57 protein-coding genes, 2 tRNA genes and 1 riboswitch (1 of these 60 cut by a window edge) are annotated in these 54,454 nt (G+C 66.6%); of the genes, 33 read left to right on the top strand and 26 right to left on the bottom strand.

What is annotated here, in order from left to right; translation table 11 throughout:
• Both IED13_RS21185 and IED13_RS21180 read left to right on the top strand, forming a co-directional pair.
• A protein-coding gene (locus IED13_RS21185; protein ID WP_191125370.1) for an ABC transporter permease crosses the window boundary here: on the top strand, positions 1-93 show its final stretch. 813 nt of this gene lie to the left of the window's left edge; 93 of the gene's 906 nt are visible here — the last part of the coding sequence; its start codon lies beyond the left edge, outside the window; it ends in the stop codon at positions 91-93.
• Positions 90-896, top strand: a complete 807-nt coding sequence (locus IED13_RS21180) for an ABC transporter permease (RefSeq protein ID WP_038358368.1) — start codon at positions 90-92, stop codon at positions 894-896. Before IED13_RS21185 ends, IED13_RS21180 begins: the two co-directional genes overlap by 4 nt.
• Before the next feature lie 24 nt (positions 897-920).
• Here IED13_RS21180 and IED13_RS21175 read toward each other — a convergent pair whose 3' ends face one another.
• The gene (locus IED13_RS21175; protein WP_191125369.1) at positions 921-2,459 is read right to left on the bottom strand and encodes an amidohydrolase family protein; all 1,539 of its coding nucleotides are present in this window, start codon (positions 2,457-2,459) and stop codon (positions 921-923) included.
• A 99-nt stretch (positions 2,460-2,558) separates the two neighbouring features.
• Positions 2,559-2,720, bottom strand: coding sequence for a hypothetical protein (locus tag IED13_RS21170; protein ID WP_156115840.1), 162 nt, complete (start codon positions 2,718-2,720; stop codon positions 2,559-2,561).
• A gap of 476 nt (positions 2,721-3,196) precedes the next feature.
• Between IED13_RS21170 and IED13_RS21165 the strand changes: the two genes are divergently transcribed.
• From IED13_RS21165 to IED13_RS21140, 6 genes are all read left to right on the top strand, one after another.
• Positions 3,197-4,252 carry an ABC transporter substrate-binding protein gene (locus tag IED13_RS21165; RefSeq protein ID WP_191125368.1) on the top strand — a complete coding sequence of 352 codons (1,056 nt, stop codon included), beginning with the start codon at positions 3,197-3,199 and terminating at the stop codon, positions 4,250-4,252.
• A 65-nt stretch (positions 4,253-4,317) separates the two neighbouring features.
• Positions 4,318-5,223, top strand: coding sequence for an ABC transporter permease (locus IED13_RS21160; RefSeq protein ID WP_191125367.1), 906 nt, complete (start codon positions 4,318-4,320; stop codon positions 5,221-5,223).
• Positions 5,220-6,008, top strand: a complete 789-nt coding sequence (locus IED13_RS21155; RefSeq protein ID WP_038358375.1) for an ABC transporter ATP-binding protein — start codon at positions 5,220-5,222, stop codon at positions 6,006-6,008. Before IED13_RS21160 ends, IED13_RS21155 begins: the two co-directional genes overlap by 4 nt.
• 3 nt (positions 6,009-6,011) lie before the next feature.
• A complete protein-coding gene (locus IED13_RS21150) occupies positions 6,012-6,854 on the top strand; it encodes a carbon-nitrogen hydrolase family protein (RefSeq protein ID WP_191125366.1) in 843 nt (280 codons plus the stop codon).
• 10 nt (positions 6,855-6,864) lie between these two features.
• On the top strand, positions 6,865-8,403 hold the full coding sequence (locus tag IED13_RS21145; RefSeq protein WP_191125365.1) for an amidohydrolase family protein: 1,539 nt from the start codon (positions 6,865-6,867) through the stop codon (positions 8,401-8,403).
• A 120-nt stretch (positions 8,404-8,523) separates the two neighbouring features.
• Positions 8,524-10,095: an amidohydrolase family protein gene (locus IED13_RS21140; protein WP_191125364.1), complete on the top strand. Its 1,572-nt coding sequence runs from the start codon at positions 8,524-8,526 to the stop codon at positions 10,093-10,095.
• A gap of 340 nt (positions 10,096-10,435) precedes the next feature.
• On the opposite strand, the gene IED13_RS21135 is transcribed toward IED13_RS21140, so the two are convergent.
• The 4 genes from IED13_RS21135 to IED13_RS21120 form a co-directional block, all read right to left on the bottom strand.
• Positions 10,436-11,059 (bottom strand): ZinT family metal-binding protein, encoded by a 624-nt coding sequence (locus IED13_RS21135; RefSeq protein ID WP_248312701.1) that lies wholly within the window; start codon positions 11,057-11,059, stop codon positions 10,436-10,438.
• A gap of 182 nt (positions 11,060-11,241) precedes the next feature.
• Positions 11,242-11,406 carry a GTP-binding protein gene (locus tag IED13_RS21130; protein ID WP_248312698.1) on the bottom strand — a complete coding sequence of 55 codons (165 nt, stop codon included), beginning with the start codon at positions 11,404-11,406 and terminating at the stop codon, positions 11,242-11,244.
• Positions 11,407-11,594: 188 nt separating this feature from the next.
• On the bottom strand, positions 11,595-12,146 hold the full coding sequence (locus IED13_RS21125) for a GNAT family N-acetyltransferase (RefSeq protein WP_191125362.1): 552 nt from the start codon (positions 12,144-12,146) through the stop codon (positions 11,595-11,597).
• Positions 12,120-12,316, bottom strand: a riboswitch (cobalamin riboswitch). (Overlaps the previous gene by 27 nt.)
• Before the next feature lie 93 nt (positions 12,317-12,409).
• Complete coding sequence (locus IED13_RS21120; RefSeq protein ID WP_191125361.1) at positions 12,410-13,051, bottom strand: TetR/AcrR family transcriptional regulator; 642 nt, start codon at positions 13,049-13,051, stop codon at positions 12,410-12,412.
• A gap of 132 nt (positions 13,052-13,183) precedes the next feature.
• Here IED13_RS21120 and IED13_RS21115 point away from each other — a divergent pair, with 132 nt between their 5' ends.
• The 4 genes from IED13_RS21115 (at position 13,184) to IED13_RS21100 (ending at position 17,225) form a co-directional block, all read left to right on the top strand.
• Positions 13,184-13,966: a cyclase family protein gene (locus IED13_RS21115; protein ID WP_404801903.1), complete on the top strand. Its 783-nt coding sequence runs from the start codon at positions 13,184-13,186 to the stop codon at positions 13,964-13,966.
• A 23-nt stretch (positions 13,967-13,989) separates the two neighbouring features.
• Positions 13,990-14,916: a 3,5-dioxohexanoate:acetyl-CoA acetone transferase gene (gene kce / locus IED13_RS21110; RefSeq protein WP_191125360.1), complete on the top strand. Its 927-nt coding sequence runs from the start codon at positions 13,990-13,992 to the stop codon at positions 14,914-14,916.
• Between the two features lie 10 nt (positions 14,917-14,926).
• A complete protein-coding gene (locus tag IED13_RS21105) occupies positions 14,927-15,946 on the top strand; it encodes an SMP-30/gluconolactonase/LRE family protein (protein WP_191125359.1) in 1,020 nt (339 codons plus the stop codon).
• 70 nt (positions 15,947-16,016) lie between these two features.
• The gene (locus tag IED13_RS21100) at positions 16,017-17,225 is read left to right on the top strand and encodes an ABC transporter substrate-binding protein (protein WP_191125358.1); all 1,209 of its coding nucleotides are present in this window, start codon (positions 16,017-16,019) and stop codon (positions 17,223-17,225) included.
• Positions 17,226-17,427: 202 nt separating this feature from the next.
• Here the strand turns inward: IED13_RS21100 and IED13_RS21095 are convergent, their stop codons facing one another.
• The 3 genes from IED13_RS21095 to IED13_RS21085 all read right to left on the bottom strand — a co-directional run bounded on the left by IED13_RS21095 (position 17,428) and on the right by IED13_RS21085 (position 21,856).
• Entirely contained in the window at positions 17,428-19,311 is a 1,884-nt protein-coding gene (locus tag IED13_RS21095) for a TRAP transporter large permease (RefSeq protein WP_112764599.1), read from the bottom strand.
• 57 nt (positions 19,312-19,368) lie between these two features.
• Positions 19,369-20,385 (bottom strand): TRAP transporter substrate-binding protein, encoded by a 1,017-nt coding sequence (locus tag IED13_RS21090; RefSeq protein WP_038358390.1) that lies wholly within the window; start codon positions 20,383-20,385, stop codon positions 19,369-19,371.
• Between the two features lie 64 nt (positions 20,386-20,449).
• Entirely contained in the window at positions 20,450-21,856 is a 1,407-nt protein-coding gene (locus IED13_RS21085; RefSeq protein ID WP_112764598.1) for an FAD-binding oxidoreductase, read from the bottom strand.
• Positions 21,857-21,964: 108 nt separating this feature from the next.
• Between IED13_RS21085 and IED13_RS21080 the strand changes: the two genes are divergently transcribed.
• A complete protein-coding gene (locus IED13_RS21080) occupies positions 21,965-22,792 on the top strand; it encodes an isocitrate lyase/PEP mutase family protein (protein ID WP_191125357.1) in 828 nt (275 codons plus the stop codon).
• Between the two features lie 8 nt (positions 22,793-22,800).
• The gene (locus tag IED13_RS21075; protein ID WP_191125356.1) at positions 22,801-23,523 is read left to right on the top strand and encodes a GntR family transcriptional regulator; all 723 of its coding nucleotides are present in this window, start codon (positions 22,801-22,803) and stop codon (positions 23,521-23,523) included.
• Between the two features lie 431 nt (positions 23,524-23,954).
• Here the strand turns inward: IED13_RS21075 and IED13_RS21070 are convergent.
• Both IED13_RS21070 and IED13_RS21065 read right to left on the bottom strand, forming a co-directional pair.
• Positions 23,955-24,039, bottom strand: a tRNA-Tyr gene (locus IED13_RS21070).
• Between the two features lie 157 nt (positions 24,040-24,196).
• A complete protein-coding gene (locus IED13_RS21065) occupies positions 24,197-24,751 on the bottom strand; it encodes an AAA family ATPase (protein WP_191125355.1) in 555 nt (184 codons plus the stop codon).
• Positions 24,752-24,853: 102 nt separating this feature from the next.
• Between IED13_RS21065 and rlmB the strand changes: the two genes are divergently transcribed.
• Positions 24,854-25,660, top strand: coding sequence for a 23S rRNA (guanosine(2251)-2'-O)-methyltransferase RlmB (gene rlmB / locus IED13_RS21060; RefSeq protein WP_038358395.1), 807 nt, complete (start codon positions 24,854-24,856; stop codon positions 25,658-25,660).
• Between the two features lie 6 nt (positions 25,661-25,666).
• On the opposite strand, the gene IED13_RS21055 is transcribed toward rlmB, so the two are convergent.
• Positions 25,667-26,197, bottom strand: a complete 531-nt coding sequence (locus tag IED13_RS21055) for a hypothetical protein (protein WP_112764595.1) — start codon at positions 26,195-26,197, stop codon at positions 25,667-25,669.
• Positions 26,198-26,562: 365 nt separating this feature from the next.
• Between IED13_RS21055 and IED13_RS21050 the strand changes: the two genes are divergently transcribed.
• Positions 26,563-28,173, top strand: coding sequence for an MFS transporter (locus tag IED13_RS21050; protein WP_248312697.1), 1,611 nt, complete (start codon positions 26,563-26,565; stop codon positions 28,171-28,173).
• Positions 28,174-28,288: 115 nt separating this feature from the next.
• Here IED13_RS21050 and IED13_RS21045 read toward each other — a convergent pair whose 3' ends face one another.
• Complete coding sequence (locus IED13_RS21045; protein WP_191125354.1) at positions 28,289-28,960, bottom strand: class I SAM-dependent methyltransferase; 672 nt, start codon at positions 28,958-28,960, stop codon at positions 28,289-28,291.
• Between the two features lie 162 nt (positions 28,961-29,122).
• On the opposite strand from IED13_RS21045, the gene IED13_RS21040 reads away from it, so the two are divergent.
• The 6 genes from IED13_RS21040 (at position 29,123) to IED13_RS21015 (ending at position 32,795) form a co-directional block, all read left to right on the top strand.
• A tRNA-Thr gene (locus IED13_RS21040) sits at positions 29,123-29,197 on the top strand.
• Between the two features lie 166 nt (positions 29,198-29,363).
• The gene (locus tag IED13_RS21035) at positions 29,364-29,651 is read left to right on the top strand and encodes a hypothetical protein (protein ID WP_038359879.1); all 288 of its coding nucleotides are present in this window, start codon (positions 29,364-29,366) and stop codon (positions 29,649-29,651) included.
• A 77-nt stretch (positions 29,652-29,728) separates the two neighbouring features.
• Complete coding sequence (locus IED13_RS21030) at positions 29,729-30,238, top strand: hypothetical protein (protein WP_191125353.1); 510 nt, start codon at positions 29,729-29,731, stop codon at positions 30,236-30,238.
• 117 nt (positions 30,239-30,355) lie between these two features.
• Positions 30,356-30,793: a hypothetical protein gene (locus IED13_RS21025; protein ID WP_133563429.1), complete on the top strand. Its 438-nt coding sequence runs from the start codon at positions 30,356-30,358 to the stop codon at positions 30,791-30,793.
• A 143-nt stretch (positions 30,794-30,936) separates the two neighbouring features.
• A complete protein-coding gene (locus IED13_RS21020) occupies positions 30,937-31,887 on the top strand; it encodes an MBL fold metallo-hydrolase (protein ID WP_248312696.1) in 951 nt (316 codons plus the stop codon).
• A 134-nt stretch (positions 31,888-32,021) separates the two neighbouring features.
• Complete coding sequence (locus tag IED13_RS21015) at positions 32,022-32,795, top strand: NAD kinase (protein ID WP_038358403.1); 774 nt, start codon at positions 32,022-32,024, stop codon at positions 32,793-32,795.
• A 7-nt stretch (positions 32,796-32,802) separates the two neighbouring features.
• Here the strand turns inward: IED13_RS21015 and IED13_RS21010 are convergent, their stop codons facing one another.
• A complete protein-coding gene (locus IED13_RS21010; RefSeq protein WP_191125351.1) occupies positions 32,803-34,017 on the bottom strand; it encodes a DUF2336 domain-containing protein in 1,215 nt (404 codons plus the stop codon).
• Positions 34,014-35,084: a lytic transglycosylase domain-containing protein gene (locus IED13_RS21005; RefSeq protein ID WP_191125350.1), complete on the bottom strand. Its 1,071-nt coding sequence runs from the start codon at positions 35,082-35,084 to the stop codon at positions 34,014-34,016. The genes IED13_RS21010 and IED13_RS21005 overlap by 4 nt, the downstream gene beginning before the upstream one ends.
• A 191-nt stretch (positions 35,085-35,275) precedes the next feature.
• On the opposite strand from IED13_RS21005, the gene IED13_RS21000 reads away from it, so the two are divergent.
• From IED13_RS21000 to IED13_RS20990, 3 genes are read left to right on the top strand one after another with little or no spacing between them, the layout of a single operon-like run.
• Positions 35,276-35,773, top strand: coding sequence for a MaoC family dehydratase (locus tag IED13_RS21000; protein WP_038358405.1), 498 nt, complete (start codon positions 35,276-35,278; stop codon positions 35,771-35,773).
• A gap of 5 nt (positions 35,774-35,778) precedes the next feature.
• Positions 35,779-36,657: an HpcH/HpaI aldolase/citrate lyase family protein gene (locus IED13_RS20995; protein ID WP_191125349.1), complete on the top strand. Its 879-nt coding sequence runs from the start codon at positions 35,779-35,781 to the stop codon at positions 36,655-36,657.
• Between the two features lie 19 nt (positions 36,658-36,676).
• The gene (locus IED13_RS20990; protein WP_113253617.1) at positions 36,677-36,889 is read left to right on the top strand and encodes a heavy-metal-associated domain-containing protein; all 213 of its coding nucleotides are present in this window, start codon (positions 36,677-36,679) and stop codon (positions 36,887-36,889) included.
• Positions 36,890-36,954: 65 nt separating this feature from the next.
• On the opposite strand, the gene IED13_RS20985 is transcribed toward IED13_RS20990, so the two are convergent.
• Positions 36,955-37,560 (bottom strand): flavin reductase family protein, encoded by a 606-nt coding sequence (locus IED13_RS20985; RefSeq protein WP_191125348.1) that lies wholly within the window; start codon positions 37,558-37,560, stop codon positions 36,955-36,957.
• A gap of 4 nt (positions 37,561-37,564) precedes the next feature.
• A complete protein-coding gene (locus IED13_RS20980) occupies positions 37,565-38,134 on the bottom strand; it encodes a nitroreductase family protein (RefSeq protein ID WP_038358413.1) in 570 nt (189 codons plus the stop codon).
• 103 nt (positions 38,135-38,237) lie between these two features.
• Between IED13_RS20980 and IED13_RS20975 the strand changes: the two genes are divergently transcribed.
• A complete protein-coding gene (locus tag IED13_RS20975) occupies positions 38,238-39,182 on the top strand; it encodes a hypothetical protein (protein WP_248312695.1) in 945 nt (314 codons plus the stop codon).
• Positions 39,183-39,266: 84 nt separating this feature from the next.
• On the opposite strand, the gene IED13_RS20970 is transcribed toward IED13_RS20975, so the two are convergent.
• The 6 genes from IED13_RS20970 to yidD form a co-directional block, all read right to left on the bottom strand.
• Entirely contained in the window at positions 39,267-39,950 is a 684-nt protein-coding gene (locus IED13_RS20970; RefSeq protein ID WP_162720219.1) for an SGNH/GDSL hydrolase family protein, read from the bottom strand.
• 68 nt (positions 39,951-40,018) lie between these two features.
• Positions 40,019-41,254 carry an OpgC family protein gene (locus tag IED13_RS20965; protein WP_191125347.1) on the bottom strand — a complete coding sequence of 412 codons (1,236 nt, stop codon included), beginning with the start codon at positions 41,252-41,254 and terminating at the stop codon, positions 40,019-40,021.
• A gap of 441 nt (positions 41,255-41,695) precedes the next feature.
• Positions 41,696-42,310, bottom strand: a complete 615-nt coding sequence (locus IED13_RS20960; RefSeq protein WP_191125346.1) for a GDYXXLXY domain-containing protein — start codon at positions 42,308-42,310, stop codon at positions 41,696-41,698.
• Positions 42,310-43,599 carry a DUF2157 domain-containing protein gene (locus IED13_RS20955; RefSeq protein ID WP_191125345.1) on the bottom strand — a complete coding sequence of 430 codons (1,290 nt, stop codon included), beginning with the start codon at positions 43,597-43,599 and terminating at the stop codon, positions 42,310-42,312. The genes IED13_RS20960 and IED13_RS20955 overlap by 1 nt, the downstream gene beginning before the upstream one ends.
• 178 nt (positions 43,600-43,777) lie before the next feature.
• A complete protein-coding gene (gene thrS, locus IED13_RS20950) occupies positions 43,778-45,775 on the bottom strand; it encodes a threonine--tRNA ligase (protein WP_191125344.1) in 1,998 nt (665 codons plus the stop codon).
• A gap of 65 nt (positions 45,776-45,840) precedes the next feature.
• Positions 45,841-46,176, bottom strand: a complete 336-nt coding sequence (gene yidD / locus IED13_RS20945) for a membrane protein insertion efficiency factor YidD (protein ID WP_112764638.1) — start codon at positions 46,174-46,176, stop codon at positions 45,841-45,843.
• Between the two features lie 112 nt (positions 46,177-46,288).
• Here yidD and IED13_RS20940 point away from each other — a divergent pair, with 112 nt between their 5' ends.
• Positions 46,289-47,020 carry a phosphatase PAP2 family protein gene (locus tag IED13_RS20940; protein WP_112764582.1) on the top strand — a complete coding sequence of 244 codons (732 nt, stop codon included), beginning with the start codon at positions 46,289-46,291 and terminating at the stop codon, positions 47,018-47,020.
• On the opposite strand, the gene IED13_RS20935 is transcribed toward IED13_RS20940, so the two are convergent.
• Positions 47,021-47,467 (bottom strand): iron-sulfur cluster assembly scaffold protein, encoded by a 447-nt coding sequence (locus IED13_RS20935; RefSeq protein ID WP_112764581.1) that lies wholly within the window; start codon positions 47,465-47,467, stop codon positions 47,021-47,023.
• A gap of 184 nt (positions 47,468-47,651) precedes the next feature.
• Here IED13_RS20935 and folE point away from each other — a divergent pair, with 184 nt between their 5' ends.
• The 3 genes from folE to IED13_RS20920 all read left to right on the top strand — a co-directional run bounded on the left by folE (position 47,652) and on the right by IED13_RS20920 (position 50,051).
• Positions 47,652-48,296, top strand: coding sequence for a GTP cyclohydrolase I FolE (folE, locus tag IED13_RS20930; RefSeq protein WP_191125343.1), 645 nt, complete (start codon positions 47,652-47,654; stop codon positions 48,294-48,296).
• Positions 48,297-48,463: 167 nt separating this feature from the next.
• Positions 48,464-48,868 (top strand): phosphoribosyl-AMP cyclohydrolase, encoded by a 405-nt coding sequence (gene hisI, locus IED13_RS20925; RefSeq protein ID WP_191125342.1) that lies wholly within the window; start codon positions 48,464-48,466, stop codon positions 48,866-48,868.
• Positions 48,869-49,061: 193 nt separating this feature from the next.
• The gene (locus IED13_RS20920; protein ID WP_248311079.1) at positions 49,062-50,051 is read left to right on the top strand and encodes a patatin-like phospholipase family protein; all 990 of its coding nucleotides are present in this window, start codon (positions 49,062-49,064) and stop codon (positions 50,049-50,051) included.
• A gap of 63 nt (positions 50,052-50,114) precedes the next feature.
• Here the strand turns inward: IED13_RS20920 and IED13_RS20915 are convergent, their stop codons facing one another.
• Positions 50,115-50,546 carry a CBS domain-containing protein gene (locus tag IED13_RS20915; RefSeq protein WP_038358434.1) on the bottom strand — a complete coding sequence of 144 codons (432 nt, stop codon included), beginning with the start codon at positions 50,544-50,546 and terminating at the stop codon, positions 50,115-50,117.
• Between the two features lie 162 nt (positions 50,547-50,708).
• A complete protein-coding gene (locus tag IED13_RS20910) occupies positions 50,709-51,521 on the bottom strand; it encodes a rhomboid family intramembrane serine protease (RefSeq protein WP_191125341.1) in 813 nt (270 codons plus the stop codon).
• Between the two features lie 407 nt (positions 51,522-51,928).
• Between IED13_RS20910 and IED13_RS20905 the strand changes: the two genes are divergently transcribed.
• From IED13_RS20905 to IED13_RS20895, 3 genes are all read left to right on the top strand, one after another.
• A complete protein-coding gene (locus IED13_RS20905) occupies positions 51,929-52,501 on the top strand; it encodes a PAS domain-containing protein (protein WP_038358436.1) in 573 nt (190 codons plus the stop codon).
• A gap of 61 nt (positions 52,502-52,562) precedes the next feature.
• Positions 52,563-53,177 carry a PilZ domain-containing protein gene (locus IED13_RS20900; RefSeq protein ID WP_038358437.1) on the top strand — a complete coding sequence of 205 codons (615 nt, stop codon included), beginning with the start codon at positions 52,563-52,565 and terminating at the stop codon, positions 53,175-53,177.
• A 647-nt stretch (positions 53,178-53,824) separates the two neighbouring features.
• The coding region (locus IED13_RS20895) for a transglutaminase-like cysteine peptidase (RefSeq protein WP_113253629.1) at positions 53,825-54,454 on the top strand (630 nt) is incomplete at its 3' end.

Raw genomic sequence — 54,454 nt, 5'->3', positions numbered from 1 at the left:
CTTCTGCTGATGCTCAGCTGCCTGAGCGTACTCGCCGTCATCACCTGGCTGACCAATCTCGGCACGCGCTGGACGAGGGCATCGCAGCGATGAGGGGTTCCGACTGGCTCGACCGTCTCGGCATAGGAGCGCTCATCGGCGTCGCGCTGTTCTCGCTGGCGCTGCTGCTGCTGCCCGCCGTGATCGTGGTGATCATGTCCTTCGACACGCGCGGCTATATCAGCTTCCCGCCGGCCGGTTTCACATTCGACTGGTATGCTCGGCTGTTCAATCAGCCGGTGCTGATGGGCGCGATGTGGACTAGCATCAAGGTCGGGGTTTACGTCACGGTGCTCTGCATCGCGCTCGGCGTGCCGACGGCACTCGCCTGCGCACGTGGCGATTTCCGCGGTGCGGCGGGGCTCTCGGTCTTCGTGCTGCTGCCGCATATGGTGCCAGGGATCGTGCTGGGTGTCGCGGTGCTCTTTGCCGGAGCGCTCTTCGGCATCGGCCCATCGATCTGGCTGCAATCGATCTCGCTCGCGGTCTACGTCATGGCCGTGATGGTGCGCACCGTCATGGCGCGCCTGCAGAAGCTCGATCCTTTGCTGGAACAGGCCGCCTCCAATCTCGGAGCGACGCGCTGGCAGAGCTTCCGCACCATCACCCTGCCGCTGTTGATGCCTGCGATCCTGGCCGGAGCGGTCTTCACCTTCATCGAGGGTTTCGACAATCTCTCGGTGACGATTTTCACCCATGGCTATCGCGACCGGCCGCTGCCGGTAGAATTGCTGACGATCGTCCAGAACACCAATTCACCGCTGGTCGCCGCGGTATCGAGCGTGCAGATCCTGCTCGCCATCCTGGCATTGCTGGCGATCTCGGCGACGATCGGCCTCGACCGCGTCAACGATTGATCCGCGCCGCGACGCATCTCGACGCTATAGGCGCCCGCTTGTCCGATAATGTGGATCGTCGCCCATGCCGTCGAGATAGCCTTCATAGAAGCTCCGGACATGCGGCATGACATCGCGCGCAAGCCCCATGCGCTCGATTTCCGCCTGAGTCCTCGGGCGTGAGAGACGCTCCGCGATCTCCGCCAGCACCGCCTCGCGGTCGACCTTCACGAAGCGACCGTCGCGATAGATCCATTCCCCGCCGACCATGACGCTGTGGACCGATCGCGCCTTGGCCCGCTGCACCAGCACGTCGACGAAGCCGAGCGCATCGTCCTGATAGGGCCAGGTCACTGCCCGCCAGTCGAACACCACGCAATCGGCCGCCATACCGGGAGAAAGCCGCCCGATCTGTCCGGCGAAGGGCGTGGTGCGCGCGCCGTGTTCCGTCGCCATGCGCAGCACCTGCGCCGGTGAGGGATGGGCCGAGTCGATACCCGGCTCGCGATGGACGCGCAGCGCAAGCCGCATCTCCTGGAGCATGTCGCGATCGTCGTTGATTCCCGCCTCGTCGATGCCCAGCGCAACCGGGATCGCCTCGGCAAGAAAGCGATTGACCGGCGCCACTCCGCTCTTCAGCCGGAAATTGGACGAGCAATTATGACAGACGCAGACACCGCGCTCGGCTGCGAGGGCGATATCGGCTTCGCTCATCCAGACGCCATGGCCGATCGTGAACTGCGGCCCGAGCAGACCGAAGCGGTCGAGATAGGCGAGCGCCGAGCCACCGCTGCGCTTCACCGCATAGGCTTTCTGATAGGGCGTTTCCAGCACATGCATATGCACGGGCAGGCCAGTGCGCTCGGCGAGGTGGGCGGCCGTCTCGAGTGCCGTGTCCGAGAGCCAGTGCAGATTGGCCGGCGCGATCTGCACGCGAATGCGATCGCCGCCCCCGTGACGACGCAACAGCTCGTCGAAGATCGTGACCTGTTCCGGCAGGGCGAGGGTGAAACGCTCGAAATACGCGACCAGAGCGGGACGCAGCGCTTCCGGGACGCGCGCGACGAAATCGCGATCGGCCTCGTAGACGAGTCTGTTCTGATCCCGCAGCGCCATCGAATAGGAGGCGCGCATCCCAATCATGCGATAGGCACCGATCACCTTGTCCGCCGCGGCCAGCACCGCCTCGGGCGAGCCGGGTGCGCGGCTGTGCAAATGCTGCACCGTCGTGACGCCGCTCTCGATCATCTCGAAGGCCGAATAGAGCGTATCCAGTTCGAGATCGACGTCGCGCAATGCCAGCCGCGATGCGAACCACAATTCCAGCGGGTGATCCGGCGAGCCGAGCTGGAGCGGCGTCAGACCGACATGATGATGCGCATTGACGAAACCCGGCGTGACGGCGAAGCCGGCCCCGCCTTCCACCACCGCCTCCGGCGATTGCGCGCGCAGGCTATCCAGCGGTCCCAGCGCGGCAACCAGCCCGTCACGGATGAGGATGCCGGCGTTTTCATGCAGGATCGGCCCACCGGAAGTGTCGAAGCCTTCGAGCAGTGTCGCACCCCAGAGGATGTGGTCCGTCATGATCGATCCCGCTCTCCCGCACCGCATCGCCGCATGTCGCAGCGGCGTATTCTCATGACAACCGCAGCGGTCGCAGCAGCTGGCTGGATTTGCTTTCGATCAGCAGGATATCGCCATTGCCCGTGCCGAACAGCCCATGCGCGCCGTTGAGCGGTCGCGGAACTGCTCTTTGTTTGGGCCGATTATCTGAAGATCCGGGATCACGTCGGTGACGTGGCTGTTGCCCTCTTCGCCCCCGGATGACGACAAGCTGGCCGACATGCGCTAGCTCCGGAGACAGTTACTCCGGGCAACGAAATCGAACGCCCATCCCCGCACCTCATCCTGAGGTGCGGGCGCGGTCGCTAAAAACAAAGGGAAATCAAATGCCTAGGAAAGGGTGGCGGGCCGGGCCGGACACAGCATCGAACACGCATACGATTGAAATCGCTATATAATTTCGCAGGACTGAAATGTGGCTGTCCAAGTCCAGGGCGGCCCCGCTGCGCAGCGAAAAACAGACATTCTGCCTCCCATCGCCTGCAGGCCGCAGCGCACCGTCTCCGGCACGGATATTGCTTCATTTAAATCAGCGCAGAGCGGTTTGCTCTTTCCGGGTTGGCGTGCCCATCGTCGGGATACCGTGCAACGGTGCTCCGGCCATGGGTTATGGCCTGTAGCAACGCTGGGCGCTCTGCGGTGAGCTCTTCGGGTACGGTTTCCCTGCGGTCTTCCTTGGTGAAGGCTGGAGGAAAGACATGTGCGATCGTGACGGGTTGTTCTATCGGAATTTCTCGCGCAGGACGTTTCTGCGTTCGGGTGTCTCGGCTGTAGCCACGCTCGCCTTGCCCGCCCATTTGGCGGGCCTGCTCACGCCGACGGCAGCCGCTGCCGCAAATGTCACCCTCAAGGCGACGCACGGCTCCGGCTTCTGCAACATGGGCATGTTCCTCGCCAAGGAGCGCAACCTGACCAAGGCCGACGGCGTCGACCTGGAGTTCGTCGTCACGCCGTCCAACACCGAAATCACCACGATGTTCGGGGCGGGCCTCGTCGATATCTCGATGATCCCCTATTCGAACTTCATGACGCTCTATGACGCGGGCGCGCCGGTGAAGATCGTCGCCGGCGGCGGCGTCGAGGGCTGCATCATCGTCGGAAAGGAGGGGCTGAAGACCGCAGCCGACCTGAAAGGCAAGACCTTCGGCACGTTCCAGGCCGACACGCTGGAAGTGCTGCCTTACGACTTCCTGAAAAAGGCCGGCCTCAGCTTCAAAGATGTCGAGATCAAATATCTCGACACGTCGCCAGAACTCGCCCAGGCCTTCCTCGCCGGCGCGATCGACGCGATTTGCCATATCGAGCCCTATGCCTCGCAATGCGTCATCGGCCGCAAGGGCGCGAGCGTGCTTTCCGACGGCACGGACGTCTACGGCAAGGGCTACTCGGACTGCGTGCTCGCCGTGCGCACACCGCTGATCGAGAAGAATCCGGCCGCCGTCAAGGCCGTGATCAAGGCTCTCTTCGTCGCGCAGTCCCAGGCCGAAACCGACAAGACCGCCGCCCTCAAGGACACTGTCGGCAAATACTACAAGACCAGCATGGAAGCTGCTCTCGATGCCTCCAGCAAGCAGCCGATCGTGGTCGATCAGCGCAACCAGACGAAGTTCATCATCGAGCGCGGCCAGTCGATGAAGGAACTCGGCTACGTCAAGAAATCGCCGGATCAGGCGGCCTTCGACTGGAGCCTGCTCGAAGCCGTGATCGCCGAGAACAAGGCGCTCTATGACGGGCTGAAGCTCAAATCCGCCTGAGGTTCTGCCGCGCCGGCCGGATTGGACCATCCGGCCGGCCCGTTCCCACGATCAGGAAGGACGCCATGACGATGCGCCTGGAGGCAGACGGCCTCACGGGTTCCGCCGGCCGGAACCGACTATTCCCCGCGAGATTTTCACCCTGGCTGTGGCGCAGCCTGGCGAAACTGGGCTGGGCCGCTCTGTCGCTCGGCCTGTTCGCCGGCATCTGGGAGGGGTTCTGGGCTGCGGGGCTGATCAACCCGCTGCTGCTGCCGCCACCGCATCTGTTCCTGCAGGATATCCCTGGAACGCTGCAGTATTTCGACCGCTCCAACCGGATCGGCAGCGTCTCGACAGGCGGCGGCATCCTGCCTCTGCTGATCACCATGGCCTGGACGACGACGCGGGTTCTCGTTGGATTGCTGCTCGGCTTCGTCGCCGGCGTCGCGCTGGGCGCGGTGATCCATTACCTCGCCACCTTGCGCAAACTGCTGCTGCCGACGATCCTGCTGCTCGCGCCGATCTCGCCCGTCGCCTGGCTTCCGGTCGCAATCTTTGTCTTCGGCATCGGCGACAAGCCGGCGATCTTCCTCGTCTTCATTACGCTGTTCTTCGCCATCGTCCTGTCGACGGGCGCGCAGATCGAGAGCGTGCCGAAGAACTACATCCATGTCGCGCGCATCATGGGCGCAACGCGGCGCCAGACCTTCTGGAAAGTCGTCCTGCCCGCGATCCTGCCGAGCCTGTTCATGACACTGCGGCTCAACCTGTTCGGCGCCTGGATGGTGGTGCTCATCGCGGAGACAGTCGGCGTCGGCACCGGGCTCGGCCAGATCACCTCCATGGCGCGCTCGACCTTCAACGCCAAGCTCGTCTTCTTCACCATGGGCATCATCGGCCTGCTCGGCTTCCTCTCCGACTTCGCGTTGCGCGAGATCCAGAGGCGCATGCTGTGGTGGGTCGCGCCTGGCCAGGGAGGCTCCCGATGACCCGCGCCGCCGTCTCCGTTCAAAACGTGTCGAAGCGCTGGACACCGGAGGGCCGCGCGCCTGTGCTGGCGCTCGACGATCTCAGCTTCGACGTCGCGCCGGGCGAATTCGTCGTCCTGCTCGGCCCGTCCGGCTGCGGCAAATCCAGCCTGCTCTACATGATCGCCGGCCTCGAAGAGGTCAGCGAAGGCCGCCTTCTCTGCGACGGCGAGGCGATCGTCGAGCCCTCGGCTGAGAGGGGTCTGATATTCCAGGAAGCCTCGCTGTTTCCCTGGCTGACGATCGCCGACAATGTCGCCTTCGGCCTGTCGATCCAGCATGTCCTGCCGGAGCGGCGCCGGGAGATCGCGGTCGAGACGCTCAGGCGCGTCGGGCTCGGCGACATGCTGGACAAGAAGCCCGACGAATTGTCGGGCGGCATGCGCCAGCGCGCAGCATGCGCACGGGCGCTCGCGATGCGCCCGAAGGTGCTGATGATGGACGAGCCCTTCGCCGCGCTCGACGTCCAGACGCGCGCGCGCATGCAGGATTTCCTGCTGCAGATCTGGCGCGACAGCGGTGCCTCGATCCTGCTCGTCACCCATTCGATCGACGAGGCGATCTCGCTTGCCGACCGGGTCGTGGTCTTCACCGCACGGCCAGGGCGGGTCAAGACCATCGTGCCGATCGAACTCCCGCGGCCGCGGCAAAGCCGCGACCCGCGCTATCACGCCTATCGCGACCAGTTCGCCGATCTGCTCGCCGACGAGGTGGACCGTGCCTTCGCCGAGCAGGAAGTGGTCTGAGCCGTGGGCCAGACCATCAAGGTCGCCGCCGTTCCCATCGGGCCCGGCGGAAGAGACGGTTCGACCCTGCTGCGCGAGGCGCAAGTCGGCATCGCGGCGGCGGCGGCCGCGGGCGCCCGGCTGGTGCTGCTGCCAGAACTGTCGTTCCTGCCCTATGTCGCAACCGAGGACCCTCTGCGCTGGCCGGTTCCTGCCGAGCGCCGGAACGGGCGGACAGGGCAGCTCATGGCGGATTTGGCGCGCCTCCATGAGGTCGCGATCCTGTTTGGCCTTGCCGAGGACGATGGAGCGGGCCGGCCCGTCAATGCGGCCCTGCTTGCACGCCCCGACGGCACGGTCGAGCGCGTCGCCACCAAGCAGTGCCTGCCGCCGAGGCAGCCCGATGAAGGCTTCGGCGAGGCAGATCATTTCCGGCCCGGCACGGACGCGATCGCCATCACGCATCTCGGGCCGCTCCGGCTGGCGACGCTGATCTGCTACGATCGCCGCTTTCCCAGCCATTGGGCGCAGGCTGCCGCCGCCGGGGCCGAGCTCGTCGCCGTCATGGTCGCGGGCCCTGCCCCGCAGGACCCGCCGGACTTCTTCCGGCAGGAGCTATGCGCCCATGCGGCGGGCGCGAACCTCTTCGCGCTCTCTTCCGCCCGCTACGGCATCGAGACCCTGGTGGGGCGCAGCATCCGGCATGACGGTGAGACGCTCGCGGTCGCGCGCGACGGCCGGGTCATGGCTTCCGCGGAATGCGTCGCGCCCTCACCGGTCATCATCTCTGTCCCCGTTGGCCTCACACCACTCATGCCGGGCGCCGGAGAGATCGGCGCCGCTTCGACCATCACAAGACCTGCCTGAGGAGACGACCATGGAACTCATCGTTCAAGCCGGTCATGTGGTGACCGGCATCAAGGACCGCGATACGCCAATCATCGTCGAGCAAGGCTCCGTGCTCTCACGCAACGGCGTCATCGCGGCCGTCGGCTCGTTGGCCGAGATGCAGCAACTCGCACCGCTCGCGGAGCTGCGGCGCTACCCGGACCACGTCATGATGCCAGGCTTCGTCAACAGCCACCACCATGTCGGCATGACCCCGTTGCAACTCGGCTCGCCGGATCATGCGCTGGAGCTGTGGTTCGCCAGCCGCATTCCCGCCCGCCGCCTCGATCTGACGCTCGACACACTCTATTCCGCCTTTGAGATGATCGCCTCGGGCGTGACCACGGTCCAGCACATCCAGGGATGGATGCCGGGCGGCTATGACGCAATCCACGGCGCGGCGACCAAGGTGTTGAATGCCTATCGCTCGCTCGGCATGCGCGCCTCCTATTGCTATGCCGTGCGCGAGCAGAACCGTCTCGTCTACGAGGCGGATGAGGCATTTTGCGCCAGGCTGCCCTCGCCCTGGAACGAGAGGCTGGCGGCCCATCTGAAGACGCAGGCCATGCCCTTCCCCGACTTCCTGCGCCTCTTCGACCAGCTCACGGCCGAAAACGAGGGGCAGTCGCTGACCCGCGTCCAGCTCGCCCCGGCCAATCTGCACTGGTGCAGCGACGACGGCCTGCTCGCGCTGCACGAAAAGTCCAGGGCGAGCGGCGTGCCGATGCACATGCATCTGCTCGAAACCGTTTATCAGAAGGAATATGCCCGCCGCCGGACGGGCAAGACCGCGCTGCGCCATCTCCATGATCTCGGCGTGCTCGGTCCGCATATGACGCTCGGTCACGGCGTCTGGCTCAATGCCGAGGACATCGACATCGTCGCCGATACCGGCACCTGCATCTGCCACAACTGCTCGTCCAATTTTAGGCTGCGCTCGGGGCTGGCGCCGCTGAATCAATGGGAGAAGAAGGGCATCACCATCGGCATGGGCCTGGACGAAGCCGGCATCAACGAGGATCGCGACATGCTGCAGGAGCTGCGGCTGGCCCTGCGCGTCCACCGGGTGCCGGGGATGGACGACGAAGACGTTCCGAGCTGCGCGCAGATCGTCCGGATGGCGACGGAGGGCGGCGCGATGACGACGGCCTTCGGCGCCACGATCGGCCGGCTCGATCCCGGCCGGGCCTTCGACGCCGCCCTGATCAACTGGAAGACGACGACATACCCTTATCAGGATCCCGACATCCCGATGCTGGACGCGCTGGTGCAGCGGGCCAAGTCGAATGCCGTCGACGCCGTCTATATCGGGGGTGAATTGGTCTACGCCGAGGGCCGCTTCACGAACGTCGACCGGGATGCCGTCCTGGCCGAGATCGCCGACACGCTGGGCAAGCCGCGCAGCCCCGAGGATGAGGCGCGGCGCGATCTCGGCCGCGCCGTCTTCCCTTATGTGAAGCGGTTCTACCAGGGCTACCTGCCCGAAGAGCCGTCCAAGCCCTTTTACGCCTGTTCGGCCGTCGACTAGGCGCCGGATCCGCCACGGGCGGCACGACCCCGCAGTTTTTGCGTCTTTGCCGCGCCCGAACTCCGGTTCGGGCCGCTCTCCCCTCCTGCCGCCTGCCGCGGCCTGTCACATCGAATGATCATGAGCCTTCCAGAAACGTCAGCCTTCTCCACCGCGACGACCACGCGCTTCGAGAACGTCCATCTGTTCGATCCCGATAGCGAGAGCGGCATGAGCGCCGCCACCACCCTGCTGGTCCATGGCGACCGCATCGCCGCGATCGGCGTCGATGCGGCAGGCTTCGCGGCGGAGAGCGAGCGCATCATCGACGGCCGCGGCAAGCTGCTGATGCCTGGGCTGATCAACGGGCACTTCCACTCGCCCGTGAACCATATGAAGGGCCGGCTCGACAGCCTGCCGCTCGAGATCTTCATGCTCTATGAGTGCCCGGCGCTGGAAGAACTGCGGCCAACGCCACGCGAAGCCTATGTGCGCACACAGCTCGCCTGCGCCGAGATGCTGAAAAACGGCGTAACGGCAGTGCAGGACGACGCCTTTCTCGTGCCGGAGCCGACGGTCGACATCATCGATGCCGTGATGCAGGCCTATGCCGACAGCGGCATGCGGGCCACCGTCGCCCTGGATGAACCCAATCTGGCCGAACTCGACAAGCTGCCTTTCCTGGCCGAGCTGCTGCCGGCCGAGCGGCGCGCCGAGCTAGCGAAGCCGCGCAACCTCGCCGATGCAGATCTGCTGGCGATGTACCACCACCTGATCACCCGCTGGCATGGCACTGAGGGCGGACGCTTGCGTGCCGCCGTGTCCTGCTCGGCGCCGCAACGCGTTTCGACCGCCTATATCCACGAACTTGAGGCGCTGAGTCGGACCCACGATCTGCCCTTCTACGCGCATATGCTGGAGACCAAGCTGCAGCGCGTGCTGGGCCATGCGCAGCCCCGCTTCGGCGGGCGTTCGCTCGTGCGCTATACGGCCGATCTCGGACTCTTGTCGGAGCGGCTGAACATCATCCATGCGATCTGGGTGGACGATGCCGATCTCGATCTCATCGCCGCCGCCGGTTCGGTGGTCGCGCATAACCCGATCAGCAATCTGCGGCTCGGCAGCGGCATCATGCCGTTCCGGCGCATGCGCGACCGCGGCATCCCGATCTGCCTGGGGACCGACGAGGCGATCGCCGACGACGCCGTCAACATGTGGGCCGTCGCCAAGACGACCGGACTGGTCCACAACATCGCAGGTGCAGACTACGATGCCTGGCCGCGCGCCGGCGAGATTCTCGATTGCCTGCTTCAGGGCGGCGCCCGCTCCATGGGGTTGCAGGATGAACTCGGCGTCCTGGCCCCCGGACGGCTGGCCGACCTCGTCATGCTCGATCTCGACACGCTGCCTTTCACGCCGCTGAACGATCTGCGACGCCAGCTCGTCTATTGCGAGAACGGCAACTCGGTCGTGCTGACGATGGTTGCGGGCCGGATCGTCTGCGAGGGCGGCAGACTCCATACGATCGACGAAGCGGCACTGCGCCAGGAAGCCCGCGAAATCTTCGCGCGGCGCAAGCCAGCCCTCGAACAGGCCTCGGCGGTTGCGCAGCGCTGGCTGCCTTTCTATCGGGCAATGTATGCCAAGGCTGCTGCGGTCGATGTCGGGATGAACCGGTGGGTCGGCGATGCGGACTTGCCCTCGCCGGTCTGATCATGGACCTCCGAACGGCCACGAAGAAGAGAGACGGACGTCGCTCGCGCTCGCATTCCGCCAATAGCGGGCCAAGACGGCGCCGGGTCATCGTAGAAAAGATGACTCGGGAAAACCCGCGGACCTCGCCGCCATTGCGGCGTTGGTTCGCGATTCTGACCCAAGATGCGCGGGCCGGGCCGGCCGAGAATGATCGTCCCGAGCACGGTCAACGCGGCACGGCTCGAAATATCCTGCGGCATGTACCAGAACGGCGGTGCGCTCATTTGGGACTGGGCACGCGCTGTCGATAAGTTGCAATCAAGCCATGCGCGGATCTCCCGCACATGGGGCGACATCCTCAATGGGCGAGCATCTCCTTGACGATCTGCTGCCCCGTCAGCTCCGCGGGGTAGTAGGTCGGCCAATTGGTGAGTTCCTTCAGCAGCGCCGCGCGGTCATTGCCCCAATAGAGATGGAAATGCTCGGCGACCTCGGGAGCGATGTCGTGGTCGCTGAACTGGATGAACTGCGGCGCCGCGTCGTCGCCGCTCGCCTTCTTGAAGACGAAGCGCACGCCGCGATTGCCCTTTGCGTAGGTGAGGACCTCATAGCCGTCCGACACGTAATCGGCCTTCGCCGGTTGCTGGCCACGGGAGAAGGTGATGTTCGATCCCTTGATGACGATGCGGTCGACATCGGTCTTGTAGCCGGCCTCATAATACGCGCGGTATTCACTCGCGCTTTTGTCGCCCTGTTTCGCCTTTGCAACCATGACCGGGTCGAGCGTGCCATCCTTCAGGAACGGGTAGACCGACTGCCACTCGCCTTCCCAGTCCTCTAGCGTGCGTGGCTTGATCTGGTCGTCTTTGAAGTAGCCATTGTAGATCTGACTCTTCGCACCATGCGAGTGGCCGTGAAAATGGTCATGGCCCTTCGATTTGGCTTGACCGGATGGGCCGCAGAGGATGGCTCCAGCCATCATCAGTGCGCTGAGCAGCAAGAGCCGGCGGGCTCGGTTCACGGTCGTCGTCAGCATCGGCTTATGTCCTTCGGAGGCAACAGGAGGCTTTGGTCACGCGGCTTCGGTGCGCCGACAGGCAAGGGCAGGATCAGGCAGGTCGCGACAGAGCTCGGGCTTGAAGGCGATGGTCGGCGTCTCGCCACTCAGAGGTAGGCGTCGAGTGCCGCGCGGATCGCCGCCTCTTCCATGCCGGCGCCGATGAAGACGAGTTCCTGACGCCGATCGCCCCACACGGAATGCCAGTGACGGTTCAGGATTGCCTTCCACTCGCATGGTCCGGCCAGCGCAACCGCGACACAGCCGCCCATCAGAAGTCTATCGCTTCGGTCCGACAGACGGCGCCCGCAAGTGGCACGGTGAGGGGCAAGCGTGTGTCGGGAGATTGCATGGCGAAGCCGGTTCTGATGTCGGGCAGATCAAATGCAACGTTATATCATAACATGTCAAGTTCTGAGCTGACTGAATGCAGCTTCGCCCTGATGGCCTCAATCTTCCGTCACCCCCAGGGCAAGCGCTTATCGAAATGGGCTGTCCCGTCGCCATTGGCGAACTCGGCGAAGCCACGGCTGCGCCAGAAAGCTAGCGTCGCCGGCGTCTCCGCACTGGCGTGGAGATAGAGTGTGCGGAATCCCAGCCTGACCGCCTCGGCCTCGGCGAGATCGCTGAGCCATCCGCCAATGCCTTGGCCGCGCCGTTCGGCGGCGACGTAGACCCGCGCCAGTTGCGGGATCTCCCCAGCGTCGGGATAGCGATTGGCGAAGGCCTTCGCGAGGCCGGGCTTGCGGTCGAGGGTGTAGAGCGCCGCCGTCGCGACAATCCTGTCCCAATCGTCCCGCAGCACCCAGAAGACACCGCGGTTGGCGGCTGAGAACCAGCATGCCTCATCATCCGCGACCAGGCTATCGAGGTCGGCATGCCAGTCCTGACGATAATCGAAGCCATAGAACGCCTTGATGACATCGAGGCAGAACCGCCGAGCCTCGGCGCGGCGGTCGGCGGCCTCCTCGAGCGGGCGGGTGAGTCGGAGGCCGAGGGGCACATCGGTCATGGGTCGGGGCTGGGTCGACGCCTGATCCCCACCTTCCCAACAACGCTAAGGCGTCGTCAGTGGTCTATCAAGGACCGGCTTATCAGTTACAGTTGCGGGGGCAGCCGCGGCCTCAAACCGCGTTCCCTTTTAATCCGCCCAGCGGCGGAACTTGTTCCGGGAACGTTTCTAGCTTGGGGAGCTTGAATTGGGAAGCCGTGCGTATGCCTGCTTCCGAGTGGGATGCTGAGGTCGGCTCTTGGCGCATCGGAACCACTGCCGGCTTATTCGACCAGCAACCGATCGATGCCAGTGGCGCAGAAGCGAGTCAGGCGCTCCAGCAGAAGCTCCGCAAGGCCGGCGGGAGACAACGCCTGACGCTCGTCGTCGAGGCGCGCTGCGCGGTCGCCCGCCGCCATCGTCATGACCAGCGCCCCGACCATGAACAGATAGGCATCCACCATCGCCGCGCGCGAGGCCTGCGGGTAGAGCTTCGCGAACGCCGCCAGGAACTCCGTCGCCGTCGGGTCGAAATGTTCGGCAAGGACGCCACGCGCGGATTCGCGCGGATCGACAGCCTCTCGCGCCGTCATCATCGCGAAGGCCGCGCCTTGCACGCCCTCCGCGAAGCGCTGGCGCACCGAGGGGCCGATGAAGGCCTCGACCACGGCCCGGATATCGGGCGCCGGCGCGGCCATCGCCTCGTCGAGCGCCGTGCCGCGCGCCAGCGCCAACGCATCGGCCCGGCGGGCGAAGACGGCGCGGTACAGCGCCTCCTTAGAGCCGAAATAATAGCTGAGCTGCGACAGCCGCACCTCGGCCGCAGCGGCGAGATCGCGCATCGAAGCGCCGTCGGCACCGCCCCGCTCGGCGAATGTCCGCTCGGCTGCGTCGAGAATGCGCTCGCGCGTCGGAGCCGCTGCCATCGAATCCCTCCTGAGCAGCGCCCCTGCCCTGCGTGATTTGGCTCTTATCAGAAAGCGTGTTCTACGCTATTGGTCGGACGTTCGTCCAAATTTGTGCCGCCAGAGCATAACGGGACGTCAGGAGGAAACAGCATGATGCCAGCCGGGCGCCTCGTCGATCTCTCAATCCCGCTCGAAAACGACGTGCCCGCCGATCCGCCCTTCCAGAAGGTTCGGATCGATTACCGTACCCATGAGGGCACCGCGAAGGACATTGCCGCCGCATTCCCCGGCCTGAAGCCCGAACAGCTGCCGGAGGGCATGGGCTGGGCCGTCGAGCTCGCGACGATCTCGACCCATAACGGCACCCATGTCGATGCCCCCTGGCACTACCATCCGACGCAGGACGGCGGCGCCCCTGCCCTCAAGATCGATGAATGCCCGCTCGAATGGTTCCTGCAGCCCGGCGTGAAGCTCGATTTCCGGCACCTCCCCGACGGCCATGTCGTCACCCCCGGCGAGATCGATGCCGAGCTGGAGCGTATCGGCCATAAGCTCAGCCCGCTCGAGATCGTCGTCGCCAACACCCGCGCCGGCAGCCGCTATGGCGAGACCGACTACATCGATACCGGCTGCGGCTTCGGCCGCGAGGCGACGCTGCATCTCGTCCGCCAGGGCATCAAGGTCGTCGGCACCGATGGCTGGAGCTGGGACGCGCCGTTCAGCCATACCGCCCGCCGCTTCGCCGAGACCGGCAACGCCGCCCTGATCTGGGAGGGGCACAAGGCCGGGCGCGAGGCCGGTTACTGCCAGATCGAGAAGCTGCACAATCTCGAAGCCCTGCCGGCGACCGGCTTCATAATCAGTTGCCTGCCCGTGAAGGTGCGTAACGGCTCCGCCGGCTGGACGCGGGCCGTCGCCATCCTGCCCGCCTGAACCGACAATCAAGGGAGAAGCGCATGAGCAAGGTCATCATCACCTGCGCGGTCACCGGCGGCATCCATACGCCGACCATGTCCGACCATCTGCCGATCACCCCCGACCAGATTGCGGAGCAGGCCATCGCCGCCGCCGAGGCCGGCGCCGCGATCCTCCACCTCCACGCCCGCGCCCCCAAGGACGGCCGCCCGACGCCGGACCCGGCGGTGTTCATGGAGTTCCTGCCGCGCATCAAGCAGGCGACCGATGCCGTGGTGAACATCACCACCGGCGGCGGCCTCAACATGAGCGTCGAGGAGCGCCTTGCCGCCCCGCTCAAGGCAGCGCCCGAGATGTGCTCGCTCAACATGGGCTCGATGAACTTCGCGCTGCATCCGCTGGCGGAGAAATACAGCGACTGGAAGCACCCCTGGGAGCAGCCCTATCTCGCAGGCACCAAGGATTTCATCTTCCGCAACACCTTCGGTGACATCGAGCGCATCTACAAGATGCTCGGCGAGGGCCACGGCACCAAGTTCGAGCATGAATGCTACGATGTCGGCCACCTTTACAACCTCGCGCATTGCCTCGATCGCGGCTGGTTCAAGCCGCCGGTCTTCCTGCAATTGATCTTCGGCATTCTCGGCGGCATCGGCGCCGATCTCGACAATCTGATGTTCATGAAGCGTACGGCCGACAAGCTGTTCGGCAAGGACTATCACTGGTCGGTGCTCGCGGCCGGGCGCCACCAGATGGCCTTCTGCACCCAGGCCGCGATGATGGGCGGCAATGTCCGCGTCGGGCTGGAGGACAGCCTGTTCATCGGCCGCGGCAAGCTCGCCATCTCCAATGCCGAGCAGGTCGCCAAGATCCGCCGCATCGTCGAGGAGCTCGGCTACGAGATCGCCACCCCGGAGGAGGCCCGTGCCACGCTCGGCCTCAAGGGCGGCGACCGGGTGAATTTCTGAGGCGCCCGGCATGGCGCCTCGCCCCAACCCGCTCGACGGCTTCACCGTCGATCCCACCACGATCCGCTACATCGGCGAGGGCCTGCAGCGGCCGGAATGCATCCTGGCCGAGCGCGACGGCTCGCTCTGGAGCGCCGATGCGCGTGGCGGCGTCGTCCATATCCGGCCGGACGGCTCGCAAACCCTGATCACCCAGACGGCGAGCCGCGGCTTTGCCGAGGCGACCGACGAGGAGGCGCGCTTCGTCTCGGGCACGCTGCCGAACGGCCTCGCCTTCGCGGACAATGGCGACATCCTGATCTCGAATTTCGGCACCGACCGGCTGGAGATCATGACGCGCGGCGGCGAGACCCGCGTGCTGGTCGACACCATCGACGGCGCACCGATCGGCAAGGTCAATTTTGTCCTGCGCGACAGCCAGGATCGCATCTGGCTGACGATCTCGACCCGCACGAAGAACTGGATGAAGGCGATCAGTCCGAACGTCCGTGACGGCTATGTCGCCCTCTATGACGGCGGACGGCTGCGGATCGTTGCCGACGGCTTCGCCTTCACCAACGAGATCAGGCTCGATGCCGCCGAGAAATGGCTCTACGTCGCCGAGACCTGCGCGCGGAAGGTGACGCGGTTGCGCGTCCTGCCGGACGGCAGCCTGACCGACCGCGAGACCTTCGGGCCGGAGGATCATGGTGCCTGCATCGACGGCATCGCCTTCGACGCCCATGGCAATCTCTGGGGCACCCATGTCTTCACCGACCGGATCTTCGCGATCACGCCGGAAGGCGAGTTGCGCATCCTGCTCGACGATGACCGCGGCAGCACTGTCGGCAAGGCCTTTCTCGACGCCTTCGCCCGCGACGAGGCGACGCCGGAGCTGATGCTCGCCTGCGGCGGCACGATCGCGCCCTGGTGCGCCAGCGTCACCTTCGGCGGGTCGGACCTGCGGACTGTCTATGTCGGCAGCCTGAAGGGCTCGCGCATTCCGTATTTCCGCTCACCCGTCGCCGGCCTGCCGATGGCGCATTGGTAGGTCCGGCGCTGCGCGATCACATCACGCTTCAATCAGAACAGAATTCGCAGAATAGAATTCGGGAGGAACCATGAAACGCATCGTCTCCGCGCTCGCCGGCGTCTCGGCGCTCTGTCTCGCGACCGCAGCCCAGGCCGAAATCTCCGGCGGCACCGTCAAGATCGGCGTACTCACCGACATGTCCGGCGTCTATTCCGACATCACCGGCAAGGGCTCGATCGTCGCCACGCAGATGGCGGTTGACGATTGCCTGAAGGCGGAATGCGCCGGCATGAAGATCGAGGTCGTCTCGGCCGATCACCAGAACAAGCCGGATGTCGGCTCGACCATCGCGCGCGAATGGATCGACCGGCAGGGCGTCGACGTCCTTGCCGACATGTCGAACGCCTCGCTGCAGCTCGCCATCCCGCCGCTGCTCAAGGAGAAGAACCGCGTCGGCCTGTTCCCGGGCGGCACGGCCCGCCTGACCGGCGATGCCTGCCAACCCGACCATATCGTCCAGTGGATGTGGGACACCTATGTCCAGGTCGCCGGCGTCGCGAACTACCTGACCAAGCCCGGCACGAAATGGTTCCTGGTCACGGCCGACTATGCACTGGGCCACCAGCTCGAGGCCGATGCCAAGACGCTGGTCACGGCCAAGGGCGGCACCTATGTCGGCTCCGTCCGCCACGCCTTTCCGGCCGTCGACCTCTCCTCGCAGCTGCTGACGGCACAGGGCTCGGGTGCCGACTATATCGCGCTCGCCAATGCCGGCGGCGACACCGTCGCCGGCATCAAGACGGCGCGCGATTTCGGCATCGGTCAGGACAAGCAGAAGCTCGTCGCCTTCTTCCTGACCGCGATGGACGTGAAGAGCGTCGGCCTCGCCGCGGCGCAAGGCACGGTGCTGACCGAGGGCTTCTACTGGAACCTCGACGACCGCACCCGCGCCTTCTCGGAGCGCTTCAAGGCCAAGCACGGCGCGGTGCCCTCGGCGATCCAGGCCGGGATCTACTCCTCCGTGCGGCATTATCTCAAGGCGGTGGCGGCCGCGAAGTCAGACGAGGCGAAGACGGTCATCACCAAGATGCGTGAACTGCCAATCGAGGACGACGTCGTCCGCAACGCCAAGCTGCGCGAGGACGGCCGCATGGTCCATGATTTCTACGTCTTCCGTGCCAAGCAGCCTGCCGAGTCGAAGAGCGAGTGGGATCTCTACGACCTCGTCGCCACGATCCCCGGTGATCAGGCGTTCCGCCCCTTGAGCCAGAGCACCTGCCCTGCGATCAAGCGCTGAGGCGAGAAACCGTTGCAGCAGCTGAATGGTGCAGGCGCCGTCTGGCCTCGGGCGAACGGCGTGATGGTTCGCGCTCTGAGCAGCAGGTCGAGGGCGCTATCCACACGAATGGCAGCTTTCGGGCATTGGCTCGAAGTCTGCCTCTGACGCTTCTCGACAGCCGCCAACGCAAGTGGGCGGCTCGTTTTTCGGCTGCAAAGGCTCAACCCGTCATGCCCAGATAGCGCGGCAGCCAGAGCGAGAAGACCGGGAAGACCACGAGGGCCAGCAGCGCAACGATCAGCACGGCGATGTACTTCATCATTGGGCGTGTGACGTTTTCGACCTTGGTGCCCGTCATCGCCGCGGTGGCGAACAGGCCGACGCCGATCGGCGGGGCGAAGAAGCCGAGCCCCATCGCGACGACCATGATCGTGCCGAATTGCAGCGGGTTGATGCCGAGCTTGATCGCGATCGGCGTCAGCAGCGGGCCGAACAGGATGAGAGCGGGCGCCCCCTCCAGGATCATGCCGAAGAAGGCCATCACGACAACGCTGACCAGGATGAAGCCGATCGGACCGACCGCATGGCCGACGCCGATCATCAGCGTCGAGATCTGGTCCGGGATGCGCTCGATGGTGATGGCGTAGGACAGGCTCGACGCCGCCGCGACGATGAAGAGAATGCTTCCCGTCATCGCTGCCGAGCGAACGAAGAGCTGCACGATCAGCCGCCAGCTCAGCTCGCGGAAGGCGAGCCCGCCGATCAGGAAGGCATAAACCACGGCGAAGGCGGAGATCTCGGTCGAGGTCGCGATGCCGGCGGTGACGCCGCGCCCGATCATGAGGATCATTGCCAGTGTGACGCCTGCGCCCATGATCAGCGGCAGCATCGGCCGCTTGGTGCCGCCGACGAAGACCTTCTCGACATCGACGCGGGTGCCGTAGATCACCGCGACGACGGCGAGCGCCGCGGCCATCAGCCCGGCCGGAACGAGGCCGGCCATGAACAGCCCGCCGATCGAGATGTTCGAGACGAAGGCGAAGATGATGAGGTTGACGCAAGGGGGAATGGTCTCGGCCATCACGGCCGTGCAGGCGAGCAAGCCGGCCGTCTCGTTCTCGTCCTGACCGGTCTTGCGGACGGCCGGCATGATGACGCCGCCGACCGCCGCGATATCCGCGAGCTTGGAGCCCGACACGCCAGAGAACAGCGCCGTAGCAATGATGACGATGAGGTTCATGCCGCCTTTCAGCCGGCCCATCATCCGCAGCAGCAGCTCGATGAGGCGCGACGACATCCCGTTACTCTCCATCGTCAGCCCGGCCAGCACGAAGAAGGGAATGGCGAGCAGCACGAAATGATTGGCGCCGGAGGCGACCTGTTGCGCCCAGATCAGCATGGGCAGCGAGGGATCGGCCAGGAAATAGGCCATGGCGCCGAAAGCGAGCGCGAAAGCGATCGGCACGCCGATCAGCAGGCCGCCGACCGCCGCGAGCGTCAGAAGATGGATCGGCGCCAGCGCGAACTGCGGCAGCAGCGTGTTCCAGCCGGCGATCGCCGCGCCGATGGCCAGCAAGGGGAAGAGCGCGGTCCAGCGCGGCCCGGCCGGCAGCTTCAGCACATTGGCGACGGCGAAGGCCGCCATCACGAACCCGCCGAACAGCACCGGCAGAAGGAAGATCCATTGCGGCAGGCCGGTCGGCGTCAACTGGCCGGCGGTGTCCTCGAAGAGCTGCGCGCTCGAAACCAGCAGCGTCGCCGAGACCAGCAGCGTGATCCAGGCGGCCGCCGCCGCGGCGATCGCGCGCCCTTTCGGCGGCAGCATCAGGACGAGCACCTCGATGCCGATATGCTGCGAGCGGGCGAGCACACTGCCGGCGCCGATGAACACCATCGTCGTCATCAACCCCGCCGCCACCTCCTCGGCCCAGTCGAAGGGCGCATGCAGGAAATAGCGGAAGACGACCGAAAGGAAGACGACGGCCACGTCGATCGCGAGGATCGCGCCGCCCAGATGCTCGATGAAGAACAGGACCCGCGCGGCAAAGCGGTCCTGCGGCAGGCGCGATTCGAGCGCGCTGCCGGCGGTTGCGACGGCGTCCATGCGCTGATCCTCCAGAGAGCCGGCGTGGCCGGCGGTCTTGGTTGCCGGAAAGAGCCGTCAGGCCGAGGCCTGGATCTTCTCGAAGAGCGGGGCGGTGGATGGGTACTGCGCGAGATACGGCTTGTAGAGCTCGTCGGCCGTGCGCCGCTTGAGTTCGGCGATCTCGGCCGGCGGCACTTCGGTATAGACCATGCCCTTGGCCTTGAGATCGGTGAACGCCTCTGCCTCGACGTCCTTGACCTCCATGCGCGAGATGCGCGTCGCTTCGTCCGCCGCCTGGCGGAAGGCGGGCATCAGATCGGCAGGGATCTTGGCCAGCCCGCGCTTGCCGATATAGGCGAGCATCGGCGTGTAGATGTGCCGGGTGAGGAAGCCACGATTGGTGACCTCGTAGAGCTTATAGGCGATGGTCGTGCCCGGATCGTGCTCGAAACCGTCAACGACGCCGGTCTGCACGGCGGTGTAGAGCTCGTTGATCGGGATCGGCGTCGGTGTCGCGCCGATGATGTTGAAAGTGTCGATGAAGGCCTTGGTCGGCAGCACCCGCAGCTTGACGCCCTTGAGATCCGCAACGCTGGCGATCGGCTTCTTGGTGTAGATGCTGCGCGCGCCGACCTGGAAGCCCCAGCCCAGGATGTTCACGCCCGTGCGGTCGGCCAGCATCTTGTCATAGGCCTGGCCGACGCCGGCATCGAGCGCCTTCGAGCAATGGTCGTAGCTGTTGAAGAGGAAGCCGAGGTCGAGCATGCCGAATTCGGGCACGACCGTGGCCCAGATCGAGGCGCCGGTCAGCATCATGTCGACCGAGCCGACCTTCACCTGGTTGACGACGTCGGCTTCCTTGCCGAGCTGGCCATTGGGGAAATATTCGAGCTTGATACGATCGCCGGCGAGCTTGGCGATCTGCTCGGAGAAGGGCTTGTACCAGAGATAATGCGCGCCGAACTTGTCGGCCGGCGCGGCGGACGAGACACGCAGCGAGATCGGCGCGGCCGCACGCAGAATGGTGGGCGCGCAGATGCCAATGACGGCCGCGCCGGCCACGAAGCTCCGGCGGGTGGTAAAGCTGCTCATGATGTTCCTCCGCTGATGGTGTTCGGCCGGCTTGGCGCCGGGCTCGTTGTGTTTCGAGAAAGGCTCAGTCTTCGGGCAGGACCTTGCCCGGGTTCAGGATGCCGAGAGGGTCGAGCGCCTGCTTGACCTTGCGCATCATCTCGACGGCCGGGCCGTGCTCGAGCCGCATGAACTTGATCTTGCCGCTGCCGATCCCGTGCTCGCCGGTGCAGGTGCCGTCGAGCTCCAGCGCGCGACGCACCAGCCGGTCGTTGATCGCGGCCGCTTCCGCCAACTCCCGCGGATCTGACGGGTCGATCAGCAGACCGAGATGGAAATTTCCGTCGCCGACATGGCCGACCATGCTGATCGGGAAGGAAGCATCGGCGATATCCGCCTGCGTCTGCGCGATGCAGGGCGCCAGCGCCGAAATCGGCACGCAGACATCGGTGCTCCAGAGCTTGGCATTCGGGCGCAAGGCCTGAACGGCATAATGGGTGTCGTGCCGGGCCTTCCACAACCGGTTGCGGCTGTCGGCATCGGCCGCCGCGATGAAGCCGAGCGCGCCGAAATCCGCCGCCAGCGCCTCCACCGTCTCCGCCTGCTCGCAGACTCCGGCCTGCGAGCCGTGGAACTCGAAGAAAAGCGTCGGCGCCTCGTTCAGCGCCAGCTTGCTGTACAGGTTGACGGCCCGCACGGTGGTGTTGTCGAGCAGTTCGACACGGGCGACCGGGATGCCGCTCTGGATCACCGCGACGACGAGATCGACGGCGTTCGACACGGCGGGAAACGAACAGACCGCCGCGCTGATCGCCTCGGGAATGCCGTAGAGCCGCACCGTCACCTCGGTGATGATGGCCAGTGTGCCTTCCGAGCCGACGAGCAGGCGGGTGAGGTCGTAGCCGGCCGAGGATTTGCGGGCGCGCCGCGTGGTGCGGATGATCTCGCCTTCGGCCGTGACGGCCGTCAGCGAGACGACGTTCTCGCGCATCGTGCCGTAGCGGACGGCATTGGTGCCCGAGGCACGCGTCGCCGCCATGCCGCCGATGGTGCTTTCCCCGCCCGGATCGATCGGGAAGAACAGGCCGAGATCGCGCAGATCGCTGTTGAGCTGCTGGCGCGTCACGCCTGCCTGCACGGTCGCATCGAGATCCTCCGGCCGGACGGACAGCACGGCATTCATGCGGCTGAGATCGATGCAGACCCCGCCGCGGACGGCCGTCACGTGCCCCTCCAGCGAGGTGCCGGCGCCGAAGGGCACGATCGGAGTGCGATGGACGGCGCAGAGCCGCACGATCGCCGCGACCTCCTCGGTCGTGCCGGCATAACAGACCGCATCGGGAGCGAGGCCGGCATGATAGGATTCCCCGCGGCCATGATGCTCGCGGTCGGCGGCGGAGGTCGTGAAGCGCCGTCCGAGCAGCCCTTCCAGCGCCGCCGCAAGGGCGGGGGGCAGACCGCTTGAAACGCTCGGCTGCGCTCTCGCTAGCATGACCTGTTTCCTCCTTTACGCGCTTGCTCAGCGCCGTTGTTGACAGGCTCGTAGCATGCGCTTCATATCGTCGCAACAATTGTATACAGGACACAGGACACAAATTAGATGCGGACGCTTAGGCAGAAATTGGCCGGGCCCGGAATCGTGGTCGCTCCGGGCTGTCATGACGCGCTGGGGGCGCGAATTCTGGAACAGGCCGGGTTCGAGGCCGTCTACATGACCGGGAACGGGCTTTCCGCAGCGATGCTGGGCGCTCCCGATCTCGGCCTTCTGACCTTGACCGAGATGGCGAGCCGCGCCCGCGCGATCGCTGGCAGCATCTCGGTGCCGCTGATTGCCGATGCCGACACCGGCTACGGCAATCTCAACAATGTCGCGCGGACCATCGCGGAATACGAGGCGGCCGGCGTCGCCGCGCTGCACCTGGAAGACCAGGTGACGCCGAAGAAATGCGGCGCCATGAGTGGGCTTTCTCTGGTTTCCACCGAGGAGCATGCCGAAAAGATCCGCCATGCCGTGAAGACACGTCGCGATCCGGACCTGCTGATCATCGGCCGCACCGACTCCCGCCTTGTGCTCGGGCTCGACGAGGCGATCGCGCGGGGCCAGGCCTATGCGAAAGCCGGCGCCGACCTTGTCCTGATCGAGATGCTGCAGAGCGAGGAGGAGATGCGTCTTGCCGTGCGCAGCATCGACGCGCCGCTGATGTTCAACTCGGTCGACGGACGCACGCCGGCCCTGGATGCCGCGACCTTCGAATCGATCGGCTTCAAGCTGTTGGCCTTCCCCTTGTCGTCGACGCTGGCCTATGCTCGGCTGATGCAGCGCTTCGCTTCGGACCTCAAGCAGAACGGCTCGACGGCGGCCTGGGCCGAAGCGCTCTTGCCGATCCATGACTACGAAGGCGTGCTCGGCCTGAGCCGCTACGCCTGAGCCCAGCCATGTATCCCAGCCGCCGCCCGACCAAGCCCCGTTCCCAAACGAGCGACCGCGCATCCGGCCTCACGGCGCTGGAGCATCCGCGCTCGCTCGCGGAAATGGTCGAACAGCGCCTGCGCGACGCCATCGTCAACGCCGAGCTGCCCTTCGGCCATGCCCTACCCGAGGACGAGACAGGGCTGGCGCTCGGCGTCAGCCGCACGCCGCTGCGGGCTGCGCTCGCAAGACTTGCCGCGCTCGGCCTCGTCACCATCGTGCCCAATCGCGGCGCCTTCGTCTTCGACCCCTCGCTGGAGGATGTGAAGCAGCTTGCGGGCTTTCGGCTGATGCTGGAAACCGAGGCGGTCATGCTCTGCCTCGACGGCGCCGCGGAGAATACCGAGGCGGAGCTCAAAACCGTACTGACGATCATGGAAACGGCGCATCGCGAGCAGGACGGCACAGCCTATGCCAGCAGCGACACTGATTTCCACGCGGTCTTTTTCCGCAATTGCGGCAACCTTTTCGTCGCGAATGCCTTCGCCACCATCTCCTGGCAGGTGGCGGCGCTGCGTGCGCATCTGTCCGTCGACCGCTCCTGGGAGCGTGATACGTCCTTCCTGGAGCATCGCGAGATCGTCGAGGCATTCAGCTCCGGCAGCCGGGACGATCTCCGTCGCATCCTGCGCGATCACATCCTACGGGCCGCCAAGGCCTATTCAAACGTGATCGCGCAAGAGACCTGATTTGCTCTGCGAAAACCGGCCGTCATTTTCGGATCGTGTCCTTACCCGGCAGTCAGGCGCAAAGATCGCGCTTTGACGCCCCCGCGCGCGAAGGCTGACGGCACGGCAATGAGCAAGGAAGGATTTGGGAACTGGTTGGCCGACGCCTGCGTCGCGGCTGATGTCCCCGGTCGAGCTCATGGTCTGCGGAAGGCGGGCGTCACGAGAGCCGCGAACCATGACGCTTCCGACGCTCAGCTCGACGCGATTTCGGTTGGAGCGGTCGCGGCATGGCGGCGCTCTACACCAAGACAGCGAACCGACAGCGTCTCGCAGAAGAGGCCGCGTCGCTCCTGATTCCGGAACCGAAAAGAACGTCTATTCCCGCACCTCATCATCAGGTGCGGGGAACGCCGCTAAAAAGAAGGGAATTCAAGTGCCTAGGAAAAAGGTGGTGGGGGAAGCAGGACTCGAACCTGCGAAGGCATAGCCAGCGGATTTACAGTCCGCCCCCTTTGCCGCTCGGGACATTCCCCCGCCTGCGCCCATGACCGGCTCTCAGAGCCGCGGGCCACCGATATGTCACTCACATGACGACCGGCAGGCGCGGCCGGACTTATGGTGACCGGGCCGCGACGTGTCAACGGCAAAAAGGCCACGGCCGCAAATTCCCTGTCGGAAAGCGCAAGCTCGCTCATGCCTCCGCTGCCAGATGGCGCATCACGAACGCCGCGCGATCCGCAACGCTGGCGCGCGGGAGCTCAAGCAGCCGGTAGCCATAGCGCGGATAGGTCGCCACCATCGCCTCATAGGTCCGCTTTGCCTCGGCCGGATCCTGCCTGCGCTCGGCATCCTGCTTGAAGATCTCCGGCCAGAATGGAGCGATGAACACCGTCTCGCGATAGCGGCACGCCTCGGCGGCGCGCCCGATGGTTTCGGGCACCGGCAGCCCGCACAGGCCGAGATAACCGGCGATGTCCGGAATGCCCCGGTCGAAGAAGACGAAGCCGGGTTGGTCCTTCGCCGCCGCATGGCTGCGCAGATCATGCGCCAGCATCAGTTCGGCGAAGCGCGCCCGATCGGCCCAGGGCAACCCGTTCCCGCCCGCGGCCATCTGCTCGCGGATGACCGCCCGGCCCGCCTCCGGCATGACGGCGTGTCCGGATGCCGCGAGCATCTCGATCAGTGTGGTCTTGCCGGAGCCAGGACCGCCGGTGATGACGACGAAGCGATGGCTGGCATCTGCCATTGTTCAGGCCTTTCATGGTCGAGGAAGAGGGCGCGCTGCGTTCCGCGCTGGTCAAGCGCGCCGTGCCGTGGCACGGCAGGCGGAAGAATTCTGGAGAAAGCGATGGCCCCGCCCTTCCGTCCCAAACAGGCCTGGCCCGGCGGCAAGCGGCCCGGCGGTCCTGCCCGCCGCACCGGCGCCCCGCCGCCGCACCGCCCCGGCGAGATCGACGAAGCCGTGCTTTACGGCGTCCACCCGGTCGTCGAGGCCCTGCGCAACCCGCAGCGGCGCTTCCGGCGGCTGCTCGCCACTGAGAACGCGCTACGCCGCCTGCGCGAGGAGATCGGCGAACTCCCGGTCGAGGCCGAGCTGGTCCGCCCCTCGGAGATCGACCGGCTGCTGACGCCCGATTCGGTGCATCAGGGCCTTTATCTCGTCTGCGATCCCCTGCCCTCGCCCGATCTCGACAGTCTGCCCGACGATGCCGTCGTGCTCGCGCTCGACCAGATCACCGATCCGCACAATGTCGGGGCGATCCTGCGCTCGGCCGCCGCCTTCGCCGCCGCCGCGGTGATCGTCACCATCCGCCATTCGCCGGCCGCGACCGGCGTGCTGGCGAAATCGGCCTCCGGCGCGCTGGAACATGTCCCGCTCATCGCCGTGCGCAATCTCGGCGACGCACTGGATACGCTGGGAAAACGCGGCTTCCTGCGTGTCGGCTTCGATTCGGACGGCGACGTCACGCTCGACGATGTCGCGCTGCGCCGCCCGCTCGTCATGGTGATGGGCGCCGAGGGCAAGGGCCTGCGCCAGCGCAGCCGCGAGCTCTGCGACCATGTCGCCCGGCTCGAGGTTCCCGGCGCGATCACCAGCCTCAACGTTTCCAACGCGACGGCGATCGCCCTTTACGCGGCAAGCCGGCGCCGCTGATTCGGTTCAGCGCCGCGGCACGGTCAGCAGCAGCGCGCCCGTCTCGGCATGGGCGAAGCGCGTCCGCCGGCCGCCCTGCGGCTCGGCCTCGCCGATACGGATGACCCGCGCCACGGGCCGCAGGCGCGATCCCTCCAGCCGATAGATCGTCGGCTCGGGCGTCGGCTCCCGGCGGATGCCGGCCCGCGCCGTCAGGTTCTCGAAGGAATCGGGATCGACCGGCTTCACCGTCTCAGTGGGTCGCTCGATCACCGCGACCGTCGCGTCGTCCGCCGGATAGAACAGCCATGGATCGGCATAGCCCGGCCCGGCCCAGGACCAGCGGCGATGCGCGCCATGGCGGAAGCCGTGACCGGCCATGCGGGGATGCCGCCCGATTCGCGCCGAATCCGTGCCGGAGCGATGAACGAAACCCATCGCCTTTGGGCCAGGCGCCGCCCCGAAACCGCCGCCTCGCCCCGCGGCGCTGGCTTCGCCGACGGATAGTCCGGCCGCCAGCAGCAGACCGCAGGACAGGCCGATGATACGCAACGCCATGGCGCGCTTCCTCATCCGCATCTCGTCAAGCCTCCACCTTCGCAGTATAGTGGCGCCATGGCGCCTGACCAGCCCATGCGCGCCTCGATTTGGCGCCCTGCACCGTTCCTCCGATAGTCTTAAGACGAACGGTGCAAGACCAAGTGCTTGATTGCACCTGCGACATTCCGCGCGCAAACCTTTGATTCAACCCGGAATGGCGGGATTTCCCACCATTCCGGCGGCGCGGACACCGTCTCCAACGAAGACGGACCGCGCCCCGAGGAACCGGCCGGGACAACCGACCGCACGCGGATTCACCAAGGGAGGCAAACGCCATGAGCATGGCATCGCAAGCATCGGATTCGAGGGCCGCCCCTCGACCGATGACCAAGGAAGAAAGAAAGGTCATCATCGCCTCGTCGGCCGGCACGGTCTTCGAGTGGTACGACTTCTATCTGGCGGGTTCGCTGGCCGCCAACATCGCCCAGACCTTCGTGCCGGGCGACAATGACACGGCAAAGTTCATCTTCGTGCTGTTCGGCTTTGCGGCCGGCTTCGCGGTGCGCCCCTTCGGTGCGCTGTTCTTCGGCCGCCTCGGCGACATGATCGGCCGCAAATACACCTTCCTGGTCACGATGACCGTCATGGGTCTCGCCACCTTCGTGGTCGGCCTGCTGCCCAGCTTCCAGACCATCGGCTACCTCGCGCCGACGGCCTTCATCATCTGCCGCCTGCTGCAGGGCCTCGCGCTCGGCGGCGAATACGGTGGCGCCGCAACCTATGTCGCCGAACACGCCCCGATGGGACGGCGCGGCTTCTACACCTCGTGGATTCAGACGACCGCGACGGTCGGCCTCTTCCTGTCGCTGATCGTGATTCTCGGCCTGCGCCTCAGCATGTCGCCGGAGGCCTTCGCGGCCTGGGGCTGGCGCGTTCCGTTCCTGCTCTCGATCATCCTGCTCGGCTTCTCGATCTGGATTCGCCTCCAGCTCGCTGAATCGCCGGCCTTCGTGAAGATGAAGGAAGAGGGCACGCAGTCGAAGGCGCCGCTCTCGGAAGCTTTCGGCAACTGGCAGAACGCCAAGATCGGCCTCATCGCGCTGTTCGGCGGCACGGCCGGCCAGGCCGTCGTCTGGTATACCGGCCAGTTCTACGCGCTGTTCTTCCTGACGCAGACGCTGAAGATCGACGGCACGACCGCCAACCTGCTGATCGCGCTCGGCCTGCTGCTCGGCACGCCGTTCTTCATCTTCTTCGGCTGGTTCTCGGACAAGATCGGCCGCAAGCCCATCCTGCTCGCAGGCTGCCTGATCGCGGCACTGACCTACTTCCCGCTCTTCACCATGCTGGCGAAGACGGCCAATCCGAACCTGATCAACGCGACGGAGAACGTGAAGCTCGTCCTCACGGCCGATCCGGCCGAGTGCGGCACGCTGTTCGACCCCGTCGGCGTGCGCACCTTCACCAAGCCCTGCGACGTCGTGCGCCGCGCGCTGGCCACCAACTCGATCCACTACGATCTGGTGCCCGGGCCGGCTGGGTCGCCGCTCAAGGCGACGATCAACGGCAAGGACGTGCCAAGCGGAGCCGCCGAACTCACGGCCGCCGCCCAGGCTGCCGGCTATCCGAAGGCGGGCGATCCGAGCATCCTGAAGACGCCCTCGATCGGTGAGCTGCTCTCCAGCAGCCGCGCCCTCCAGGCCGTCGGCATCCTGTTCATCCTCGTGCTCTTCGTCACGATGGTCTACGGGCCGATCGCGGCCCTGCTGGTCGAACTCTTCCCGACCCGCATCCGCTACTCCGGCATGTCCCTGCCCTACCACATCGGCAATGGCTGGTTCGGCGGCTTCCTGCCTCCGACCGCCTTCGCCATCGTGGCGGCAAGCGGCAACATCTTCTCCGGCCTGTGGTATCCGATCATCGTGGCGCTCGGCACCTTCGTGATCGGCCTGCTCTTCCTGCCGGAAACCAAGGATCGCAACATCCTGCAATGATCGCCGCCTGAGGGCGACGTTTCAGGCCCCGCCCGCAAGGGCGGGGCTTTTTCGTGCAGGGAAGACCCCGAACGTTCCGCAACGCCGGACGTGCTGAACAGCGGGTGACTGCAGCTCAGGCGTAGGCGACCCAGCCGCGAAACGCGAAGCCCATATAGAATTGACTGACCGCGCCAAAACCGGCCTCGCGCAAGAGCTGCTCGTCCTCCTCGGGAGCAAGGATCGGCAGGCGGCCTGCGATCGCCTCGCGCGCCTTCTCGGCCTGCGCCGGCTCGACGCCGGAAGCGACGGCGAAGGCGGCATAGCGCGCGAGCCACAGCTCGCGCTCGCCGGCTCCTTGCGGGAAGCTGAAATGAGCGACCGCGAGCGGGGCGCCGGGCTTCAGGCGCCGCCGGATCTCCCCGAGCGTGCGCAGGCGCTCGTCGCGCTCGACGAAATGCAAGGTCAGAATGCAGGTCGCGGCATCGAACGGCCCTTCCGGCGCGCGATCGATCAGCCCGTGATGCAGGCAGACCCGGTCCGCCAGCGAGCCAAGGGTCACCTTCGCGAGGTTCAGCATCTCGGCGGACGGATCGACCCCGTCGAACCGCCAGCCGGGCCGTGCCTCTGCAAAAGCCTTGATCTCGAGCCCTCCGCCGGCGCCGAGAACCAGAATCCGCGCGTCGTCGGACGCATGCTCCGCGAGAAGGAGCATGACCATACGCTGCAGGCTGTCGAAACCGGGCACCAGGCGCGGCGGCCCTTCGGCATAGCGCGCGACGGCCTGCTGGTCTGAAAACGCATCCATGCTCGTTGGGGTAGCATAGCCGACCCTGCCTTGCGAACCGCCGGGCTCCGTCGCGCAACGGCCTGCTTGCCCTCGCCGCAATCGGCTGGTAACCGCTACTCGCCGCATCCGAACCTGTTTCCGATGCGGCGACACCCGGCCTGAAAGGTCGGACATGGCGATGCCGGCGTAGCACAGCGGTAGTGCAGCGGTTTTGTAAACCGAAGGTCGGGAGTTCGATCCTCTCCGCCGGCACCAGTCCTTCTTCTTGTCGCCACTGCCCCCGCCCCGTCAGGCGCACTGCGCGTTCCACCACGGTTCGATCTGTGCGGAAGACAAGCCGGCGCCGCCGGGCGGTGATATAATGCTGGTGGATGGCGGCCGGGCAGCGAACCGATCCCTCACGCCGCTCGTGGAGGCCCCGATGAAGTTCCTTGCAGCCATGCTCGTCCTGGCCCTGAGCGTGAACGCCGCCGCCGCTCAATCGCGACCTTCGACCGTCTCGCGCCTTTGCGCCGCAAGCCGTCAGGATGTGCTCTCGCGCGGCGCCATCGTCCTCGGCACCGGCGGCCAGACCTATGACCGCTTCGTGCGGGATCGCAGCTTCTGCCAGTTCGACGAATTCATCGACCCGGCCTGGGTGCCGAGCCGCGACACGCCGGCCTGCTTCGTCGGCTATCGCTGCAAGGTCGGCCCGTTCTGGGACGACTGACCGCAGTGGCGTCGAAGGAACTCCGGCGGGCGCCGGCAGTTGTTCCTTTCGGGGTGAGGTGTGTACGGGAGGCGCCTATGCGTCGCTTGCTTCTCATCGCGGCATCGGTCACGCCGCTGCTCTTTGCTGCCAGCACCGAGGCGCTGGCCCAGCGCCAGTTCGGCGGGCATGGCTTCCGCGCCGGCGGCTGGCATGGCGGAGCCTGGCGCGGCGGGGGTGGCTGGCGCGGTATCCATCGTGGATTCTATCCGGGCGCGGCTTTCCGGAGCGGCGGCTTTGGCTGGCGCGGCTCTTACGGGCCGCGTTACCGCTACGGAGGCGGCTACCCCTATTGGGGCGTGGGCGCGGCCGCGGCGACGATTGGCGCGCTGGCGACCTACCCCGCCTATCCGGACTACTACCCTGATTACCCTGTTTACCCCGTCTATCCGGCTTACCCGGCCTATGCCGTCGTGCCGGGCGGCACGGGCGGAAGCTGCAGCACCCCGGTCAAGATGTGCACGCTCTACGAGCGCGCGCCGCTCGGCATCGGCTGTTCCTGCCGCGTCCCCGGTGGCAGGGCACGAGGAGCCGTCGTCGGCCCCTGATCCGCGGAACCGGCGGAACGTCGTGAAGCCCCGGTGCCGACGCAGCTTGGCGCTGCCGCCCGCCATGCGGTAGGATGCCGCAGCAACCTGTTCCGGCCGCCGCATGCGGAGGCCGGAATGCCGTCAACCGACGTCGCGGAACGAATGGACGACCGGAATCATCTTCTGGCGCTGGCGGAGCGCTGCGAGGCTTCCAGCAAGCCGAATCGCGAGCTCGACGCCGAGATCTACGAGGCGCTGGGTTTCACGGTCCGCCGCAAGCCGACGCGGCTCGCCACGCGGCGCACCCCGGCCGGTGGCATCTATCAGCAGGGCAGCTTCTGGAAATCGCTCGGCGCGGTGAGCGCCGACATCAACATCGCCGTCTCGCTGCTGCGCGAGAAGGCGCCGGGCTGGAGCTGGAGCCTGCAATGCTTCGCCTCCGAGGACAGTCTCGCCTTCCAGGCGCTTGTGGCTGAGTGCTCCGGGCAGGGCGTGATGGGATCGCTCGCCCTCTGCGCCGCGATGCTGCGGGCCCTGGCACGGCACCGCCCCGATGCCGAGGATCAGGTCTAGCCCTCCGCCATTGTCAGACTTCACGAAAACTTGACCCCAGGATGGCCGGTGGCGGTTGAACGCATCGGCCGGGCCGCTACCTTCCCCCGCGTCCCGAGGGAGAAAAAATCATGCAGAGCATTCGGTTATCGCGACGGAAGACCATGGCCGGCGCCGGCGCGCTTGCCGCCACGGCGGCGCTCGGCCTCCCGGCCGTGCCTCCCGCGCAGGCGCAAACCCCTGCCGGCGGACAGGCTCCGGGCTTCTATCGCTACAAGGTGGGCGACATCACCTTGACCGCGATCAACGACGGCTTCGCCAAGCGCCCGCTCGAGGGTTTCGTGCGCAATGCGGAGCTGAGCGATGTGAAGAAGGCGATGGCCGGGGCCTTCCTGTCGCAGGACGCGCTCAACATCACCTTCACCACGCTCGCCATCCAGCAGGGCGGCAAGCTGACGCTGATCGATACCGGCAACGGCGATTCCGGCGCGCCGACCTCCGGCACCTGGATGGCGAACTTCAGGGCCGCTGGCTTCGACCCGAAGGATGTCTCGACCGTCATCTTCAGCCATTTCCACGGCGACCACATCAACGGCTTCCGCCTCAAGAACGGCACCGCCGTCTTCCCGAACGCGGAAGCCATGGTGCCATCGGCCGAATGGGCCTTCTGGATGGACGATGCGAAGATGAATGCCGCGCCGGAGGCCATGAAGGGTGCCTTCGCCGGGGTGCGACGCGTCTTCGGCCCCGTTGCCAAGGATGTCAGGCAGTTCGAGCCCGGCAAGGAAATCCTGCCCGGCATCACGCCGATCGCCGCGCCCGGCCATACGCCCGGCCACACGGTCTTCGCGCTCTCCTCCGGCGACAGCCGGATGATGATCATGTCCGACACGACCAACCACCCCGCCCTCTTCGTCCGCAATCCCGATTGGTCGGCGGTCTTCGACATGGACGGCCCGCAAGCCGCCGCGACCCGCCGCAAGCTGCTCGACATGGTCTCGGCCGATCGCATGCAGGTTGCCTTCTACCACGCGCCCTTCCCGGCCACAGGCTTCATCGCCAAGGACGGCAACGGCTTCGAGATGGTGCCCGTGCAGTGGAGCCCCGCGATCTGAGCGATGCCGCATCGCCGCGTGACGGGAGGCCGGGCTCGCCCGGCCTTTTTTGTCGCCCGGCTGTCTCGCGCCTTTCGCCCGCCCCGTGCTAGATCGGCAGTGACGCCGCAAGGCCCGCCGCTTCAGGACCCGTCATGACCGAGCGATTCGGCGCGATTTCCTTCGTCGCCAGCGAAACTCCGGAAGCCGAGGCCGCCCTCGTGAAGCTGGCGGAGCGCTATGGCAATGCCGACCCCGCCAAGGCGGACGTCATCGTCGCGCTCGGGGGTGATGGCCTGATGCTGCAGACGCTGCACCGCTTTCTCGGCACCGGCACGCCGATCTACGGCATGAACCGGGGCTCGGTCGGCTTCCTGATGAACGAGTTCAAGGAACGCGGCCTGAGCCGCCGGCTCGATGCGGCCCAGCGCAGCGTCGTCCACCCGCTGTCGATGCAGGCCGTCGACCGGCAAGGCGGCCGCGTCGCGGCCAAGGCGATCAACGAGGTCTCGCTGCTGCGCCGTTCCTATCAGGCCGCCAAGCTCCGGATTTCGGTGGACGGGCAGGTTCGCCTCGCAGAGCTCATCGCGGATGGCGTGCTGCTGGCGACGCCGGCCGGCTCGACCGCCTACAACCTCTCGGCCAACGGCCCGATCCTGCCGCTCGACGCGCCGCTCCTGGCCCTGACGCCGATTTCCGCCTTCCGGCCACGCCGCTGGCGCGGGGCGCTGCTGCCCGACTATGCCCAGGTGACGATCGACGTGCTGGAGGCAGACAAGCGCCCGGTCAGTGCGGTGGCCGACCACACACAGATCGACGAGGTTTCCTCGGTCTCGATCGAAATCGACCGGACGGTCGATCTGGTCATGCTACACGATCCCGGCCACAGCCTGGACGAGCGGATCCTGCGCGAGCAGTTCGGCTACTGAGGGGCCTTCAGGCCGCGTCGCGCAGATCGCCGCTTTCGAGCTCGATCAGGAAGGACGGATCGGCCTCGACCAGCAAGGCGAAGGCCGCGTCGTCGGCCAGCGAATCCGCCATCAGCCGGGCCTCGTCGCGCGCGGCCTCGGCGTCCATGCGGCGCAGCAACGCCACGAGCGCGTCGGCCTCCGGCCCCTCCATCGCCTCGCAGGCGGCAAGCACCTCGCGCAGCAGCGCCCGGTCGATGCCGCAGCGCGCCGCGCCCGCGTCGAAGCCGCGCGCATTGAGCGCCAGGATGGCGGCGACGAAGGCCAGTTCCAGCGCGGGCGGCAAGCCCGCCTTGCGGCAGAGCGCCTTGAGGCCGGCCCCACGTCGGTCGCGCAGCAGCGCGGCGACACGCCCCGGCGGCAGATCGGACAGCGCGACGAAGGCCGCTTCGGCCAGCGCCGGTTCTCCGCTCAGGAGGGAGCGCAGCATCAGCCCGGGCGTCAGCCGCCCGGTCGCGCGCAGCACCTCGACGATCGCCGGCGCATCGGTCGCCTCGCCGCCGGCGGCCAGCGCCACCGCGACGCGCTCGGTCGCCTCGCGTGCGAGCCGCGCGCTGCGCTCCGGCGTCAGCCAGCCGCAGCCGGAAACGAAATGCGCCAGCGCATCGGAAACCCTGGAAGCGATCACCTGTCGTAGGCCAGGCGGCAGGTCGGGCCGCTCCAGCAGCGCCTCGCGAAGGGCGCCATTGTCGCCGCAGCGCTCGATCATCCGCTCGAAGGAGAAATCGGGAATCTCGGCCGTACGGTTATTGGCGAGCGTCAGGAGTGCTTCCTCGCCGCCGACCTCGGCCAGAGCTGCGGCCACGCCCGCGGGCAGGCAACGGCGTATGGCGACGGCGCGCTGGGCGAGCAGGTCACCGACGGCCGCCGCATCGACGAGATCCGCCTCGGTGAACACCGGGGAATGCGCCAGCATCAGGGCCGCGACATCGCTCTGGTCCGCGATCAGCCCGAGCGCGAGATTGCGCGGCGTATGCGGCGAAGGCGCCATCTCCTCGGCGATGGCCCGCCGCACCAACGGCGAGGGATCGTCGATCAGCGCGATCAGGGCCGTCTCGGCCTCGGCGCGATCCTCCGGCGAGAGGCTGGAGCGCAGATAGGCGCCGGCGAGCGCGGCAGCGCCGGAGGCACGTGCCTCGGCGGGCGCCGTGCGGGCCCAGAGCAGGAAGCGGCGAACGATCATGCGTCGCTCCGCTGGATCATGAAGGACGAGAGGTCGAGCGGCCCGCGCCTGGCCTTGCCGGCAGCCTGCGCGGAGCCCGTCGCCGGCAAGGCAAGATCAGCCGGGCGGGTGGGCGGCAGCGGCGCGGCCATCGCCCTGCCCTGACCGCCGGCGTCGCCGGAGCGCGCGCCGTCCACGGCAGCCGAGGATGCCGCGTCGTTCTTGACCCGTGGGAAATAACGCTCGCCGCTGTCCAGCGCGGCCGTCCGGGTGCCGTTGGCGCGCGGCGACGTCCAGAGATTGGCGACGGCCTTCGAGACGGGCTCACGCGAGCCCCCGGTCGAGAACAGCCCGATCAGCCCATGCGCGCGGCCTGGCTGCAGCGCCGCCGCGATCTCGGCGACCGGCGTCTCCTCCGTCGTTGCGTTGCCGCTCGTCGTCGATGCCGCTGCAAGCTGGGTGCTGGCATGGCTCGCCGCCAGCACGCCATAGACCTCCTGGACGCTGCGTGCCCGGCCGGCCTTGTCGTAGAAGATGCCGCGATTGGCCGCGGCGGCCTCGGGAAAGTCGCGCGCCGCAATGCGGCTCGGATCGCTCGCGGCCGCCCGGATCAGATCGGATGCGCCGCGCGCGCCCAGCACATGGGCCATGTAGAGCTCGCCCGCCTGCGGCTGGCGCCCGAGCGCGCCAGCGAGCTGGTCGCGGTTCTTCTGGGTCAGCGCACCCGCCATGACGGCGGAAACCTGGGGGTCGTTGCGCAATTGCAGGATCTTCTCGCGCAGCGCCGGGTCGGCGACGGTCAGCCGGCCGCCACTGTCGTTGATGGCGTCGGCGTAGGTCTGCAGGCCCTGCTTCGGCCCCTCCTGCTTCACCATCGACAGCCAGGTCTGCTCGATGAACTGGAACAGGCCGGTCGCGCTCGAGGATTTCGCCTTGGCGTCCGGCGTCAGCGACGATTCCCGCTGCGCCGTCTTGAGCAGATAGTCGAAGCCCGCGCCGGTCCGATCCGCGCCCTCGCGAATGGCGCTGACGACCGGGTTGGCGGCGGGCTGGGTCTCGCGGCTCGGCGGCGTGGTGAAAAGGAACATCGACGGTCTCGGGCGCGGCTCGCCGCGAGGCTGCGGGGACGCGCCACAAGATTGCCTCCATTATGGTAAGCGAAGGGTTAAGGCCGCCTGCCGTTCCTTAACGCCGCCGCTTTCCGCTTCCCTCTCCGCGGAACGCGCTTTACCACTTTCGCGCCGGCTCAGTGCTGGCTTTGTGAATGCGGAGAAGGTCGATGGCAGAACTGGAGCGTCACAAGCGCGGCGGGATCTATTTCGAGGACTTCCAGATCGGCGCTGTCATCGAGCATCGCCTGACGCGGACCGTCACGCAGATGGACAACATGCTGTTCTCCAACATGACCCTGAACCCGCAACCCCTTCATATCGATGCGCATTTCTGCGCCACCGAAACCGAATGGGGCAAGCCGCTGATGAACTCGCTGTTCACGCTCGGGCTGATGATCGGTATCTCTGTGAACGACACCACCGTCGGCACCACCATCGGCAATCTCGGCATGACCGACGTCACCTTCCCGGCCCCGCTCTTCGAGGGCGACACCGTGAACTGCACCACCGAGATCGCCGCCAAGCGCGAGTCGCGCTCGCGCCCCGATGCCGGGATCGTCGAGTTTCTTCACAAGGCCTACAAGCAGGACGGCACGCTGGTCGCGCAGTGCCGCCGCCAGGCCTTCATGCGCAAGCGCCCCGCCCCCGCCACGATCGCGGTCTGACGCGGATGCGCTCGCTCCTGTTCGTGCCGGGTGACAGCCCGAAGAAGCAGCAGAAGGGTCTGGAAAGCGGCGCCGACGCGCTGATCCTCGACCTGGAGGACTCCATCGCGCTCGACGCCAAGCCACAGGCTCGCACCATCACGCGCGACTTCCTGCAGGCGGCCCGCGCCCTGCCGAAGCGCCCCTTGCTGATCGTGCGGATCAACGGCCTCGCCAGCGGCATGAGCGACGCCGATCTCGACGCGGTCATGCCCGGCGCGCCGGATGCGATCATGCTCCCGAAATCGGAAGGCGGCATCGATGTCGGCCACCTCGCCGCCAGGATCGCGGTGCGCGAGGCGGAGGCCGACCTGCCCGATGGCGCGACCGGCATCCTCCCGATCGCGACCGAGAACGGCAAGGGCATCTTCGGGCTCGGCACCTATGCCCGCGCCTCGCACCGCCTGCTGGCGCTGACCTGGGGCGCCGAGGACCTCTCCGCCGATCTCGGCGCCGAGACCAACCGGCTGCAGGACGGCTCCTATACCGATCCCTACCGCCTCGCCCGCGCCCTCACCCTGTTCGGCGCCAGCGCCGCGCAGATCGACGCGATCGATACCGTCTTCACCAATTTCCGCGACGATGCAGGATTGCGGGCCGAGTGCCTCGCGGCACGGCGCGACGGCTTCACCGGCAAGATGGCGATCCACCCGGCTCAGGTCGCCCCCATCAACGAGGTCTTCGCGCCCTCGCCCGAAGCGCTCGCCAGGGCCGAGCAGATCATCGCGCTCTTCGCCGCCAATCCAGGCGCCGGCGTGATCGGGCTCGATGGCGAAATGCTGGATCGTCCCCATCTTATCAGGGCGGAGCGTCTGAAGGCCCGCGCTCAGAAACTGGCTGAATGATGTGCCGGAGGCGATTCCAATGACTCAGGTTTTCGAGGTATCGGGCATGCATTGCGGCGGCTGCGCCTCGCGCGTCCAGCGCGCGGCGACGACGCTTTCACCCGGCGCGACGGTGACGCTGGAGCCGCCGCGCCTGACGCTCCCGGAAGGCGCGGGCCTCGACGCCGAGACGATCAATCGCGCGCTCGCCGAGCTCGGCGACTACCGGGTCAAGGGACCGCTGGCGGGCTGAAGCCGGCGGCCACGAGGCGTCATGCTCGGGCTCGACCCGAGAATGACGGCAGCCCAACGACCGCCCTACCCGCCCACCGGCCGCTGGAGCGAGAACACGCTCGTCACCTCGGCATAGTCGGCATAGCCGCAGCGCGCGATCGGATTGGCTCCAGCCGTGTCGAAGCGCCCGTCCTTGACGAAGGCATCGTCAATGAAGATGCCGAGGACCTGGCCGATCACCATCCAGCGCGGCACGTCGTTGCCGTCGATGTCGCGCAGCTGCTGGATCGAGACGGATTTGCATTCGAGCGCAGCCGGCGTGCCCGCGACCCGCGGCGGCTTGACGAGGCGGGACGGCGCCATCTCGAGCCCGGCATGAGAGTATTCGCTCTGCCCACGCGGCAGCGGCGCCGAGGTCAGGTTCATCTGCTGCATCAGCGCGCCCGAGACGAGCGAGCAGGTGAACTCGCCCGTTTCCTCGATGAAGCTCACCGCATCCTTCTTGTTCTCCGAGGAGAACATCACGAGGTTCGGCCGCGAGGAGATCGCGTTGAAGAAGCTGTAGGGCGAGAGATTGACCTCCCCCTTCGCGCTGAGCGCCGTGATCCAGCCGATCGGCCGCGGCGCGACGATGGCCTTGAACGGATCATGCGCGAAGCCGAGATCCTCCCGCGTCGCCGAGTAGATCATCGCGTCAGGCTCCGTAATAACTGATGATGTCCGCCATCACCGGCCGGTCGCGATCGGTGATCGGCGCCGTCGGCGTGCCGATATGGACGAAACCGGCCATGCGCTCGTCCGCGGCGAGGCCGAATGCCGTCAGCACCTCGCGGTCGAAGGAGAACCAGTTCGTCAGCCAGGAGCCGGCATAGCCCTTGGCATAGGCGGCGACGAGCAAGGTCATGCAGACGGCGCCGGCCGACAATTCCTGCTCCCAGAGCGGGATCTTGGCGTGCTCGCGCGCCCGCGACACCACCGCGACGATCACCGGCGCATGGGTCAGGCGCTTGCGCTCGAATTCGACCTGGTCCGCGCTGGCCTGCGGGTTGCGCTCGCGGAAGACCCGCGCGACGACATCGGCCGCCTTCTCGCGCGCCTCGCCCGCGAAGACGATGAAGCGCCAGGGCACGAGCTTGCCATGGTCGGGCACCCGCGCGGCGATGGCGAGAAGCTCGCCGAGTTCGGCCCCCTCGGGTCCGGGAGCGGCGAGGAACTGCGGCGGCACCGAGCGACGCAGCTTGAGCAGGGAGAGCGTATCGGTCATGAAACATCCGGGCTATGGCGATGGTCGAGACCTATGCCTTCGCCATGATGAGGACAAGCGAGCCTGCTCATACATCACCGCAAGGGCTCTAGGGACGAAAAGCATGTTTGAATTGGATGGCTTTGAAGCTGGCCGCCGCAAGATCGGCGGGCTCGGCCGCTTCGCGGCCTTGCTCGTGCCTGCTCTCGCTTTCGCCCAGGTAGCCTTGGCCCAGGCTCCGGCCCCGGCTCCCGCCGTCGATACCATGCCCCCTCCGGCCGCCCAGAGCGTGCAGGACCAGCCCGGCGCGCAGGCCGCGGTCGCCCGCCTCGCTGTCTCCGCCCAGTTTGCCAGCGATCGCAAGCCGATCCGCTCCGGCCTGAACTGGCGCATCCTGAGCGAGACGGCGGACGGCTCGGCCCCGCGCATCGTTGCCCGCTCCGCCGACGCCACGCCGAACTTCATGCTTCCGCCGGGCAACTATATCGTCCACGCGGCTTACGGCTTCGCCAGCGGCACCAAGCGGATCAGCCTCGGCTCCCAGGGCGTCAACGATCAGGTCCAGATCAGCGCCGGCGCGTTGACTCTGGCCGGCTCGATCGGCGACGCGCCGATTCCGGCCGGGCTGCTCTCCTTCCAGGTCTTCGTACCCCTCCAGGGCAATTCGGAAGGACGCCTGGTGACCGGCGAGGCCAAGGCCGGCGATCTCATCCGCCTGCCCGAGGGCACCTATCACGTCGTCTCGACCTATGGCGATTCCAACGCCATCCAGCGCGCCGATGTCCGCGTCGAGACCGGCAAGGTCACCGATGCGACGCTGCATCACCGCGCCGCCAAGGTCACGCTGAAGCTCGTCGCGGCGGCCGGCGGGGAAGCCTTCGCCGGCACCGCCTTCAGCGTGCTGACGCCGGGCGGCGACGTCATCCGCGAGGCGATCGGCGCCTTCCCGCAGGTGATCCTCGCCGAGGGCGATTATGTGCTGATCGCCCGGCAGGAGGGGCAGGTCTATTCGCGCGATTTCAAGGTTGAGTCCGGCATCGACCGCGATATCGAGGTGCTGGCCAAATAGCCTGGTCGCCGTCGTCAACCTGAGCACCGGAGCGTCACTGGGCCGATCGAAGATCGGACTCGAGGGCTCCGCATTGTCGTCGCCTCAGTCGACCGTTTCGGCTTTCTTGCTGACGGTGCGGATTCGAATGTCCCCCACGGCCGCGACGATGCCGTCGGCGATGCGCGAGGCGAGGCAGCGATAGCCGGCATCGACGAGATGCAGCCCATCCATGCCGACGAGTTCCTCTTCGGTGAACTGCTTCGAACGCGACCAGCCCTTCATCATCGCATAGCGCGGGAACAAGGCGGCTCCCTGCTGCTCCGCCGTCTTCACCAGCACGGCCCGATAATCGTCGAGTTGCGGATAGCGCTCCTCCCGCGGCAGCCACGGCAGATCCATCAGGATCATGTCAATGCCGGCGGCGCGGGCCTTGGCGATGCCCTTGCGCAGGATCTTGGTCAGCCTTTCCGTGCCGATGTCGCGGATCGCGTCGTTGACCACGGTCTGCCAGATCACGATCGAGGGCTTTTCCTCGATCACATCGGTATCCATGCGTAGCAGCATATCGTAGGCCGACTGGCCGCCCACGCCCTTGTTGAGAACCCGGACTTCGGCTCCCGGCAGGCGCCGGCGCAGTTCCGTCTGCAGGACGAAAGGATAGCTCCTGTCCTCCGCGCTGGCGCCCGAGCCGGCCGTGGTGGAGGAGCCGAGCGCGACGACGGTCAGCCGTCCCGTCTCCTGCATCGCCTTGCGAGCCGCCGGAAGCACCGGGAGAAACGGCTGCATCGCGCCGGCGCGGCAGCGCATATCGACGGAGGCGGGCGAAACGGGAGGGGCGGCCAGCGCGAGCGAGGTCAGCGCGAGGAGAAAGATGGCAACCGCGCCTGCGCGCTGGATGCCACGCCGGGAGCCTTCGCAGGCTCCGCGCGCTGATCGCGACTCGTGATCGAACGGTACCACGACAGGAAAATCCCTAGCCCTGTCAAGAGTGTAACCCCACCGGCGCAGAGCAGCAACTGGACGTCCAGGGCAAAAGACGTTTCCGCCAGCACGATCTGCCCGATGATCGCAAGTACGATACCAACGCAGAAGACATGCAGCGAGTTGCGTCCCGAGCAGGCCAGCGCCCGCCCGACGACCGAGCGCGTGAGCATGCCGCCGGCCGGCAGCCAGCGGATGACGAGCCAGGCCAGAGCTCCGAGATGGAAAAGCCGGCTCCAGGCGAGATTGGTCTTGTCGGAGCCGAGCTGAACGGAATCGAACCAGTCGTTCAGCAGGGCGATGCCCGTCGGGTTGCCCGTCGGGATCTTCACCAGCCAGGCGAAGAGGAGGAAGGCGACGGCCGCGGCATCGAGCCAGCGCAGCCGCGGCATCGTGACCCCGAGCTGCACCGAGCGGCCGAGAATGACGCCGAGCGTGAAGATCACCTGCCAGGCGAAGGGGTTGAAGAACCAATGGCCGCCGGAATTCGGCAAATGCAGATCGAGCGCCAGCGCCACCTGCCAGATCGCCAGCGAGCAGAACAGTGTCAGCGCCGGGCTGAAGCGCACGCCGTAATAGATCGCCGGAAACAGGGCCAGCAGCACGATATAGAGCGGCAGGATGTCGAGATAGGAGGGCTGGTAGGTCAGCGTCAGCGCGCCGATCAGCGCTTCTCCCGTATCGCGGAAGAAGGGCTGGATGTTGATCGCCTCGATGTAGAGCGGGTTCTGGGTCTGCGTCACCGCGACCGCGATCACACCGCAGACGAGGATGAACACCGCCAGATGGGCGATGTAGAGCGTCCAGAGCCGGCCGCCGAGCTTCAGCGCCGCGATCGAGAAGCCGCGCGTTTCGATCAACCCGCCATAGGCGAAGGTCGCGGAAACGCCGGCCAGGAGCACGAAGGCGTCAGCTGCATCGGAGAAGCCGAAATTGTTCGGCATATAGGCCGAAACCACGTTCCCCGGCATGTGGTTGATGAAGATGATCAGCAGCGCGAGCCCGCGCACCATGTCGATCCGTGTATCGCGCCCCGCCGCACGAAGCGCTCCGCCTTCGGCTGGACGGCCGAACAGCATGAAGCGCTTGAATGACGAGTCTAGGGACACGAAAGGCAGTCCTCTGGCAGGCTCTGTCGGTCGGGAAGGGAAACGCCCGCTCCGGGCGGCCGGTTCCATCCCACCGACGGGAAGATGAACGTCATCTGCAGAATCCGTTCATCTGCCGTTCATATAACTCGGCATGCCGGGCGTCACGCGGCGCAATGTCACAACCCCGTGTGAAGCAGGCGGCCGCAGGAAATTGCATCTCTGCGGCTGGAACATGGCGATCGAGAAACTGTGAGGATCGCGTGGCGCATCGGCCGGAAAAGCGGAATGCGGTTTTCGGAGAAAGACGCAGCAAAAACAAAAGCCTACAGCATCGGACTGAATACGATGCCGTAGGTCACCGCACGCCTTGCCGGGCGCAATCGCAGCAACCACGGCTGCGCCGTCGCGCGGGATCTTTCCGAAAGGCGGATCCGGCTTTCGGTCCGCTGCTATGGCGCCTCAATAGGGCGGTTCGGCATAGACCGGCTTGCCGTCGATCAGGAGCCGCTTGATCGCAGCTTGCCCCGAGGCCGAGACGGCGGCGACGACCTCGACGCGGGCCTTGTCGGTCGTCTCGATCGCCTTGCCCTCGCCCTGCGGCACGAAATAGCTCTCGATACCATAGGCGATGCGCAGCCGCCGGCGGTCGCCGGAGCAGTCGAACTCCCCGGCATCGTTCAGCGCACAGGCGCTCGTCGAGGTCACGCGACCGGCGATCACAACCGTGTCACCGCTGGTCGCGGGCCGGTCACGCGATACGCCGGCGGCGCGCGCGAAGCCCTCGCCGTCACGCCTGAGCGTGACATAGACGGTCTCGCCGCGCGTGTAGCCGGCCCCGTCCTTGCCGGTGTCGACCACGCTGATTGGATAGGCCAGCACGACATAGTCGCCCCGGAACAGGTCGCGCGGATCGACCGGCACGGTGCGCAGGCGGATTTCCGTTCCGCTGCTCAGGATGCTGGCCCGCTGCTGCACCAGCGCAAGCAGCCCGAGCGCCAGCAGCAGCGCGGTCGCCACGGCCCGCCAGAGCAGCGGCACCCTTGCAGCGATCGCATCGACGGAGAGCGCACGCATCACGCGGCCTCCCCGGTCGGGCCGTTGAGCCTGGCGAACAGCCGCCGCGCGCCCCAGGCTGTGACGAGCAGCGCGGCGCCGGCCAACAGGAAGAACAGCGATTGGTCGAGCAACGTGCCGATGGTCTGCCAGAGCAGGATCAGGATGGCGACGCCGAACAGGATCGAGCCCGCCGTCAGAATCCGCCGGATGCCACCGGCCGCGCCAGCGATGACCAGCGCCGTCGCCGCCAGGAGCACGAGGCTTGCCACCGCGATCTTGCCGGGCATGCCGGAGACGCGGTCGCTCCAGAACAGCACCGGCACCAGAAGCGCCAGCAGCAGCCCCGCCGCCAGCGGCCAGGCGAAGCGCCGCTCGCGCGCGATCGCACCCAGCACGACGCTCAACGGAACGGCCACGGCATAGGCGTAGAACACGAACAGGAAGGCGTGCCCCGCCCGCGCCTCGCTCGCATCGAGAATGCGGGCCAATTCGCTATTGAGCACGATCACGAGGCCGATCAGCCCCCAGGGCAGGCAGGCCGTCAGAAGCGCCGGCCCGCCCCGGTCGAGCGCAAGGGCGCCCAGGGCGACGAAGGCGACGGAGATCGCAAGCCCATAGGCCAGCAGGCCATAATCGAAGGAGTTCAGGAGCCACTGTCCCGGCGCCATGCCGAGCCAGAAGGCCGCTGCGAGCACGGCAAGGTGGTGCACCAGCCGGTTACCGCGGGAGAGCGCGATCCAGAGCGCCGGCAGATAGAGTGCGAAGAAGCCGTAATGCATCCCGCTGGCCGCTTCGTCCCAGCGCCCGCCGCTCCAGGCGCAGAGCGCGACGAAGGCGATCGCCAGCGCCCCGTTCGAGCGCATCAGGAAGGCCGCGACCAAGGCGCCGAGCGCGACCAGCATCGCGCCGCCCGGCCAGTCCGCCGGCAGATGGTACATCTGCCCGACGAGCGCGAGCCCGGCGCCGAAGATCAGCACGCCGCAGGTCGTCGCGGCATCGGCCCCGCCGGTCGAGCCGGCCTTCTGCAGGCGATAGGCGACGGCGAAGGCGACCGCGATGCCGGCGAGGATCATGGCGAGCTTCACGAGGCGCGGAATCGCCTCCCAGTTCGCCGCGACGAAGGCGGCGACGGAGGAGGCGATCAAGAGCCCGCCGAACAGCCCGAGCAGGGCCGGCAGGCGGAAGCCCGCATGTTCGCGGGCGACGTCGCGCCTGATGGCACTGGCGCCGTCGGGCGTGATCCAGCCTTCGTGAGCCCAGCGGATCAGGTCGGCTTCGAGTCGTTTGCGGTAGGAACCGGTCAGCATTGCCTGCTATCTGCCATGAGCCCGCAGGCTTTTACCAGAGGCGGCCATGGCAAGCCGTCATTTCTCCGGAACCGTCATTCTCGGGCGAAGCAAAGCTTCGACCCGAGAATCCCGTGCAGGATGAGAGGCCCTTCCGCCCCGAGATGCTCGGGTCAAGCCCGAGCATGACGAGAATGCCTCAGGCCGCCCGCGCCTTTTGCCTGCGCACCAGATCCGGCGCCAGCGCTTCCTGCGTCAAGACGGCGATCGCCTCCGACAATGGCATCACCGTCTGCGCCTGGCTGCCGAGGCGGCGGAGCGTCACGGTCTTCTCCTCCGCCTCGCGCTTGCCCACGGCGATAATGACCGGGACCTTGGCGAGCGAATGCTCGCGCACCTTGTACGAGATCTTCTCGTTGCGCAGGTCGGCGCGGGCGCGCAGGCCCTCGCCCAGCAAGGCCATCGTCACCTCCTCGGCATAACCGTCGGCATCCGAGGTGATCGGCGCGACGATGACCTGCTCGGGAGCGAGCCAGAGCGGGAAATGCCCGGCATGGTGCTCGATCAGGATGCCGGTGAAGCGCTCCAGCGAGCCGCAAATGGCGCGGTGGACCATCACCGGCTGCTTCTTCTCGCCATCGGCGCCGATATAGAAGGCGCCGAAGCGCTCCGGCAGGTTGAAGTCGACCTGCGTCGTGCCGCATTGCCAGTCGCGGCCGATTGCGTCGCGCAGCACATACTCGAATTTCGGCCCGTAGAAGGCACCCTCGCCCGGATTGATCTCGGTCTTGATCCGGTTGCCGGACTGCTCCGCGATCCGTTCGAGCACCTTGCCCATCACCTCTTCGGCATGGTCCCAGACCGCGTCGGAGCCGACGCGTTTCTCGGGCCGCGTCGAGAGCTTGATGACGAGATCGTCGGTAAAGCCGAAATCCTCATAGACCGAGAGGATCAGGTCGTTGATCTTCAGGCATTCGGCGGCGAGCTGGTCCTCCGTGCAGAAGATATGCGCATCGTCCTGCGTGAAGCCGCGCACGCGCATCAGCCCGTGCAGCGCGCCCGACGGCTCGTAGCGATGCACCGCCCCGAACTCGGCCAGCCGGATCGGCAGGTCGCGATAGCTCTTCAGCCCATGCTTGAAGATCTGGACATGGCCGGGGCAGTTCATCGGCTTCAGCGCGAAGACCTTGTGGTCGCGCTCCTTGTCGTCCGGATTCTCGAAGGCCGAGGCCGATTTCACCGCGAACATGTTGTCCTGGTACCAGCCCCAATGGCCCGAGGTCTCCCAGAGCGACTTGTCGAGGATCTGCGGCGCATTCACCTCCTCATAGTCGGCGGCGAGGCGCCGGCGCATATAGGCGATGATCTCCTGGAACATCCGCCAGCCCTTGGAGTGCCAGAACACGACGCCCGGCCCCTCCTCCTGGAAATGGAACAGATCCATCTCCCGGCCGAGCTTGCGGTGGTCGCGCTTCTCCGCCTCCTCGAGCTGCTTGAGATAGGCGTCGAGATCCTCCTGCTTGGCGAAGGCGGTGCCGTAGATGCGGGTCAGCATCGCGTTGTTCGAGTCGCCGCGCCAATAGGCGCCGGCCACCTTCATCAGCTTGAAGGCATTGCCGACCTTGCCGACCGAGGTCATGTGCGGGCCGCGGCAGAGATCGATCCAGTCGCCCTGCGCGTACATCTTGAGCGTCTGGTCGGCGGGGATCGCATCGACCAGCTCGACCTTGTAGGCCTCGCCCTTGTTGGCGAAGAAATCCTTGGCCTTGTCGCGGCTCCAGACTTCCTTGGTGAAGGGTTTGTCGCGCGCGATGATCTCGCGCATCTTCTTCTCGATCGCCGGGAAGTCCTCAGGCGTGAAGGGCTCGTTGCGGGCGAAGTCGTAGAAGAACCCGTTCTCGATGACGGGGCCGATCGTCACCTGCGTGCCGGGAAAGAGCTCCTGCACGGCTTCGGCGAGGACGTGGGCGGTATCGTGCCGGATCAGCTCCAGCGAACGCGGGTCTTCCCGGTTCAGGAACTCGATCCTGGCGTCGCGCTCGATCGGGTCGGCGAGGTCGACGACCGTGCCGTCGAGCGCCATGGCGACGGTGCGCTTCAGGAGGGAGGGGGAAATGCCCTTGGCGATCTCGACCCCGGTGATGCCGGAGGGGAACTCGCGCTTGGCGCCGTCGGGAAATGTCAGGGAGATCGTCATCGATCGCGCTCCTGCTCACTCGGGGATACGAACCCCGTAAGTCAGACCGGCTACGAATGTGAGATTTACGTTCCGTCGCCCGCAGCCGGATCGGCGCCGGAATCGATAGCCGCCGGCACGTTCGTCCCGCGCCAGCGGCCATAGGACCACGGCCTATACCAGGACGAGCGCGGCGGCAATTCCTCGCAGACCATATCGATGCCGCTGGTGCCGTAAGGGTTGCAGCGGCAGATGCGCGCGAACCCGATCCAGCCGCCGCGCCACAGGCCGAAACGCTGGATCGCCTCGTCGGTATAGGCCGAGCAGCTCGGCCAATGCCGGCAATGGCGGCCGACCAGCATCGAAAAGCTGAGCTGATAGCCGCGAATCGCGATATGTGCAGCCTTACGCGGCCAATAGATGACCTTGTGCAACAGCGAACATCTTTGTTTAACAAAAAGACGCTGAAATAGCTCGTCTGCTTCGTTTTGCCGATCCGCCACCAGAACCGCTTTCCTTGATCGATTTCATAACATGATGCGCGCCAAACATTTTCGCCATGCCCTGGCCGGTTGCGGCCTCCTTCTCGGTCTGGGCCTCGCCACGGCCGCCGATGCTCAGCAGCGCGCCTATCTGCTCTGGCTCGACGGCGCCAAGATCGACATCGCCAAGATCGCCGGCCTGCCGCCGGCCCAGAACTCGCCTGAGGCGAAGGCCGAATTCGAGCATGTGCTGGAGATCTCGCAGGCCCGCACGCCCGAGCGCGAGAAGGCCGCCATCGCCGACCAGCGCCAGGCGCTGGTCAACTTCCTCGACGGCATCGACAACAGCTATGTCGACAACACCCATCGCGAGGTCCGACTGCTGTTCCGCGAGGCGCAGATCGAACTCTCGATCCTGCTGAAGAGCGTCCATCGCCTGACCAGCCGGCCGCGCCCCTTCAGCGTCTGGAACAAGGTCCGCATCAAGCCCTGCCCGGGCGCCCGGCCGGAAGGCACCTCCTTCCCCTCGGCGCATGCGGCCACCGCCGCCCTCTATGCCGAACTGCTCAAGACCGCCGTCCCCGAACTTGGCGAGAAGCTGGAGGAACGGGTCAAGAGCTATGGCGAAAGCCGTCTCGTCTGCGGCTTCCATTACGAGAGCGACCTCGTCGCCGGCGACAAGGTCGGCCGCGCCGTCGCCAAGGCCCTGCTGGCCGACCGTGCCTTCAAGGCCCGCTTCGACGAGACGGTGCCGGAAATCCGCGTGGCGCTCGGCCTGAAGTAATCAGGCTGCCGCGTCTTTGCGCTTCGCCTCGATCTGGCCGATGGCGTCGACCACCGCGTCGAAAGTCAGCATGGTCGAGGCGTGCCGGGCCTTGTAGTCGCGCACCGGAACCAGCACGGCGAGATCAGCCCATTTGCCCTCCGGCGGCTCGGCATTCTCCTTGAGGATCGCCCGCGCCTGCTCCCGGACCCGACGCAGCTCGTCTGCCGTCGAGCCGACGACATGGCGGGCCATGATCGAGGACGACGCCTGTCCAAGCGCGCAGGCCTTGACCTCATGGCCGAAGCCGGTGACGACGTCGCCTTCCATGGTGACATCGACTGTCACTGTCGAGCCGCATAGCTTCGAATGGGCCCTGGCGGTGGCATCGGGAGATGGCAGCCGCTCGAGCAGGGGGATGTTGGCGGCAAGCGCGAGAATGCGCTTGTTGTAGACTTCGTCCAGCATGGCTCAATCTCTCGCGGGTCTGGAAGGGCCCGCACCGGGACACAATATAGGGTTGATCCGCCGCGAGCGGGAGGGCATTGGAGCCTCACCGCCCGCAGCGGGGGAACTTGTCGCAACGGCCTCGCGGCCCGCGGTCGCAAGGCCTGGATCGCGCGGCGCCATTTGATCCAACGGGAGGCACCACATGATCCCTGTGGTTAAGTCCTTGTCCGTCGAGCGGGCCGTCACCCCCTCCGCAGACAAGTTCCTGGTCGGCAAGCCGACGCAGGAGGAAGCGGAGGCCGCTGTCCGCACGCTCATTCTCTGGGCCGGCGACGATCCGTCGCGCGAGGGGCTGGCCGAGACCCCGCAGCGCGTCGTCAAAGCCTATAAGGAATTATACAAGGGCTATGGCGAGGATCCCCACGCGATCCTCGACCGTGTCTTCGAGGAGGTCGACGGCTACCAGGACATGGTCCTCGTGCGCGACATACCGTTCTATTCGCATTGCGAGCACCACATGGTGCCCTTCGTCGGCAAGGCGCATATCGGCTACTACCCCTCGCAGGGCGTCGTCGGGTTGTCGAAGCTCGCCCGCGTCGTGGATCTCTATGCGCGCCGCCTGCAGACGCAGGAGGCGATGACCGCCCAGATCGCCGACGTCATCGAGGAAGCGCTCAAGCCGCGCGGCATCGCCGTGCTCATCGAGGCCGAGCATATGTGCATGTCGATGCGCGGTGTGCAGAAGCAGGGCTCCTCGACGATGACGACGCAGTATCGCGGCCTCTTCCGCGACGACCCGGCCGAGCAGGTGCGCTTCTTCACCATGGTGAAGTCGGCGGGGCTGTAGGCGCGGCCCCTCCCGCGAGACAGGGCATTCGCCCCTGAACCCCATGTCATGCTCGGGCTTGACCCGAGCATCTCTCCCCGAAGATTCTTGGGGCTCTACGCTTTGCTTCGCCCGAGAATGACGGCGGGGTTCCACGTCATAAGACGATCTCTCCCATCGGAGTCGCCATGAGCCTCTTCCCTGCCCCGGCCGACAAGCACGCCCTCGAGGAGGGTACGGTGCTGAGCCCGCGCTTCGACGCGAACGGCCTCGTCACCTGCGTCACGACGGACGCCAAGACCGGGGAATTGCTCATGGTCGCGCATATGAATGCCGAAGCGCTCGCGCGTTCGATCGAGACCGGCGAGGCCTGGTACTGGTCGCGCTCGCGCAACGAACTCTGGCACAAGGGCGCGACCTCCGGCCAGATCCAGACCATCGTCGAGATGCGCGTCGACTGCGACCAGGACGCGATCTGGCTCAAGGTGAACGTCGCGGGCGACGGCGGCTGCTGCCATACCGGCCGCCATTCCTGCTTCTATCGCGCGCAGCCGCTGCGGGCCGAGGCCGGCGGGCCGCTCGTGTTCGCGTGAGCCGAAGGCGGGGCTGCCCTGCCTCGGACCGCCTTCACCATTCCGTCAAATCCGGCGGATAATGCGCTGACGAGATGCCGTTCACGTTTCGCTCATCGCATTCTGGGATTCTGACCTTCAGCGGAGGGACGGATCCATGTTGTGGGACAACACCGCGCGAAGAGCCTTCGGCCTCGGCGGAGGTGGGAACATCATGAACGAAATGCCGTCTGCGCCCGAGCGAAACGGGAAGCGCAAGCCGAAGATCGGCCTGGCGCTCGGCGGCGGCGCGGCGCGCGGCTGGGCGCATATCGGCGCGCTGGAGGTGCTGATCGAGGCGGGCTACGCGCCGGAGGTCATCGCCGGAACCTCGATCGGAGCGGTGGTGGGCGGCTGCTACGCCGCCGGCAGGCTCTCCCAGCTCAGTGAATTCGCGACCGGCCTCACCAAGCGGCGCGTCGTCGGGCTGATGGATTTCCACATCGGTGGCGCCGGACTGATCGCCGGCAGCCGGCTGAAGCGCCTGCTCGAGCGCGATCTCGTGGGCCTGCGGATCGAGGAACTTCAGCAACGCTTCGTCGCCATCGCGACCGAACTCGGCACCGGCCACGAGATCTGGCTGACGCACGGCCCGCTGATCGAGGCGCTGCGGGCCTCCTATGCCCTGCCCGGCATCTTCGACCCGGTGAAGCTCGGCGGTCGCTGGCTGATGGACGGCGCGCTGGTCAACCCGGTGCCCGTCACCGCCGCCCGCGCGCTCGGCGCCGACATCGTGATCTGCGTCAACCTCAACAACGACCTCGCCGGCCGCGGCACGGTGATCCAGAACTACGCCTCGGACCCGGACCCCGAACCCGAAGAGACCGTGCCGGAGCGGGAGCTTCGTCCCCCGCAGCGCTGGTTCGACGGCATCACCGTCGCGGCCAAGCGCGTCCGCAACCTTGTCGGCCGCCCCAGCGAAAACCGTCCGGGCCTCGCCGGCGTCATGATCGACGCCTTCAACATCACGCAGGACCGGATTTCGCGCTCGCGCCTCGCCGGCGACCCGCCCGATGTGATGATCGGCCCGCGCCTCGGCCGCGTCGGCCTGTTCGACTTCCACCGTGCCGACGAAACGATCGAACTCGGCCGGGTGGCGACCCGCCGCGCCCTCGACGAGATCGCGACCGTCGTCGCCGCCAACCATATCCCGGTCGGCGGCTAGGACATTGTTTTCCGCATTGTCTTCGCGCGAACCGGTACCCGCTTCGCGCGAAAATGCTCTGGCTCAGGCCATCGCGATATAGTCGCGCATCGCCTTGCTTTCGGCCTCGATCGCCGCGACGCGATGCTTCACCACGTCGCCGATCGAGACGATGCCGGCGACGCGGCCGTTCTCGATGACCGGCACATGGCGGAAGCGCCCGGTCGTCATGATCTCCATCAGCTCGTCGACGCTGGTCTGCGGGCGGCAGGTCACCACCTTCGCGGTCATCGCCCGCGAAACCGCGCTCTCCAGCGCGGCAGCGCCTTCCTTACCGAGCGCCCGGACGATGTCGCGCTCGGACAGGATGCCGACGAGCGTGCCATCCGCGCCCATGACCACGACGGCGCCGATTCGCCGCTCGCTCAGGACGCGAACCGCTTCCGCCAGGGTCCGGTGCGGCTGCACCGAAATGACCTCCCGGCCCTTGCCGCTCAGCAACTGCTCGACATTCATCGAAGGCTCCTCCTGCTGACGCGCCGTTGGCCGGCGCGTGGTTCCGCTGCCGCTCCACGGCTGCCGGCGGACTCACGATGCCGGGCAGGCCCGAGGAGTGCTTCGCAATGACAGGGAGTGTGGGGTAAGACCGCGGCGCAGGCAAGGCGCGCGAGCGCCCGTTCAGCTGCGTTTCTGCCCACGGTCGAGCAGCGGGAACAGCAGGAGCCCGACGAGGAAGCCGCCGATATGCGCTTCCCAGGCGATGCTGGTCGCCTCGCCGAAGATCGGCACGAGCCCGGCGCCGAACAGGATGTTCGTCGCGAACCAGATGCCGGTGAACAGCACGGCGCGCGAATTGCGCCAGAGCTGCCCGAGCGGTTCGGCCGGGATCGCCTTCACCACCTCGTCATTGCCGAGCTCGCCGAAGCGCAGGCCCGGCGCGAAGACGAAGCGGATCGCGGCCGCCGTCGCCCCCGAGATTCCCGCCGAGGCGCCGACCAGCGGCAGCAGGTCGAGATCGCGCGACCACCAGTGCAGCAGCGCGCCGCCAATCGTGGACAGCGCCAGGAGATTGAGGAAGCGGCCAGGTCCGAGCCGTCGCGCCACCGGGCTGCCGAAGGCAGCGAGCCACAGGCCGTTCGAGGCCAGATGCAGCCAGGAGCCGTGCAGGAAGCCATAGGTCAGCAGCGTCCAGAGCCGGACGCCGCCATCCGCCAGCAGGAGGCGGGCGAGCTGCAGCCGATCGCCGACATCCTGCCCGACGGTCGACTGCGCCAGCGCCGCGACGACGTCATCGAGCCTGTCGGGCGACAGCCACAGCGTCAGCCGCGCCGGCACGAAGGCCAGCCACGACATCAGCAGATAGTCGTTCTCGTCCGAGAGCAGGCTGCGGCCGGCCTGGATCAGCGCCAGCACCGCCAGGAGCTGGACGATCACGGACGGCAGGTTGAAGGCGGGCTCGCGCGCCGGCGGGCGGGGATCGTGGGAAGCCATTGCGCCGCAACACTTGCCGAAGCGGCAGGCTCGCGCAAGGCGTGCCGGCCTTATCCACGCACGAAAAAGGGGAGCGGCATGATGCCCTCCCCTTTTCCGCCGGCTGTGCCGTCATCCGGACCAGCCGGACGACGTGTCACGCCCCCTCCACCCCGGCTTGCGTCGGCGGCTTGCCGTCCGCGAATTCGATGGCATTTGATACGCATTCTAGGCATCTTCCACAAAGATAAGACTTCGTTAACCCTAACCGCCCCGGCGCCTCCCCCGACTCACCCCGGGATGGCAAGACGGCATGGCGGGTGCGTCCTCGATCCTATCAGGGACCGACTCGTCCCCCTTTCGGACGGATCTGCGTCATCGCTGGACGCGCGATTCCCCGATCGGATCAACCGCTGAATGGGCGCAGAATGAAAAACACGAGCACACGTCTGGTCTTCGACTACTGGGACGCGCTGCGCGGTGAGCGGGCGGCGCCCGAACGTGGCGAGATCGAACCCGGAGCGTTGCGCCATGCGTTGGCGGACACGTTCATTCTCGAGAACGAGCCGATCGGCCCGGTCTTCCGCCTGGCCGGCACGCGGCTTTGCGCGCTGATCGGCCATGAATTGCGCGGCCGCCCCTTCGCCGCGATCTGGCCCGAGGTCGAGGCGCAGGGCGACATGCGCCGCCTGGTCCAGACGGTGATGGACGAGACGGCCGGTGCCGTCGCCGGCCTTTCCGGCGAAACCAGCACCGGCGCGCCGATCTATCTGGAGCTGCTGCTGCTGCCGCTGCGCTATCGCGGCCGCACCCATGCGCGGGTCCTGGGCGCGCTTTCGCCCGCCCTCACCCCGGATTGGCTCGGCCTCGACACCGTGGTCGCCATGCGGATGATCTCGCTGCGCATGCTCTGGCCCACCACGTCCGCGCGCCCCGCCCCGGCTGAGCGGCAACGTTCCGCCCCGCCGCGCCTCGTCGTCCTGCCCGGCGGACGCGCCTGACCTTGACCTTCCGTTAACCGTTCCTGCCTAGGATCGGCCCCGAATCCAGGCTGGTCCATTGATGTTGAGCGCGCTCCAAACGCCCCGGGCGGCGACCGTTCCGGTCGAACGCAGGAGGCATCACCGGATGAAGGTGGTGCTGCTGGGCCGTTATATGCTGCCCAATCGGATGGAATATCCCTGCCAGACGATCGACATCTCGCCGGGCGGCGTTCATCTCGCCGCGCCGGCCAAGGCCGCGCCGGGAGAGCGCGTCATCGTCTATCTCGAACATCTCGGCCGGATCGAGGGCACTTGCGTGCGGACCACGATGGAAGGGTTCGCGATGACGATCACCGCGACCAGCCGCAAGCGCGAGAAATTCACCGCCCAGCTCACCTGGCTCGCCAATCGCGAGGAGCTCGGCCTGCCCGAGGATCGCCGGCACGAACGCATCGTCCCGCGCAATCCGCGCTCGATGCTGACGATGAGCGACGGCTCCGAGCATCCCGTCCGCGTCATCGACATCTCGCTCTCAGGCGCCGCGATCTCCAGTGATCTCGACCTGCCGACGGGCACACCCGTGCGGCTCGGCACGACGCCGGGCCGGATCGTGCGCCGGTTCGACGGCGGCTATGCCGTCGAGTTCAGCTTCCCGCTCTCCGCCGACCTGCTCGACGAAAACCTCGAGCTCTGACGGCAGGCCACCGGCCGCCCCTCCTGCGACGACGCGTGTCCGGGCCACCGCCATTCCGGGACATTGCCCGGCAATGAGCCTGGGACCCCGGACCGATGAACGGTCCGGAAGAGCCCCTCCGCCTCTCGCTTCTCCATGACACGCATCCGGGTCCGGGCTGCGGCCTCGCCGCTGCGCGGCGCCCCGGACTGACACAGGCGGATTGGGCGCCCGTCTCGCGGGGGCGAGACCCAGCCGACGATCACCTCCCAGTGCTCTGGCACGGCACCGCGATCGTCCGGCCGCGCATCGCGGCCGTAACGAAGGACGGCCTGCGAACCCGCCGGCATCCGGCAGTTCCCACGCGCGCGTTGCGTGATCGGCGCGATCCGCGAGTCACGGAAACCAGCGATCGAAGCCGCTCTCTCCCATTCTCCACGCTGGTAACAATCAGGTAAGTTAACGAGCCGTTGCCGTGTAACACACAATTAACGGTTAAAAGAAAGTTTCATCATCGTCACAAATCGTTACTTTCGACTTTGAACAAGATTGGCTCTGATATTCATTGAGGCGGTTGCTGGCGGAAATACATAAATTTGTACGTTTCGACTTCAAACCAAATCCATCGACCGGATCGCATCGTCTCCCCGGGACAGAAAGGGGACGACATGTTTTCTCTTCATCGCAATCTGATCGGCACCGCCTTCGTGGCCGCTTTCGCCATCGCCGGCGCTTCAGGCGTCGCAGCGCAGAGCGTGGGTATCCCGGTGGCGAGTGCCCCGGCCTCCGCCAGCGGCGACGCCCGCGCACCTTATGCCTGGACGGATTTCTGCAAGCGCATGCCCTCCGAGTGCAGGCTCGACACCCGCGAGCCCGAGCGCGTCGAGCTGACGCCCAAGCTCTGGAAGACCATCGTCGCGGTCAACAACCGCGCCAATCACGAGATCGAGCCGGTCACCGACCAGGATCACTGGGGCGTGGTCGATCGCTGGGACATTCCCACCGACGGCAAGGGTGATTGCGAGGACTACGTCCTGCTGAAGCGCAAGCGCCTGGCCGAGGCCGGCCTGCCGCGCCGTGCCATGCTGGTGACGGTGGTCATCGACGAGGAGAATGCCGGACACGCCGTGCTGATGATCCGCACCGATCGCGGCGACTTCATCCTCGACAACAAGCGCAACGCCATCCTGCCCTGGAGCCAGACCGGCTACGTCTACGTCAAGCGGGAGTCCCAGTACCAGACCGGCTGGACCTCGCTCGGCGGCGCGCAGACGCCCACCGTCGCCTCGGTCCAGCGC

The organism is Allobosea spartocytisi, assembly GCF_014764685.1.
Classification (GTDB): Bacteria; Pseudomonadota; Alphaproteobacteria; order Rhizobiales; family Beijerinckiaceae; genus Allobosea; species Allobosea spartocytisi.
Note: the sequence above shows the minus strand (reverse complement) of the source record. Positions and strands in the feature narration are given on the sequence as shown.

Excerpts from the sequence above, each read along its gene's own strand:
- IED13_RS21180 (WP_038358368.1), top strand. The coding sequence starts at position 90 with ATGAGGGGTTCCGACTGGCTCGACCGTCTCGGCATAGGAGCGCTCATC.
- IED13_RS21175 (WP_191125369.1), bottom strand. The coding sequence starts at position 2,459 with ATGACGGACCACATCCTCTGGGGTGCGACACTGCTCGAAGGCTTCGAC.
- IED13_RS21170 (WP_156115840.1), bottom strand. The coding sequence starts at position 2,720 with ATGTCGGCCAGCTTGTCGTCATCCGGGGGCGAAGAGGGCAACAGCCAC.
- IED13_RS21165 (WP_191125368.1), top strand. The coding sequence starts at position 3,197 with ATGTGCGATCGTGACGGGTTGTTCTATCGGAATTTCTCGCGCAGGACG.
- IED13_RS21160 (WP_191125367.1), top strand. The coding sequence starts at position 4,318 with ATGACGATGCGCCTGGAGGCAGACGGCCTCACGGGTTCCGCCGGCCGG.
- IED13_RS21155 (WP_038358375.1), top strand. The coding sequence starts at position 5,220 with ATGACCCGCGCCGCCGTCTCCGTTCAAAACGTGTCGAAGCGCTGGACA.
- IED13_RS21145 (WP_191125365.1), top strand. The coding sequence starts at position 6,865 with ATGGAACTCATCGTTCAAGCCGGTCATGTGGTGACCGGCATCAAGGAC.
- IED13_RS21140 (WP_191125364.1), top strand. The coding sequence starts at position 8,524 with ATGAGCCTTCCAGAAACGTCAGCCTTCTCCACCGCGACGACCACGCGC.
- IED13_RS21135 (WP_248312701.1), bottom strand. The coding sequence starts at position 11,059 with ATGATGGCTGGAGCCATCCTCTGCGGCCCATCCGGTCAAGCCAAATCG.
- IED13_RS21130 (WP_248312698.1), bottom strand. The coding sequence starts at position 11,406 with ATGGGCGGCTGTGTCGCGGTTGCGCTGGCCGGACCATGCGAGTGGAAG.
- IED13_RS21125 (WP_191125362.1), bottom strand. The coding sequence starts at position 12,146 with ATGACCGATGTGCCCCTCGGCCTCCGACTCACCCGCCCGCTCGAGGAG.
- IED13_RS21120 (WP_191125361.1), bottom strand. The coding sequence starts at position 13,051 with ATGGCAGCGGCTCCGACGCGCGAGCGCATTCTCGACGCAGCCGAGCGG.
- IED13_RS21115 (WP_404801903.1), top strand. The coding sequence starts at position 13,184 with ATGATGCCAGCCGGGCGCCTCGTCGATCTCTCAATCCCGCTCGAAAAC.
- kce (WP_191125360.1), top strand. The coding sequence starts at position 13,990 with ATGAGCAAGGTCATCATCACCTGCGCGGTCACCGGCGGCATCCATACG.
- IED13_RS21105 (WP_191125359.1), top strand. The coding sequence starts at position 14,927 with ATGGCGCCTCGCCCCAACCCGCTCGACGGCTTCACCGTCGATCCCACC.
- IED13_RS21100 (WP_191125358.1), top strand. The coding sequence starts at position 16,017 with ATGAAACGCATCGTCTCCGCGCTCGCCGGCGTCTCGGCGCTCTGTCTC.
- IED13_RS21095 (WP_112764599.1), bottom strand. The coding sequence starts at position 19,311 with ATGGACGCCGTCGCAACCGCCGGCAGCGCGCTCGAATCGCGCCTGCCG.
- IED13_RS21090 (WP_038358390.1), bottom strand. The coding sequence starts at position 20,385 with ATGAGCAGCTTTACCACCCGCCGGAGCTTCGTGGCCGGCGCGGCCGTC.
- IED13_RS21085 (WP_112764598.1), bottom strand. The coding sequence starts at position 21,856 with ATGCTAGCGAGAGCGCAGCCGAGCGTTTCAAGCGGTCTGCCCCCCGCC.
- IED13_RS21080 (WP_191125357.1), top strand. The coding sequence starts at position 21,965 with ATGCGGACGCTTAGGCAGAAATTGGCCGGGCCCGGAATCGTGGTCGCT.
- IED13_RS21075 (WP_191125356.1), top strand. The coding sequence starts at position 22,801 with ATGTATCCCAGCCGCCGCCCGACCAAGCCCCGTTCCCAAACGAGCGAC.
- IED13_RS21065 (WP_191125355.1), bottom strand. The coding sequence starts at position 24,751 with ATGGCAGATGCCAGCCATCGCTTCGTCGTCATCACCGGCGGTCCTGGC.
- rlmB (WP_038358395.1), top strand. The coding sequence starts at position 24,854 with ATGGCCCCGCCCTTCCGTCCCAAACAGGCCTGGCCCGGCGGCAAGCGG.
- IED13_RS21055 (WP_112764595.1), bottom strand. The coding sequence starts at position 26,197 with ATGGCGTTGCGTATCATCGGCCTGTCCTGCGGTCTGCTGCTGGCGGCC.
- IED13_RS21050 (WP_248312697.1), top strand. The coding sequence starts at position 26,563 with ATGACCAAGGAAGAAAGAAAGGTCATCATCGCCTCGTCGGCCGGCACG.
- IED13_RS21045 (WP_191125354.1), bottom strand. The coding sequence starts at position 28,960 with ATGGATGCGTTTTCAGACCAGCAGGCCGTCGCGCGCTATGCCGAAGGG.
- IED13_RS21035 (WP_038359879.1), top strand. The coding sequence starts at position 29,364 with ATGAAGTTCCTTGCAGCCATGCTCGTCCTGGCCCTGAGCGTGAACGCC.
- IED13_RS21030 (WP_191125353.1), top strand. The coding sequence starts at position 29,729 with ATGCGTCGCTTGCTTCTCATCGCGGCATCGGTCACGCCGCTGCTCTTT.
- IED13_RS21025 (WP_133563429.1), top strand. The coding sequence starts at position 30,356 with ATGCCGTCAACCGACGTCGCGGAACGAATGGACGACCGGAATCATCTT.
- IED13_RS21020 (WP_248312696.1), top strand. The coding sequence starts at position 30,937 with ATGGCCGGCGCCGGCGCGCTTGCCGCCACGGCGGCGCTCGGCCTCCCG.
- IED13_RS21015 (WP_038358403.1), top strand. The coding sequence starts at position 32,022 with ATGACCGAGCGATTCGGCGCGATTTCCTTCGTCGCCAGCGAAACTCCG.
- IED13_RS21010 (WP_191125351.1), bottom strand. The coding sequence starts at position 34,017 with ATGATCGTTCGCCGCTTCCTGCTCTGGGCCCGCACGGCGCCCGCCGAG.
- IED13_RS21005 (WP_191125350.1), bottom strand. The coding sequence starts at position 35,084 with ATGTTCCTTTTCACCACGCCGCCGAGCCGCGAGACCCAGCCCGCCGCC.
- IED13_RS21000 (WP_038358405.1), top strand. The coding sequence starts at position 35,276 with ATGGCAGAACTGGAGCGTCACAAGCGCGGCGGGATCTATTTCGAGGAC.
- IED13_RS20995 (WP_191125349.1), top strand. The coding sequence starts at position 35,779 with ATGCGCTCGCTCCTGTTCGTGCCGGGTGACAGCCCGAAGAAGCAGCAG.
- IED13_RS20990 (WP_113253617.1), top strand. The coding sequence starts at position 36,677 with ATGACTCAGGTTTTCGAGGTATCGGGCATGCATTGCGGCGGCTGCGCC.
- IED13_RS20985 (WP_191125348.1), bottom strand. The coding sequence starts at position 37,560 with ATGATCTACTCGGCGACGCGGGAGGATCTCGGCTTCGCGCATGATCCG.
- IED13_RS20980 (WP_038358413.1), bottom strand. The coding sequence starts at position 38,134 with ATGACCGATACGCTCTCCCTGCTCAAGCTGCGTCGCTCGGTGCCGCCG.
- IED13_RS20975 (WP_248312695.1), top strand. The coding sequence starts at position 38,238 with ATGTTTGAATTGGATGGCTTTGAAGCTGGCCGCCGCAAGATCGGCGGG.
- IED13_RS20970 (WP_162720219.1), bottom strand. The coding sequence starts at position 39,950 with ATGCAGCCGTTTCTCCCGGTGCTTCCGGCGGCTCGCAAGGCGATGCAG.
- IED13_RS20960 (WP_191125346.1), bottom strand. The coding sequence starts at position 42,310 with ATGCGTGCGCTCTCCGTCGATGCGATCGCTGCAAGGGTGCCGCTGCTC.
- IED13_RS20955 (WP_191125345.1), bottom strand. The coding sequence starts at position 43,599 with ATGCTGACCGGTTCCTACCGCAAACGACTCGAAGCCGACCTGATCCGC.
- thrS (WP_191125344.1), bottom strand. The coding sequence starts at position 45,775 with ATGACGATCTCCCTGACATTTCCCGACGGCGCCAAGCGCGAGTTCCCC.
- IED13_RS20940 (WP_112764582.1), top strand. The coding sequence starts at position 46,289 with ATGATGCGCGCCAAACATTTTCGCCATGCCCTGGCCGGTTGCGGCCTC.
- IED13_RS20935 (WP_112764581.1), bottom strand. The coding sequence starts at position 47,467 with ATGCTGGACGAAGTCTACAACAAGCGCATTCTCGCGCTTGCCGCCAAC.
- folE (WP_191125343.1), top strand. The coding sequence starts at position 47,652 with ATGATCCCTGTGGTTAAGTCCTTGTCCGTCGAGCGGGCCGTCACCCCC.
- hisI (WP_191125342.1), top strand. The coding sequence starts at position 48,464 with ATGAGCCTCTTCCCTGCCCCGGCCGACAAGCACGCCCTCGAGGAGGGT.
- IED13_RS20920 (WP_248311079.1), top strand. The coding sequence starts at position 49,062 with ATGAACGAAATGCCGTCTGCGCCCGAGCGAAACGGGAAGCGCAAGCCG.
- IED13_RS20915 (WP_038358434.1), bottom strand. The coding sequence starts at position 50,546 with ATGAATGTCGAGCAGTTGCTGAGCGGCAAGGGCCGGGAGGTCATTTCG.
- IED13_RS20910 (WP_191125341.1), bottom strand. The coding sequence starts at position 51,521 with ATGGCTTCCCACGATCCCCGCCCGCCGGCGCGCGAGCCCGCCTTCAAC.
- IED13_RS20905 (WP_038358436.1), top strand. The coding sequence starts at position 51,929 with ATGAAAAACACGAGCACACGTCTGGTCTTCGACTACTGGGACGCGCTG.
- IED13_RS20900 (WP_038358437.1), top strand. The coding sequence starts at position 52,563 with ATGTTGAGCGCGCTCCAAACGCCCCGGGCGGCGACCGTTCCGGTCGAA.